Below are 57,671 nucleotides of genomic sequence, written 5' to 3'. Positions count from 1 at the left end.
GCAGCATCCGCCACATCTGCGAAGGGGACGCCGTGCCCGGGCTGCTGATACCGCGGCTGACCGGGTTGTGGCAGGCCGGACGCTTCCCCTTCGACCAGCTGATCCGCACCTACCCGCTGGCCGACATCAACGAGGCCGAACGCGACTGCGAGGCGGGCCGCGTGGTCAAACCCGTCCTGCTCCCGGCGGGAGGAAGCCGATGAACGGGGTCCCCGGCACCGCGGACTCCCCCCGTCCGACGAGCAGGCACCTCGCAGTCCCCACTCCCGCCAACGGAGGAAGCATGGCCGGTACGGCGCCGCAGCACACGGACGTGGAAGGCGTGGACGGAGGCGTGGGTCTGACCGCCCTCCTGGTCGCCGCGGCACGGGCGATCGAGACCCACCGCCACGACAGCCTGGCCCAGGACGCCTACGCGGAGCACTTCGTGCGCGCCGCCCCGGCGTGCGCGGACTGGCCGGTGCGCATCCGGCAGGTCCCGGACGGGGACGGCAACCCGCTGTGGGGACGGTTCGCCCGCTATTTCGGCCTGCGGACCAGGGTCCTCGACGACTTCCTCCTCCGGTCGGTCCGTACGCGCGCCCGTCAAGTGGTCCTGCTGGGCGCGGGCCTGGACACCCGCGCCTTCCGGCTGGACTGGCCGTCCGGCTGCGTGGTCTTCGAGATCGACCGGGCGGGCGTGCTGGCGTTCAAGCACCAGGTGCTCACGGGCCTGCCGGCCACCCCGAGGGCGAAGCGCGTCCCCGTCCCGGTGGACCTGCGCGCCGACTGGGTCACCGCGCTGACCGGCGCCGGCTTCGACCCGGCCGCGCCGAGCGTCTGGCTGGCCGAGGGACTGCTCTTCTACCTGCCGGGCCCCGTCGAGGCGTACCTCGTCGACACGGTGGACCGGCTGGCCGCCGAAGGCAGCGCACTGGCCTTCGAGGCCAAGCTGGAGAAGGACCTGCTGGAGTACCGCGACAGCGCGATCTACACGGCGACGCGAGAACAGATCGGCATCGACCTGCTCCGCCTCTTCGACAAGGGACCGCGCCCCGACTCCGCGGGCGACCTGACGGCCAAGGGCTGGTCCACCTCGGTGCACACCCCCTTCGACTTCACCCGCCGGTACGGACGCGGCCCCCTCCCCGAGCCGAACGACGCGCTGGAGGGGAACCGATGGGTGTTCGCGCACAAGCCCCGGCCATGACCTCCGCAACGCTCACGGCGACGTCCGCACACCCCCGGCGTCCAGCGGCGCCGGGAGTGTGCGCGCTCCTCCGGACGAGGGCGAGCGGTGCCGGTGTTTCGACGTCGTCGACGGTGCGGGCGGTGAGCCGGTCGCGGACAGACCCTGGCCGAGATGCCGGCCGCGGAAGGCGTCGGTGTGGTGACGGAGATTGCGTCCGCCGTGCTTTCCAACGGTCCCGGGCCCGTCCGCGTGTGCGCGGACGGGCCCGGGACCGTTGTGGTCCGCCGGGGGCGGAGGGCCGTTACTTGAGGTAGACGATGCCGTCGGTGGTGACGGCCGGACGGCCGCTGGTGCCGACGACGACGATCTTGATCGTGTGCTTGGCGCTGCCGCTCCAGGTCTTGGTCCAGATCGCGTCGCGGTACTTGGTGGTGGACGACTTCAGGTCCACGGTGGCGGCCCTGGTGCCGTCCACGTAGATGTGGGCCTGGCCGGAGGTGGCAGCGCGGGAGACGGTCCAGGCGACGGACCGGCCGGTGAAGGTCCAGCTCAGCGAGGCGTTCTTGGAGGAGCTGGTGTAGGACTTGCCGCCGAGGTAGCCGGCGGAGGACTTGGTCGTCCACGTCCCGGACTTGGTGGCGGAGCTCTCCTGGAGGATGACCGGGGTGCCGGCGACCGAGGCGGTGGCGGTGTTGCCGGCCCGGTCGTAGGCCTTCAGCGACCAGGTGGTGGCGGCGCCGGACTTGGCGGTGTGGTGGGCGCTGGTGACCGTGGGTCCGTAGGTCCTGGCGGTCGGGGCGGTGAGCCGGACCTCCTTCAGCGCGGCGCCGTCGGTGGCCTTCCACTTCAGCGTCAGCGGAACGGCGGTGGTGTCGACGGTGCCGGTGCGCAGGGCCAGGTTCGGCTTGGTGGTGAAGGTGGGGGCGGTGCTCTCGGCGACGACGGTCGCGGCCGCCGTGGTGGTGGTCCTGCCCGACTGGTGGACGACGCGGACGGCCACCTGGTGGGTGCCGGCGGTCAGGGTGGCCTTGGCGGAGGTGGCGGTGCCGGCGGCGGTGGCCATGGCCTTGCCGTCCACCAGGAGTTCGTACTTCGAGATGAGCGCGGCCGGGGTGGCGGCCGACCAGTTCACCGTGATGCCGGCCTTGGTGTAGGTGGTCGTGCCGGAGGTGGCGGCGCCGGTGACGGACTTCAGGGCGAGGCCGGAGACCGGTCCGCCCGCCCAGGTGCGGACGGTGGCGAGGTTGTCGTAGAAGGCGTCACCGGGGCACTGGGTGTTGTAGCCGTCGCGGTGGCCGTGGATCGCGGGCAGGGTCAGCCGGTCGCCCTTGGCCCAGGTCTTCCCGAAGTAGTTGCGGCCGCTGTCGCCCGCGGTGAGGGTGGCGGTGCCGGTGGGGTCGACGCCGTACTGGCCGAGCTTCCACGCGGCGATCCGGGCGACGGAGGTCATGGCGGCCGTGGAGGGCGCGGTGGAGGTGTAGGTGCCCAGCACGGATATGCCGGTGGTCTCGCTGTTGAAGCCGTAGGCGTGGGCGCCCATCACCGGCCGGTCGACTCCGCCCTTGCGGCCCTCGTAGACCGTGCCGCACTTGTCGACCAGGAAGTTGTACCCCAGGTCTTTCCAGCCCAGTTGCTTCACGTGGTAGGCGTAGATGCCGCGCACCACGGCCGGGCCCTGGTCGCAGGTGTAGTCGTTGGACTCGGCGGTGTGGTGCACCACGACCGCCTTGACCTTCTCGCCGGGCAGGTAGCCCGGCTCCTCCGGGCTGATCGACTCGTCCGCACCCCAGTCGGCGCGGGAGGTGATCGGCGGGCGCGGCGCGGTGGACGGCGGTGCGGACGGGACGCTCACCGAAGGGCTGGGGGAGGCGGTGGGCGAGGAGGTGTCCGGGGCGGACGGCGTGACGGGGGCCGACGGCTCGGTCACCGAGGGCTCCGGTGTCGGGGGCTCGGAGGGAGACGGCTCGGGCGGCGTCTCGGAGGCGGGGGTCTCCGGGGCGGTGGCGTCCGGCTGCGGCTCAGTGCCGGTCTCCGGTTCGGTGGCCGAGGGGGTGGGCTCCTCGCTCTCCTCGGCCCCTTCGGCCACGTACGCCGCCGGTTCCAGCGCGGTGACCTCGCCGCTGCCGGGGTCGACCATGTCCAGGCGCAGGCCCTTCGGCAGTCTGGCCGAATCCTTTCCGTCGACCCGCACTTCGACGCCGTCGGACGGACCCACCCACGCCGGTTCGGTGCCGCCGCGCGCGGCGCCGTTCTCCCCCTGGCCGCTGTCGCCGTCCAGCGTCAGCCACCGCGACCAGTTCTGCGTGCCGGCGGCCCGGGTGCGGACCTCGACCGTGCCGCCGACGCGGGCGGACGGGTCGGACCAGGTCACGCCGAGCATGCTGAACGACGCGGTGTCCCGCTTGCCCAGGGAGGCGGAGGTGCCGTCCCCGGAGACCCGCAGGGCGGTGGTCTCCGCCTTGCCGGCGACGGGTCCCGGCCCGCCGCCGACGTGGGAGCCGCCGCTGTCCTGCCCCGTCATGGCCTGCAGGACGAGTGCCCCGGACAGGCCGGCCGCGACGACGGCGGACGCCTTCCAGAAATGCCGTGGTGTGCGCATGTCAGTTCGTGAAGTCCTTCTGCGTGAGGGGAGGAACGGAGCGGGAAGCCCGCCGCCCGGACCGGCGGCACGCAGGAGACCCTCACGACCGGGTGAAGGTTGTACGACGCGTCGGCACACCGGAAAACGAAGATCGAAAACCGGTCACGCGCGGCACGGGCACCGACCCCTCCCAAGTGATCAAGATCACTGCAACCTTTCGGGGAAGCCGGTTCCACTTGCGGGTTTCTGTCGCGATTACCTCGGCTTTCTCCTCCCTATAGCTTCACGAAGGCATCACAGATGTGATGCGGATGAACTCAACAGACCGAGGAAGCATGACAGTTCACATACCCGCGCCCCACGAGCGCGGGCGGCCGTGGGCCGGGGGGAGCCTGCGGCACATCGCGGGAAGCCTCTCCCTGGTGCTGGCCCTGAGTCTGGTCAGCGGCGTCTCGACAGCGGCGGCGGCACCGGAGAACCCCCGCACGGCGGCGGACGGGCCGGCGGTCACACAAGCGGCGGACATCCCGTCCGCACGCGTGGCCGCCCGTCTGTCCGGCAAGCGCGTCGAGGCCCTGTCCGAGCGCACCGAGACCTCCACCACCTGGGTGAACAAGGACGGTTCACTCACCACCGAACTGACCGCCGGACCGATCCGCTTCGAGGACGGGGACACCGGCGAATGGCGCAAGGTCGACCTCGACCTGCGGCAGGACACGGACGGCTCGGTCGCGCCCGAGGCACACCCCCGCGACCTGCGGCTGGCGGGCCGGACCGGGAAACCGGCGGCCTCCCTGAAGGCCGCTCGCGAGGCCGAGGCCGTCGACCTGGTCACCCTCGGCGAGGGCGACCGGCAGATCACCCTCCAGTGGAAGGGCGGGCTGCCCGAGCCCGAACTCGACGGCACCCGGGCCGTCTACCCCGAGGCCGTTCCCGACGCGGACGTCGTCGTCGAGGCCACCCGGACCGGCTTCGAGCAGTTCGTCGAGATCAAGAAGCGCCCCGCCACGGACGGCTACACCTACACGCTGCCGCTGAAGGCCAAGGGGCTGAAGGCCAGACAGCTCGCCGACGGCAGTGTCCAGTTCACCGACAAGAAGGGCACGAAGCAGGCGGTGATGCCCGCGCCGGTGATGTGGGACTCCACTGTCGACAAACGGTCCGGTGAACACACCCACCAGGCCGAGGTCGACATGAAGGTGGTGCAGAAGGGCTCCTCCGTCGACCTGGTGATCACTCCGGACGCGGAGTTCCTCGCCGACCCGGAGACGAAGTACCCGGTGACGGTGGACCCCTCGACCTCCTCACTGGGCAACGTCTTCGACACCTACGTCCAGCAGGGCACCACCGTCGACTGGTCCACCGACGTCGAACTGGACTTCGGCAACCCGGGCACCACGAACGCCGACGGCACCCCTCGCACGGCGCAGTCCTTCATCTCCTGGAACACCACACCGGTCCAGGACGCCCTCGTGCTGGACGCCGAGCTGAGCCTGTGGAACTTCCACTCCGGCAACAACATCGACTGCAAGGCGTACCCGTGGGAGGTGTGGTCCTCCGGCGCCGCCTCCACCTCCAGCCGGTGGGCCAACCGTCCCACCATGACGGCGAAGAAGGCCACCTCCACCGAGACCCGCGGCAACACCTCGTGCACCGCCCAGCCCGACGGCTGGATCAACGCCGACGTGACCACGCTGGTGCAGGAGTGGGCTTCGGCCAAGGCCACCCGCGGCCACATGGGCATCCGCGCGAGCGACGAGGGCGTGGTGGCGCAGTGGAAGCGGGTCAACTCCGCCAACGCCGCCTCCAATCCGCCGAAGCTGGTGGTGAACTACAACTACCGGCCGCGCACCGGCACCAAGCAGGAGGCCGGCCCGCCGTACTTCTCCTACGGCGGTGAGTACGTGGTCAACACCACCACTCCCACGCTGCGCGACACCTTCGTCGACGCCAACGGCGACAAGGTCAACGGCACCTTCCAGATCTTCGACAACGCCACCAACACCCAGGTCGGCGACGTCATCGTGTCGAAGTACGTTCCCTCCGGGCAGGTCGCCCCGGTGACCGTCCCGGCCGGCGTGCTGGCCAACGGCAGGACGTACAAGTTCCGCACCTCGCCGTACGACGGCACGCACTACAACGACGGCTGGTCGGCCTGGAAGACCTTCCGCGTCGACACCACCGCGCCCCCGGCCCCGACGAAGATCACCTCCACGGACTATCCGACGGACCAGTGGGTCAGGGGATCCGGGCAGAAGGGCACCTTCACCGTCACCCCGAGCGGCACCGACCACAACTGGCTCGAGTGGTCCCTGGACGGCGTGACCTGGACCAAGGTCGCCACCGGCGGGTCGACGAGCGGTGTGCCCATCCCGGTGACCCCGGATTCCGACGGGACGCACAGTCTCGAAGTACGCGCGGTCGACAAGGCGGACAACAGGTCTCCCGAGATCGACTACACCTTCCACGTCGGCCCGGGCGGCTTCGTCCAGCCCGCCGAGGACGAGCGCACCGCGCGGCGGCTCACCCTGGTGGCCGAGGGCGACACGACCAAGTACGACAAGGTCTCCTTCTCCTGGCGCCGTTCCGAGGCGGACCCCTGGGTGCGCGTCCCGGCCGCCGACGTCACCTCCGACGGCACCCCGCTGACCGCCTGGCCGGTGCCGCTGAACAGCGGCCGGAACGCCCCGCTCGTCTGGAACGCAACCACCACGGTCGACCCCGACGGCTCCGTCGAGATCAAGGCCGACTTCACCGGGCCCGGCTCGGCCACCGGCAGCACCCAGCCGCTCGTCGTCATCGTGGACCGGGACGGCGACGGCGCCGCCACGACCACGGTCGGCCCCGGCTCGCTGAACCTGCTCACGGGCGAACTGGTCCTGTCGCAGACGGACGCCTCGTACTTCGGCCTGACGGTCGGCCGCACCGCCGCGTCACGCAACCCGCGGTCGGGCGCTCAGGAGGGTCAGGCACCGATCTTCGGTGAGGAGTGGGCCTCCGGCGTCCTCACCGAGATCACCGAGTCGGACTACAGCCACGTCCGCAAGATCTCGGACACGGCCGTGGTCGTCGTCACCGCGGACGACAGCGAGATCCACTTCACCGCCAACGCCGCGAAGACGGGCTGGATAGCCGAGCCCGGCGCGGAGCACCTGACCCTTACGGGCACAGTGACCGGCAGTTTCACCCTCTCCGCGGCGGACGGCACGATCACCCAGTTCACCAGGCCCGAGACGGCGGCGACCACGTGGCAGGTCTCCAGCACGCTGCTCGACGGTCTCGCCAACTCGACCACCACGGTCGCCTCCGAGACCGTCACCGTCGGTGACGAGACGCTGGCCCGGCCCAAGCGGCTCATCGCGCCGACGTCGGCCGCCACGGCGACGGCGTGCAACGCCGATCCCAGCACCAGGGGATGCCGGGTGCTGGAGTTCGTCTACGCCACCACCACGACGGCCACCTCCCAGACGGACGGCGACTTCGCCGGCCGCGTCCAGGAGATCCGGCTGTGGTCCACGGAGGCCGGTGCGACGGCCGCCACCCCGAAGTCCGTGCAGAAGTACCTCTACAACGCGACGGGGCAGCTGACCCAGGTCTGGAATCCGCAGATCTCGCCGTCCCTGAAGACCGTCTACGCGTACGACGCGGGCGGAAGGATCACCCGCGTCACCCCGCCGAACGAACTGCCCTGGAACCTCACCTACGGGACGGCGGGAACCGGCCCGTCGGCCGGGCCCGGCATGCTGCTCAAGGCGTCGCGCGCGACCCTGAAGCAGGGCACCGCGGACGTGGTGGAGGCCGACGCCGTCACCAGCGTCGTCTACGCCGTCCCGCTCACCGGTACCCGAGCGCCGCACAAGATGGGCGCCGCGGACGTGAAGGCGTGGGGGCAGAACGATCTGCCCACCGACGCCACGGCCGTGTTCCCGCCCGATGCGGTCCCCGCCTCGCACTCCGGCGACACCCTCGCCGCGGGCGACTACGGCCGGGCCACGGTCCACTACCTGAGCGCGTCCGCCCGGGAGGTGAACACGGCCCAGCCCGGTGGCCACATCAGCACGACCGAGTACGACCGGTTCGGCAACACCGTCCGTGAACTGTCCGCGGGCAACCGTGCCATCGCCCTCGGCCTGTCCCCCGAGGCCGCGACCGTCCACGCGGACCTCGGCATCGGATCACTCCCGACCGCCGAGCGTGCCGCACTGCTGTCGACGCGGTCCGTCTACAACAGCACCGGAACGCGCGAGCTCGAGGGCTTCGGCCCGTTGCACCGGATCACCCTCACCCAGGACCTGAAGAGCGGTACGAGCACGCTGGTGGCGGCGGGCACCTCCGTCATCGCCCGCGCGTGGACCGTCGTCGAGTACGACGCGGACCGTCCGACCGACGGCTCCGCGACCATCTCCGACCAGGTCACGAAGAGCACGACGGGCGCGCAGGTACGGGAGCACCCGTCGGTGCACGCCGAGACGCGCGTCTCCGAGACGGTCTACGACTGGGCCAAGGGCCTGCCGGTCAAGGAGATCCAGGACCCGGGCGGTCTGGCGATCACCACGACCACCCAGTACGACTCCCAGGGCCGCGAGGTCAAGAACATCGCCCCCGGCGGCACCGGCACCGACGCGGCGACCACGGTGACCTCCTACTGGTCCGCGACCGGAAGCGGCGCCTGCGCCGGCCGTCCGGAGTGGGCCGACATGGTGTGCTCCACGGGTCCGGGCGGTGCCGTCACCGGAGGCGGCGGCAACCCGGCGCAGCTCCCCACCACGACGACCGAGTACGACTGGTGGGGCAACGCCGCGAAGGTGACCGAAGCGGCGAACGGCACCACCCGTACCGTCACCACCACCGGTGACGCGGCTGGCCGGCCGACGACGGTCAGGACGACGGGCACCGGGGGCCAGGCGGTCCCCGACGTGACGACCGAGTACGACCCCGCCACCGGACGCCCCTACAAGACGGTCTCCCCGACCGGCGGCACCGTCACCAAGGCGTACGACAAGCTGGGCCGCCAGATCTCGTACACCGACGCGGACGGCGGCACCACCGGCGTCGCCTACGACGCGCTGGGCCGCCCGGTCAAGATCACCGACAACGTCCCCAGCACCCGCACGTTCACCTACGACCACAGTGCCGAACCGCGCGGCCTGGCGACCAAGGTCGTCGACTCGGTCGCGGGCGCCTTCACCGCCACCTACAGCGCCGACGGCTCGGTCGACACCGAGAAGCTGCCCGGCGGCTACACCCTCCGTACGGTCGAGGACCCCTCCGGGTCCCAGACCCAGCGGGTGTACACCCGGGACAGCGACGGCGTGCTCATCCACTCCGACACGGTCACGAAGTCCGTCCACAGCCAGGCCACGACCCGCACCGGCTGGTCCGACCAGACGTTCCGGTACGACGCGGTCGGACGGCTCTCCACGGTGGAGGACACCTCGGAGACCGTCTGCACCCGGCGGTCCTACGGCTTCGACGGGCGGACCAACCGGACGTCGCTGACGACGGCCTCCGCCGTCCCCGGCGCCGACTGCCCGGCCACGGGAGGGACTACGCAGACCAGCACCTACGACACCGCGGACCGCCTCGTCGACTCCGGCTACGTCTACGACGGGCTCGGCCGCAACACGGCGCGCCCCGACGGCACGGGCATCGAGTACTACGCCAACGACCTCGTGTACCGGGAGACCGCGAAGGGGAAGCGCCAGACATGGCAGCTCGACGCCGCCCAGCGCTTCAGGTCGTGGACCGTGGAGACGGGCAGCGGTTCCACCTGGACGCAGACCGCGTCCAGGACCAACCACTACGACGGCGACTCCGACAGCCCGCGCTGGATCGTCGAGGACACCGCCACCGGGGCGCTGACCCGGAACGTGGACTCGCTCGGCGGCGGGCTCGCGGCGACCACCGGCAAGACCGGTGACGTCGTCCTGCAGCTCACCTCCGTCCACGGTGACGTGGTGCTCCAGCTCCCGCTGGACGCCTCCAAGGCGCCCGTGGCCCTGGACACGGACGAGTACGGCCGACAGCGCGCAGGACAGACGCCCGCCCGCTACGGCTGGCTCGGGCGCGATCAGCGCTCCGGGGAGACCCTGTCCGGCCTCACCCTGATGGGCTCCCGTCTCTACGACCCGGCGACGGGCCGGTTCACCTCGGTGGACCCGGTCGCGGGCGGAAACGCCAACGCCTACGACTACTGCTCCGGCGACCCCGTCGGCTGCAAGGACGTCAGCGGCAACTTCAGCATCAACGACATCTGGCACGAGGGGAAGGCCTGCGCCAAGTACTGGTGGGCCTGCTGGGGCGTGGCCGACGACAGCTACTGGGCCCTGCGGGAGGCGAAGAAGGCCTACAAGAACTCCAACAAGCAGAATGCCTACCGGCACTGCATCTGGCAGGCCATGTTGGTGTGGGACTTCGGCTGGACCATCGCCAAGGCCTTCGGCAACGCCCACGAGGCGAAGCACAAGAACACGAAGGACAAGAAGAAGCGGCGTGACTCCCAGGTCGACTACGCCAACAACAAGGTGGGCCGCAGCATCGGCTCCCAGATCACCGCGTGGACGCGCTGGGGAGCACAGAAGGCCGCCTGCAAGCGCTGCAAGAAGGCGCTGAAGAACGGAAAGCTGGCCATGCGCTGACCGCCTGGTCCCTTGCGCCGCCGGAGGGTGCGGGACCGGTCACCCGGCCGCCCGCGCCCTCCGGCGCCATCGATGTACGGAGAACACTGCTGTGCGAAACCACGCTCTTTCCCCGGCCGGGCGGCGCATGCCGGTCTCCTGGACGGTGGCCCTCTCGCTCGACTTCGTCCTGACCTGCGTGAGCGCCGTGGTCCTGGCGGGCATCGGCCTGCTGATGCCCGCCTTCACCGAGGACCACGAGGACTCCACGACGCTGTGGACGGCCGGCTTCCTCACCGGAGCGTTGATCCTGCTCGGCTCCCTGGCCTCGGGTTTCCTCGTGCTGCGCGGCGGCGAGGACGGTGCGCGGCGGATCGGACTGCTGCTGTCACTGCTGCGCCTGGGCCTGATCGTCCTCACCGCGGTGGGGTACGTCGTGTACGGCGTGGTCGTCGTCGAATCGGCCTGAGTCCGTCGCCGTCGAACCCGGGCGGCCACCCGTGGCGCCCGCACGCATACGCGGACCGTCCGTCCGAGGCACTCGGTCCCAGCGGCTTCCCCGGCCGGCGCGGCATCGAGTTCTCGGCCCGGGGCCGAGCAAAGCGCGTAGCCGGTGAGGACCGTGTGCGAGAACCGCCGGGTGTGCCCGTGCGGTCAGGCGCGACCCCGAATACACGTCCCTGGGTACGCGAAAAAATATTCGCGTAAGTATTGACGTATTTTCTGAGTGGAGGAGACGCTGGAGGTGCCCTTTCTCCCGCTCCTTGGAAGGTGCGACGGTCATGAACTCGTTCCGCCCGCATGCCGCACCCGCCGAATCCTCTGCTGCTGCCGCACCCGGCCGCTCCCGCTTTCGTTCCCGGTTCCCGGTGGCCGCGGTGCTGGCCGACCGCCTCGACGACGCCTCCGTGGCCGATGCCGCGGTCCGGCTTGCCGCCGCGCGGGGTGGCGGGCTGCTCCTGATCGCGGTGATGCCGCCGCTGCCGCCGCGGGCGGTCCCGCCCCGCCCGGACGGTGCTGCGGTCCGCGCCGTGGTGGGGCGGGCGCTGCCGCGGTCGGCCCGCGCCGGCATCGCCTGCCGGCCGGCCGTTTATCACCGTCCCGCCGGGCGCGTGGGACGGCTGGGGGCGGCGAAGGGTCTGCTGGATGTGGCTGCCGCCCACGGCTGCTCGGTGCTGGTCGTCTCGCGCAGCGGGCCTGCGGAGCTGGATGCGTGCACGGTGATGAACGCGGCCGCGATCCGCGGCGGCCCGCTCGTCCAGGCGGCCGCTCCGGTGCCGTGGGTGCCTCTGGTCGCGCCCCGCCCTCCCGCCTGACGGGGGTACCGGGGCGAGGGGCCGGCGCCGGCGGGTGCCTCTGCGTCTCGCGCCGGGACCAGCGGTCCGGCCGCGACCACGGCCGCTCGCGCGCTTCCGGTGAGCGCGTCTTCGCCAGGCCGAAGTCCTGGCGGGCCCCCCGCCGGGCGCGCTGCTCGGCCCGAGGCGCCGGCCGCACCGTCCAAGCCCTCCGCGCTCGGCCGGACGGGCTTCAGCCGGCCAGGGAGCCGCTGAAGATCTGCCAGGCCAGGAGTGACTTCGCCACGAGGCTGAGAACGAGGTAGGCCTTCTCACCGTATGCGTAGTCGGACCACCGGCCGACTCCGCGGTACTGGAGCCACTGGTTGAGACCGAAACTGAAGAAGAGGGCGGCCTGGACGAGAACGATCCCGTACACGAAGCCGGGGACGGTCTCGGCGGCGGCGATGTTGTACGCGATCGAGAACCACGGCGTCACGCCGACCAGCGTTCCGAACCAGAACGGGAGCATCGTGGTCGCCGCCCGCCCCGGCGGGTTCATCACCTCCTCGATCCAGCCGAAGAGGATCATCCCGATGTTGGCGCCGGCGACGGCGAGGACGGCGTTGACGCCGGTGATGCCTGCGTAGAAGCCGATGAGGAGCACCATCAGGGTCGCGCTCAGCGCGTACTCCAGCCACCGGAAACGGTTGACGCCGCGTCCCAGGTCGCGTTCGTAGGTACCGCGGCAGACCGTCGCCGTCAGCAGGTGGTCCAGTGCCGCGAGGGCGAGGAAGACGGCGACGGCCCAGCCGATCGGCACGTCGAACAGGGCTTCGGGAGCGGGCGCCTCCGTTCCCGGTGGCCCCTCGGGAACGGAGGCGGTGACGGTGATCGAGAAACTTCCGGCGAGGAGGACGATCGCCACGGCCTGGACCAGGTGCAGCAGCGCGAGCCCCAGGTTCCACGAGCGGAGCCCGGCGAGGCGTTCGGCGGTGACACCGGTGGCCACCGGTGTGCCGTCCTCTCTGTTCACGGTTCCTCCCGGGGGCAGGCGTCGCAGTACGTCTGCATGGTCGTACCGGTCCGGGCGGGAGTCACGGCAGTCACGCCGCCGCCCCACCGGAAGTCCCCCGGGTGGCGCCCCGGGAAAGGCCGCCGCCGGGCCCGGACCGTCCGGGAACCGGTCAGGCCGGCGTGCCGTTCCCGGTGGGACGCACGGGGCACAAGTGGCGGACCTCCACTCGGCATCCCATACTGGATCAGGTGTCACGAGGAGCAGGCCGCTCCATGAAGACCGCCTGTACCGTCTCCCGGCGGCGGAGATCGAAGTGCCCGCCCCCGTTCAAGGACCGCCCGGCCGACCCGCCGTCGACCCACAGCACACGTGACACCCACCCCGGCAGCACGAGGGCGACCGGTGAGAGGTCGGTCGCGCGTCCGGCCGGAGGACTCGTCGCGTGGTACGTCCGAGAAGCCGCTCCTCCGGAAGCCGGGCCCCATGTGACCGGGGTTCCCCCCACGAAGGGAGTTCCGATGATGAACCCGCTCAGCAGGAAGATCGCCACCGCCACCGCCGGTGCCTGCGTACTGTCCCTCGCCGTGACCGCTCCCGCCTCCGCCTCCGCCTCCGCGGAGGGTACGGCGCAGGAGGACGCCGAGGTGTCCGTCTTCCACGGCGTTCCGGGCCTCACCGTCGACGTGTACGCCAACGGGAACGAACTGGTCCCCGACTTCAAGCCCGGCACCGTGACCGAGCCGCAGTCCCTGGCCCCGGGCACCTACGACATCGAGGTCTTCGCCGACGGCGAGGGCCCCGACGGCGACCCCGCCATCCAGAAGAGCGTCGACGTCCCGGCCGGGGCGAACGCCACGATCGCGGCCCACCTCGACGCGCAGGGCGACCCCACGCTCACCGCGTTCGTCAACGACACCTCCGAGATCCCGGCCGGTCAGTCCCGGCTGACCGTCCGCCACGTGGCCGCGGCACCCGCCGTGGACGTCCGCGCGGGCGGCGACCCGGTCATCGAGGGCCTGACCAACCCGAACGAGAAGTCGCTCGAGGTGCCCGCCGGCACGGTGAGCGCCGATGTCGTCCTGGCCGGGACCGACACCGTGGCCATCGGCCCCGCCGACCTCGACCTCGCCGAGGGCACCAGCACCATCGTCTACGCCTGGGGCAGCGCCGCGGACAAGAACCTCGCGCTGAAGACACAGACGATCAGCGGCATGGACTCCGCGCCGAACGGCGTGAACGCCGGTGGAAGCGGTGCGATGGCGGCCGGCAACGGGGCCGCCACCGGCTGGCTCGCCTGGGGCACCGCGGGCGCCGTCGCCGTCGCCGGCCTGCTGGCCACCCGGCGCCGGCACAGCCGGAGCGGCTGACGGACGGGCGTGCGCTCCTCCACCGGGGACGGAGGGCCTCCGCGGCGGCCGTCGGGGCCGCCGCGGTCGCCGCCTCCCTGGCGGCGCTGCTGCTCTGGTCGCCGTGGCCGACCGGGGCCCCGGTGCCGTCGGACTTCGGCGACCGGCCGCGGGCCCAGGAGCCCGCGGCCGTCCCCTCGTCCGGGGTCCACGACAGCGGACCGGGCAAGGAGGACGCGTCCGGCCCCGTACCCGGGCCGACGGCGCTGCACGTCCCGCGGGTCTCCCTGGACGCCCGGGTCCAGGACGTCGGCGTCGAGGACGACGGCACGGTGGAGATCCCCGACGACGCGGGGCAGGCCGGCTGGTACCGCTACGGTCCCGCGCCGGGCGCCTTTGCCGGCTCCGCCGTCCTCATCGGCCATGTGGACGACCGCACCGGCGACCTGGGCGCCTTCGCCAAGCTGTACGGGGTCCGGAAGGGCGACGAGGTCACCGTCGCCCGCGAGGACGCGTCCCCCGTCCGGTACGAGGTGACGGCCCGCGAGGTGGTCGACAAGGACAGGCTCCCCGGCGAGGTGTTCCGGCGCCACGGACGGCCGGTCCTGACCCTGGTCACCTGCGCGCCCCCGTACGACCGCGAACGCGGCGGCTACCAGCGGAACCTGCTGGTGTACGCCGTTCCCGCCCAGGAGCGCGGCCGGTAGCGCTCCCTCACGCCGGACGAGGGCGACCTCGCCCGACGGCGGGCGCCCTCCCCGGCGATGGACGCACGAGCCGGATCGCCGCCGGGCCCCACCACGAGCCCCCCGCCTCCACGCGGCCGAAGCCTTGGCGGACCGGTTCGCCGGGGTGACCCGGTGGCGGGGCAGGGAAGGGGCGACGCTCCCACAGGGCACCGTCCTGACGCTTCGGCCGACGGGCGGGTGGTTACGAGGCGGCGTGCTCGGCGTCGTCGGCGGGGACGTCCTCGCGGTGCAGGAAGGTGGCGAGCAGGTCGCCGACGGGGTGGTCGGCCTCGGCGGGGTGGCGCAGGGCGACGGTGGGATCGATGGTGTAGCGGTTGCGGCGCCCAACGCGGGTGCGCGTGAGGTACCCGGCGGTTTCGAGATCGCCGACGATGAGCTGTACGGCGCGTTCGGTGATGCCGATCGCGTCGGCGACGTCCCGCAGGCGGCTCTCGGGATCGCGGGCGAGGGTGATCAGGACGCGGGCGTGGTTGGTCAGGAACGTCCACTGGTCGCCGCGCGCGGCGGAAGACTGACTCATGGTCCTCATCATACGAAACCGACTTCGTATGACCAAGGCTGTTTCACGAAAGAAGATTGACGAAAAAGTTTTCGCGTAACTCTTGACGGGCATCGGGTGGTCGGGGACGCTGGACACATCCCCGCCGCGCGGCACCATTTCCCGCCGGTGGTGACCACCGGCCGGGAGGGACGCGTACAGCCCGGCCGAGGAGGTGAGCACCCATGTGAAACCGAGTCGGCGGCCCGGGCCCGGCTTCCCTCCGTAACCCGCCGGGGCCCGGGGACCGCCCCGCCTCCCGCCTCTTCCGGCCCTCTTCCAGGAAGTCGCCCAGCCATGAATGATCTGTCGTTCACCGTTCCGCTGTGGGTGTGGGCCGCGGTCACCCTCGTGATCGCCGTCATGCTCGCCGTCGACCTGATCGCCCACCGTGACAGCCATGTGATCGGCTTCAAGGAGGCCGCGCTCTGGAGCGGGGTCTGGATCGCCTTCGGCCTCGCGTTCGGCCTGGTACTGCTCGTCTGGCAGGGCGGAGAGGCCTCCTCCACCTACTACGCCGGCTACTTGATCGAAAAAGCCCTGTCCATCGACAACGTCTTCGTCTTCGCGCTGGTCTTCTCCTTCTTCGCCGTCCCCGACGCCTACCAGCACAAGGTCCTCTTCTGGGGCGTCCTCGGCGCCCTCGCCGCCCGGCTGGCGTTCATCTTCGTCGGCGCCGAACTGCTGCAACTGTTCTTCTGGACCGCCTACCTGTTCGGCGCGTTCCTGATCTGGACCGGCTACAGGATGGCCGTCTCCAAGGACGAGGAAGTCCACCCCGACCGCAACCCCGTGGTCCGCCTGGTCCAAAGGATCGTCCCCACCGACGCCCGCTTCCACGGCGACAGGTTCTTCACCAGGATCAACGGCCGGCGGGTGGCCACACTGCTGTTCGTGACCCTGGTCGCGGTGGAGGCCACCGACCTGATCTTCGCCGTCGACTCCGTCGCCGCGATCCTCGCCATCACCACCCACACCTTCATCGTGTGGACCGCCAACGCCTTCGCCGTCCTCGGCCTGCGCAGCCTGTACTTCTGCCTGGCCGGACTGCTGCGCCGCTTCGCCTACCTCCACTACGGCCTCGCGGTCCTGCTCGCCTTCGCCGGCGTCAAGCTCATCCTGTCCGAGACCCCCGTCGGCAAGCTGCCCATCCCCCTCACCCTCGGCGTCATCACCGCGACGATCACCGTCTCCATCCTCTGGTCCCTCCTCGCCACCCGGAACCAGAAGACCGGCACCGGCGGCGGCACCACGGCCGGCCGGGACGGCGTCGAGCCCGGCCCCGGAACCGGCTCCCGCGCCGCCTCCTCCGCCTCCTCGCACCGTGGGGAAGGACCCTCGTCATGATCACCCCGAGCCCCGGCCGCTCCCCGCACCGCCGGTCCGCCCGCGCCGTTCACCCCGCGGCTTCCGGGACTCGAGGTCACCGACCATCGGACGACGCGCGGGAGAGCGTGACCGCGGACGTCGACCGACCGCGGTCCGACCGGGCTGCCGGTGGCGGGAGTTCCGGCCGGTTGTCCGCGGCATGCGTGGGGTCAGAGGCCGGCCAGGGTGAGGAGCCGGTGCATGTGCCCGGGCGGCAGGCCGGGGTGGGCGGCCGCGGCGGCCGCGACCCGTTCCGACGGGTCGGCCAGCAGACGCGTCAACTCGCGGACCGGGAGCCGGGGATGGGCCGCGACCGCCTGGCGCACCGTGGGGTCGGGATCGGCGGCCAGGCGGCGGACGAGTTCCGCCGGCAGGTCGGGGTCGCGCGGGGCCAGTTGTCGCATCCTGGGGTCGGGGTCGGTGGCCAGGCGGCGGAGGACGTCCGCCGGGAGGGGGAGGTCGTCGGCCGGACGCCAGCGGGTCTTCTTCGCCGGGCGGTGGGTGCGGTCGATGCGTTCGGCGGTGGCCGCGTCGATCCGGTCCCGGGCGTGCAGCGCCATCGCCGTACGGACGCCGCTGTCCTCGTCGTCGAGCAGCCGGGCCACGACCGGTGCGGGGAGGTCGTCGGACCGCGCGGCCGAGGCGCGGAAGCAGGCGTAGGGGGAGTCCACGTGCGGCAGGGGGTCGGCGGTCACCCACGGCAGGCGCAGGGTCCGCAGCTGCGACCGCGCCATCTCGCTCATGATCCGGTGCTCGAGCGCGTCGTCGTCCAGGTCGGCCTGCGGATCGGTGAGCCGGTCCCACGGGGGCACGTCGGCCAGGAGCCGTGCGTGGATCGCGGCGCGGATCGGCTCGGGGGTGTCCCGGCGGGCGAAGACACGGAGCCCGACCTGCGGGCAGGGATCCTCGGCGAGGACGTCACGCAGCGGCGGTGGGAGGTCGGGGTGCCCGGCGAGCTCCTCCCGCACCGTCTGGTCCGGGTCGTCGGCCAGCCGGCGGGCCGTGCCGGTGCCGAGGGTGCAGTGGCGCACCGCCCCGGCGCGCGTGACGGGGTCGGCCAGCAGCGCCGGGAGCAGGTCGGCGGGCGGGACGGGGTGGGGAAGGTTCCGGTAGTAGGTGGCGCAGGCCGCCGCGCGCACCGTGTCCTCGGGGTCGGTCAGCAGCGGTCGGCGTACCGCTTCGGGGGCCCGCGTCCACCACTGGGCGAGCGTCGCCCGGACCCCGGGTTCCGGGTCGGTGGCCAGCCGGGCGCGCAGGTCCGCCGGCACGTGCTTGTTCCGCGCCAGGTACTCGCGCACCTTCGGGTCGGCATCGCGGAGCAGCCGCTCGAACAGCTCGCGCGGTGCGCCGCCGTCCGCGCCGACCACCACGGCCGCGCGGATCGCCGGATCCGGGTGTCCGGCGAGCGTCATCCGGAAGGCGTCCGGCAGCCGGCGGTTGAGCGCGAGCGCGTGCGTGAGCCAGTGCTCGTCCAGGGCGACGATCTCGGCGATCATGCCGTCGGTCAGATCCGGGCGCCCTGCGACGTTGCCGCGGCCCCTGCGGTGGGCGAAGAGACGGCGGACGAAGTCGGGCGGCAGCGCGGGGTTCTCCGCGAGTCCCTCCACCACCTTGTCGAGGTGGACCGGCGGCGGTGCGGTGTCCGACACGGTGCATGACCCTTCTGGTCCGGCTCGGCGAGTCGACCGCCGAGTCTGCCATGGACATCCCCGGTTCGAGGGGCCGGGCGTCCGGCAGGGGCCGTATCACTCCGGCTCCGCTCACCGCAGCCGCCTCGTCGACGGCGTCGACGAGGCGGCGCTGTCCTGGGCGGAGTTGCCGGCGGAGGGAAGGGGCACACCGCCGTTCGAGCCGATCGCCGCATGGGGAGGACCGCGGCCGGGACCGCACCCCTGGTGGTCGTGGAGCCCGCGGTGGGAGGCGGCGGCCGGCTGTCCGCAGCCCGTGGCCGGGCGAGATCCTCGAGAACCTCGTGCCGCACCTGCGCGCAGGCCTCTTCCCGGCCGCCGGCATCCGGTCTCCGGCCTCTCCGGTGACCGTCCCGCACCTCTCGGACGGTGCCGGACAGCGGGTGCCTCTCGCACTCGGCGTCCACCGCGTGACCCTGTTCGAACGGCACGCCGGCCCGAGGAACGAGTCCCCTGAGCGCCAACCGCCCGGAGGCCGCCGCGGTGCGCGGCGGATAGACTGCGATCGGGGCGCGGGACACGGAGCGTAACGTCGTGGACGACCGGCCACGCGGACCGCGGACCGACCCGGCGTACCCGCGCGTGGTCGACCAGGCGGCTGGTGAGCACATGAGTGCAGACGAGTCGAGGGGGCGGAGCCCCGGCGTTCCGGACTCCTCGCATGCCCTGGACTCCCCCGAGGCACCGGACGTCCCCGTGGGCGGCAGGCCGTTGGCCTGCGGCCGGACCGGTGCGGCGCTCCGGCGGGCGCGGGACGAGATCCGGATCGGCTCCTGGGAGTGGGACATCCCCGACGGCCGTCTGTTCTGCGACGATGCGGCGCTGCGGGTGTTCGGTCTGTCGCGGGCCCGCTTCGACGGGCGGTTCGAGACCTGGCGGTCCCTGATCCACCCGCAGGACCTGCCCTGGGTGCTGGCGGAGATCGAGAAGGCCGCCCGGTCCGGACAGGTGCACAGCGTGGAGTACCGGTTGCGCCGCCCGGACGGCTCCGTGGGCTGGGCGCACGCCCGGGGCAGGACGGTGCTCGACGAGGCCGGTCAGCCGGTGTACATGGTCGGCACCGTGTGGGACAGCACCCGTTCCCGGATCGGCCGGGACACCGTCGGCCGTGGCCTGCGGTACATGAGCGACGGGTTCTTCGCCGTGGACCGCGACTGGCGGATCGTCTTCGTCAACCTCGAGGCGGAGCGGCTGCTGGGCTCGTCCCGGCAGGTACTGTGCCGGGTGCTGTGGGACGTCCTGCCGGAACCGGTACGGCAGGCCCTGCGGACCCACTTCCGCAGGGCCGTCGCCGCCGGCGCGCCGACCGGCTTCGACCTGGGCTGGCCGGGCACCGGGCGCTGGTTCCACCTGCGGCTGGTGCCGATGCCCGAAGCGCTGGCCGTCTACCTCACCGACATCACCGACAAGAGGCTGCGCGAGCGGGAGCGGGCGGCGGCCGAGCGGGCGGCGGCCGAGCGGGCCGCCCTGATGGGGGAGCTGACCGGGGCTCTCGCCGAGGCCGCCACCCTGCGCGAGGTGGTGGACGCCGTCGCGGTCCGGGTGCTGCCCCCGTTCGGTGCGGCCGGGCTGTTCGTGCACACCGTGGCGGGCGGCCGGGTGCGCCTGGTCGGGAACGTCGGCTACCCGCCGGACCTGGCCGGGCGGATGCCGGCCGGGCGGGTCCCCCCGGGTTCCCCCCTCGCGGAGGTGCTGCGCGGCCGCAGGCCGCGGTTCCTGTCGTCGGCGGACGAGTTCGCCGCGTACTACCCCTGGCTGGCCGGCCTGCCGGCCACCGGTCACCGGGCCTGGGCGCTGCTGCCGGTGGCCGTGTCGGGGCAGGAGACGGGGTGCTGCGTCATCGCCTTCGCCGAGCCCCGCCGGTTCTCCGGCGAGGAACGCACCCTGCTCACCGCGGTCAGCGGGCTGGTCGCCCAGGCCCTCGGGCGGGGCCGGATGTTCGACGCCGAGCGGAACCGCAGCCGGGCGCTGCAGCGGGCGCTGCTGCCGTCGGAGCTGCCCGGCCTGTCCACCGTCACCGCCGCCGTCCGGTACCTGCCGGCCGGCAGGGACATGGAGGTGGGCGGCGACTGGTACGACATCATCCCGCTGCCGTCGGAACGGATCGCGCTGGTGATCGGCGACGTGATGGGCCACGGACTCACCGAGGCCGCCACCATGGGCCGGCTGCGGACCGCGGTGCACACCCTCACCGACCTGGAGATGCCGCCCGACGAACTGCTCACCCGCCTCAACGACATCGTCGGCGGCCTCGGCGACGACTTCTACGCCACCTGCCTGTACGCCGTCTACGACGCCACCACCCGGGTCTGCTCACTGGCCCGGGCCGGCCATCCGCCGCCGGCCGTGGTGGCGCCGGACGGCTCGGTGCGCTTCCTCGACGTCCGGGCCGACCCGCCGCTGGGCGCCGCCACCTACCCGTACGAGCTGAGCGAGACCGAACTGCCGGACGGCAGCCTGCTGGTCCTTTACACCGACGGTCTGGTCGAGTCGGCCGGCCAGGACGTCGACACCGGCATGGCCCGGCTGGCCGGCGCACTGGCGGCCGCGCTGCCGCGGCACGGTCCGCCCGGCGCCGAGCAGTTGCAGCGCCTGTGCGACACGGTCACCGGGACACTGCTGCCGCCGGAGCGGCGGACCCCTGACGACGCGGCCCTGCTGATCGCCCTGCCCCGCGGCCTGGACGCCGGCTCGGTCGCCTCCTGGCCGCTGCCGGACGACCCCACGGCGGCCGGTCTGGCGCGCCGGCTGGTCCGGCGCGAACTCGACGCCTGGCGGCTGGAGGAGCTGGAGACGACCACCGAGCTGCTGGTCAGCGAACTCGTCGGCAATGTCGTCCGGCACGCCGCCGGCCCGGTGCGCCTGCGCCTGCTGCGCACCACCGCCACTCTGATCTGCGAGGTCTCCGACGGCAGCGCCACCTCACCCCGTATCCGCCGGGCCCGCCCGACCGACGAGGGCGGCCGCGGCCTCCAGCTGATCGCCGCCCTGTCCCACCGCTGGGGCACCCGTTTCACCCCGGCCGGCAAACTCATCTGGACCGAACAGTCGCTTCCCGCCGCCGACTTGGGACGACCGTATCCGAGCACGGCAGCGTGAGCGTGCGCCCCCGGCAGGGTCCCGGCCACCGCCGAGGGGTCTTGCGCGCAAGCTCCCACCTGCGGTGATGACGTCACGAGCCCCACGGATCCGAAAACATCCGGGTTTATGGAAATGATTATCATCATGCTACGGTCATCGCACATCCGATCTTGACCGTGCACCACCCCGGAGTGTCCCCGTGCGCCTCCCCGTCCGTCTCCTCCCCCTCACCGCGGCCACCACGGCTTCCTTCCTGCTGACCGGCTGCTTCTCCGCGACGTCGGACGCCGACGGCTCCTCCGGGGGCGAGAGCCGCCGCATACGCGTCGCCATGATGCAGCCGCCGCGCTCAGGGCTCTCTCCGCTCTCCGACGACGCCTTCAAGCTGTCCCGCTGGTCGACCGCCGAGACCCTGGTGAAGCTGGACGCGGACGGCGACGCCGAGCCCGCCCTCGCCACCGGGTGGAAGCAGTCCGGACGCGATTGGACCTTCACCGTCCGGGACGGTGTCACCTTCCACGACGGCACCGATCTCACCGCCGAGGCCGTGGTCGACTCCCTCACCCGCGCCGCCACCGCGTCCCCCAAGCCGCGCATCCTCGACGGCGTCGACATGACCGTGAAGGCCGACGGGGACGAGGTCACCGTCACCACCGCCGAGGAGGACCCGCTCGTCCCGCAGCGCCTCAGCTCTCCGCAGCTCGCGATCCTCGCGGCCAGGGCGTACAAGGGGAAGACCGTGAACCCGGTCGGCGCGGGCACCGGCCCCTTCGAGCTGACCGAGGTGAACGGCACGTCCTCGGCCACCCTCGACCGCTACGACGACTACTGGGGCGGCAAGGCCAAGGCCCCCGGCATCGACGTCCGCTTCGTGCCCGACGGCACCGCCAGGGCCGCCGCCCTGCGCAGCGGCGAGGCCGACATCGTCGAGGCGGTCCCCGTCTCGCAGGCCGCGGTGCTCGACCAGGACCTGATCACCGAGGTCCCCATGCCGCGCACGAACACCCTGTACCTGAACACGGGGAAGGGCGTCTTCGCGGACGCCTCCCTGCGCGCGGCGGCACGGGCGGCGATCGACGCGAAGTCCCTGGTGGACGGCGTGTACGAGGGACGCGCCGACGTGGCCGGGGGCCTGCTGGGCCCCGCGCTCCCGTGGGCGGCCGGACTGCGCGGGCCGGTCGCCGGGCGTGCGAAGGCCGGCGACCCGGCCGGGAAGACCGTCACCATCGGCACGTTCACCGACCGCGCCGAACTCCCCGAGGTCGCCGCCGCCCTGCAACAGCAACTGCAGGAGGCCGGCTTCGAGGTGAAGCTGGAGATCCGCGAGTACGCGAACATCGAGTCCGACGCGCTGGCCGGCCGGTTCGACGCGTTCGTCCTGTCCCGGGCGACCGTCCTCGACTCCGGCGACCCGGCCGCGTACCTCTACAGCGACTTCGCCTCCGAGGGGTCCTTCAACATCTCCCAGCTGGCCGACCCGGCGGTCGACAAGGCGCTTCGGAAGGCGTCCTCGGCGCCGACCGGTGACGCGCGGCGCAAGGCGGTCGTCGAGGCCGAGGCCGCCGTGCTCGCCACGGACGCCGCGGTGCCCATGCTGCACGAGCGCGTCATCCAGGGCGACGCCGCCGGGGTCACGGGCGCGGCCCACGACCCGCGCGAGCGGGAGCTCGTCACCATCGACACCCGGGTCAAGTGAGGTCCCGCACGCGCGGGCGGGCCGGTGCCGCCCTGCTGACCCGCCTCGTCTGCCTCACCGCCGTACTGGCCGCCGTCGGCCTGCTGCCCTGGCTCTCCGGCCGCGACCCCGCGCTGACCGTGCTGCGGGCGCGGTCGGCCGAGCAGGAGCCCACCCGGGAGGCCCTGGACGCGGTACGTCGCGACCTCGGCCTGGACGCGGGTCCCTTGTCCCTGCTGGGTGACTGGCTCGCCGGTCCAATCCGCGGCGACCTCGGCACTTCGTGGGTCTCGGGCACCGACGTCCTGCCGTCCGTGCTCTCCGGTCTCCAGGTGTCGCTGGGCCTCATGGCCGCCGCCCTCGCGGTGGCGGTACTGCTCGCCTGCACGCTGGTCGCGCCGGTCCTGGTGCGCGGCCGGGGATCGGCGGGCGCGTTCGGCGCCATGCTCGCCGCGGTGCCCGAGTTCCTGCTCGCCACGGTCGCGCTGCTGGTGTGCGGGGTGTGGCTCGGCGTGCTGCCGACCTCCGGCTGGCAGGGCCCGGAGTACATGGTCCTGCCCGCCGTCGCCCTGGGCGTCCCGGCGGGCGGACTCCTCGGCCGCCTGGTCGCGGACGCGCTGCCGACCGTGCTGGAGGAGCGCTGGGTGGAGCTGTGGCGGGAGGCCGGGGTGAGCCGGGCGCGGGTCGCCGCGGCCGCCCTGCGGCGCGTCCTGCCGCCGCTGGTCCCGCAGTTCGGCATGGTGGCCGTCGGCCTGACCGGCGGGGCGGTCGCCGTGGAGACGGTGTTCGCGGTGCCCGGCATCGGCCGTACGGCGCTCGGGGCGGCGAAGTCCCAGGACCTGCCGCTGCTCCAGGGCGCTGTGCTCGCGCTGCTGCTGCTGGGACTGGCCGCGGGCGCGTCGGCCGCGCTCGTACGGCGCCGGCTGCTCGGCCCGGCGCTGCGCGACGCGGGCCTGACGCCGCCCGCACCGCGCCCGGTGCGGGCGCACCCGGCGGTCCCCGCGGCACTGGGCGCCGTCCTGCTGGCCGCCATCGGCTGGGGGCTGCTGCGCGATCCGTACACCGTGGACACGACGGCCCGGCTGCTGCCCCCGTCGTGGACGCATCCGCTCGGCACCGACGGGCTCGGCCGGGACGTGCTGGCCCGGCTCGGGCACGGCGCGGCGACGACCGTCGGGACGGCCGTCGCCGTGTGCCTCGTGAGCCTGCTGCTCGCGCTGGCCCTCGGATTCCTGCCGCGGGTGGCCGCCGGGGCCTCCGACATCGCCAACGCGCTGCCACCGGTGATCGTCGGCATCCTGGTCGCGGCGGCCGTGGGCCCCGGTACGGGCGGCGCCGCCCTCGCGGTCGCGCTGGTCTCCTGGCCCCCGTTGTCCGCGCACGCGGCGGCACTGGTGCAGGAGGTGCGCGCGTCGGCGTTCCTGACCGCCCAGCGCGCCATCGGCGCCACCCCGTGGTGGATCCTGACCCGCCACGTCCTGCCCTCGGTGTCCGGCCCCGTCGCCCGGCACGCGGTCCTCCGCCTCCCCGGCATCGCCCTCGCCCTCGCCTCCCTGGGCTTCCTGGGGCTCGGCGCCCGGCCGCCCGCCCCCGAGTGGGGCCTGCTCCTCGAGGAGTCCCGCGCGTACGTGGAGCGGGCCCCGTGGGCGGCGCTCGCCCCGGCGGTCGCTCTGGCACTGCTGGCCGGCCTCGCCGTGGCGGGCGCGGCGTACACCCGGGGGCGCACCGTCCCGCGCACCCGCCGCACGGCGACCGGCCGCGCCGCCGCACGGCCCGGCTCACCCTCCCGTCCCTCCCGGAAGGAGGCCTCCCTTGACGGCAACGCCGCCTGACACCGGTGCCCTTCTCTCGGTGCGCGACCTCGGCGTCTCCCTGCACGGGGTCCCGGTCGTCAGCGGGCTGACCTTCGACGTCCGGGCCCTGGAGGTGCTCGCCGTGGTCGGTGAGTCCGGCGCGGGCAAATCCCTCACGGCACGCGCGCTGCTGGGCGCGGCCCCCGGGGGCGCCCGCGTGACGGGGAGTGTGCGGCTGCGCCGCGCACCGGGCTCGTACGACGAACTCGTGGGCGCCCCGGCCCCGGTCCGCACCGCCCTGCGCGGCCGCCGTACGGCCCTCGTCCCGCAGGACGCGCTCTCCGCGCTCTCCCCCGTACACCCCGTGGGCGACCAACTCGCCGCCGCCGTACGGTCGGTGGCACGCGTCTCGCGTGCGGAGGCCCGCGCGCGGGCGGTCGCCGCACTCGACCGGGTGGGCATCGCGGACGCCGCGCGCAGGGCGCGGGCATATCCGCACGAGTACTCCGGCGGGATGCGCCAGCGCGCCGTCATCGCCATGGCCACGATCAACGAGCCGGACCTGCTGATCGCCGACGAGCCGACGACCGCGCTGGACCCGGACCTCCGGGAGCAGGTGCTGCGGGTCCTCGGCGAGCAGCGCGAGGCGGTGGGCGCCGCCCTCGTCCTGGTCACGCACGACCTGGGGACGGTCCGCGACCACGCCGACCGCGTACTCGTGATGTACGCCGGACGCCAGGTCGAACAGGGCCCGGCCCGACGCGTGCTGGACCGGCCCGCGGCACCGTACACGGCGGGGCTGCTGGCGTCGCTGCCGCCGGACGGACCCGGCGGGCGCAGCGGCCGCCGGCGCCTGCCCACCATCCCCGGCGCCCCGCCCGCCTTCGACCGTCTCCCGCCCGGCTGCGCCTTCGCGCCCCGCTGTCCGCTGGCCGACGACCGCTGCCGGCACGAGGAGCCGCGGCCCCGGACGGCCGGCGACGGGCATGCGGTCTCCTGTCACCGCTGGGAGGACGTGCCCCGTCCGGCGACCGAGTTGTTCCTGGAGCGGCCCGTATGAGCACCCCTGTGATCCCCGCGCCGCGCCGCACCGCGGACGACCCCCTGCTGGACGTCCGCGACCTGGTCGTGCGCTACGGCCCGGTCACCGCCGTGGACCACGTCTCCTTCACCCTGGAGGCGGGCGAGACCCTCGCCCTGAACGGCCCGTCGGGCTGCGGCAAGTCCTCCACGGTCGCCGCCGTGCTCCAGCTGCGCCGTCCGGACGCCGGCGAGGTCCGCTTCGAGGGCCGGGAGCTGACCGCGCTCACCGAAGGCGAACTGCGGCCGCTCCGCCCCCGGATGCAGCCGGTCTTCCAGGACCCGTACGGCTCGCTCAGCCCTCGCCACCGCATCCGGGACGCGGTGGCGGAACCCCTGCGCGTCCAGGGCCGCTGGGACGCGGACGGCCCGGCCCGGGTCGCCGGGCTCCTGGAGCGGGTCGGCCTGGACCCCGCCCACGGCGACCGCTTCCCGCACGAGCTGTCCGGCGGGCAGTGCCAGCGCGCGGGGATCGCACGGGCGCTGGTGTCCGGGCCCCGGCTCCTCGTGCTCGACGAGCCGGTCTCCGCCCTCGACCCGTCCGTCCGGGCCGGCGTCCTCAACCTGCTCGCCGGCCTCCAGGAGGAGCTGGGGCTCGCGTACCTGTTCATCTGCCACGACCGGGCGGTCGTCCGCCACTTCGCGGACCGGACGATCGACATGCGCGACGGCCGCCTCGTAGGGGGGTAGCCGTCCGCCTCCCCTGCCGGGCCGTCGCTCCCCGGCCGCGCCGCCGGGACACGGACCGGCCGACTCCGGGCAGGCGCACCGCCAAAGACGGCACCGCCGTGACGACGTCCCGCTCCGCGCGGGAGCCTCGCCACCACCCGTCCGGCCCGCGGACACACAGGCGCGGCAGCGGACCGTGCACGAGGCCGGACGGGTCGCCCCGGTGGAGAGGTGCGGGCAGGCGGGACCCGGCCGCCCCGGCCCGGCGGCGGCCTCAGCGCGCCTTGAGCGCCACGCGGTTCAGGGCTGTGCCCACCCGGGGGTCGGGCGGGCTGCCGGACGCGTCGACGCCGAGTTCCTCGACGAGTCTCCTGAGGTAGACGTCGACGGTGGACTCCACCAGCTCGGCGTGGGCCGTGACGGCGCGGCGCCCCCGGCGCCAGGCCACGAACCCGGTCGCCGCGGCGGCCACGGCGGCCGGCCACCACAGGCAGCCCAGCAGGAGGTAGCAGCCCGCCCACACCGAGCCGCCCACCGCCGCGTCGACGCGGGTCCGTGAGGTGCGCAGCTCCGTCCTGACGTCCTCGGGCAGGACCAGCCACAGCCGGGACCAGCAGGCGGTGAGGTCGATGCCGTACTGGTGGCGCAGCCGGGTCTCCGCGGCGGCCATGCGGTCCCCGGTGAAGGTGGGCCTGCGCGGCGGGGCGAACGCGATGGCGTCGCGGCGGGCGGCGAGTTCCGTGAGCTCCTGCCGGACCCGTTCGTCGCGCAGGCCGGGCGCGGCCGGCTCGCGCAGCCGGCCGATGTCCCGCTCGATCCGCTGCCAGCGTGCGAGCCGTCGGGCGGTCAGCCGGCCGGCCCATGCCCGCGCGGGGCCCGGCCAGTCCCCCGTCCAGATCCGCTCGGCGCCCTCGGCGCAGGCCCGGACGAGGGTGCCCGCGGCCACGGCGGCGAGGACGATCCCGGCGACGACGGCGACCTGGCCGAGGGCGGGCCACCGGCCCGCTTCCTCCGCCCACTGCCCGAAGCGCTCGAGGAGGAGGGACCGGTCGAGCGCGGAGCCGTGGCCGAGGACGGCGCCGGCGGCCACCGCCGCGACGAGGAGCAGGCCGGGAACCGCGAGGGCGGACAGCCACTTCTCGGCCAGCTTCTGGCTGAGGCTGTCGAGGACCGGGGCCATCGGGTCACGCCTCCAGGACGCGCAGCGGCCGGTCCCGCAGCCAGCAGCGCCCACCGGCCGGAACCTCACCGCCCGCCGTCCGGTCCGCCCGGAAGCCGCACCATCCGTCGGGGCAGTGGTACGACTCACCCGCGGGGAGCGACCGCGTGCCGAAGACCATGGAGCCGGGTTCGTCCCCGCGGACCGGGCCCGGCTCGTCGAAGACGAACGCCGGGATGTCCAGTCCCGCGATCGCCTGCCGCACGGGCGTCTCCGCCAGGACGGCGCGGACGGCGTCGTGCAGCCGGGGGAGCGTGCCCTTCCTCGCCATGTGCTCCGTCAGCGCGGGCAGGGCCGAGCAGAACTGGGCGCGCATCCTGTGGTCGTCGGTCATGGGCCTCTCCTCTCCGTGCGGGTCCCCGCGCAGGTGACGGTGGACCGGGCGGCTACGGTCCGCTGTGGACGACCGACGCCCAGAACAGCGGTTCCCGGTAGCGGTCGTGTTCGCGGAGTGCCGCGATCGCCCGGTGCAGGGCGTGGGCGGCGTCCGGGGCGCCGGGTGCGCCGAGCCGCCGGTACACCTCGTGGGCGAGCAGCGGGGCCATGCGGTCCTCCACGGTCCACAGGCTCCCGATCACCTGCCGGTAGCCGCACAGCTGGAAGGCGGAGGCGAGGGAGACGACCTCGTCGGCCAGTTCCCTGCCCGGGGCGGAGCTGTGGCAGGCGGACAGGTAGGCGAACTCGGCGTGCGGCAGCCGCTCGGCGGCCAGCTCCCGCAGGGCGAGGTCGCCGTCGTGCAGAAGGAGCCTGCTGTGCGAGGGGTCGGCCGGGTCCCGTACGCCGTGGCAGGCCAGGTGGGCGTGGGTGTGTGTGCGCAGGGCGGCCAGCACGGCCCCGGGGGTGGCGTCCGCGTCCCGCAGCTCGGTCCGGGGGCCGGGCAGCAGGCGGGTGGCGGTCAGCTCGTCGCCGAGGGCGGCCAGCTGCGGCCGGGTGTCGCCCGCCTCCACGGCGACCGCGACGAGTGACGTCCGGCCGGCGTCGGGGGCGGGTGCGTCGCGGGCGTGCAGCAGGGAGCCGAGCGTGGGGACGTAGGAGGACACCACCCGGTCGTGGGTGTACACGGAGCCGGGCCCGCCCTCGCCCTCCAGGAGTGCCGCGTGCAGCGGCAGCAGGGACAGGACGCCGGTCGGGCACCACCACAGCCTGGGCGGGACCTCGTCCGGGCCCGGGGGCCGGTCGTGGCCCAGCCGGGCGAGGACCGGGCCGACGATCCTCTCGCCCAGCCAGCGCAGCGTTTCCTTCATCCGCTGGTCGTGGGCGAATCTCTCACCGCTCGGGAGGCCCGGCGTGACCAGCTTCCGCACGGAGGTGTGGAAGGCGTCGGCCCGCCGCTCGATCTCCTCGTGGGTGACCTCCGGCAGCGGTACGGCCTCGACGACCGTGCGGTGCGGGCGGCGGCGCAGCACCAGGGCGTCGCAGCCCAGCGGGGAGACGTTGACGACGACGACGGGCCCGTGGGCCGCCGCGGTCTTCAGCCGTGCCCAGTCCGGCGGCCGGTGGAAGTGGCCGAAGCCGGGCAGGGCGCGGATCTCCGTGACGAGCCGGTCGAACTCGGCGGCCGCCGCCCTGCGCTCCTCGGGACCGTGTCGCGGGGCGACCAGTTCCGCGCAGACCCGCTCGTAGCGGCCGGCGAGTTCCGGGGAGGCGGCGCGCAGATCGCCGTGCCGGGCGCGCAGCTGCAGGCCCTGCGCCAGCAGGACGCCGCGTCCCTGCTCCAGCCGGATCAGTGCCTCGCGGGGCCGGCCGGCGGCGATCTCCACCGCCGCCGCGGCGGTGGCCAGCGAGGACACTTCGCGCAGCCGCACTTCCTGGGAGGCCCTGCCCAGCGCCCGTCCGGTCAGTTTCGGGAGCAGGTCGGCGAGTGCCACACCGAAGGCGGTACGGGCCTGGTCCCGGTCCCCGAGCGTCATGCAGGTCACGCCCCACAGCGCGGCGCACGCCACCCTGGTGCGCACGTCCTGGGTGGGCGCGAGGGCGGTGGTGCGGTACTGGGTGACGGCATCGACCAGGTCGTGCACGGCGCGCCTGTCCAGGCCTCGGGTGCGCAGCAGCTTCCCCAGTTCCCAGCGGGCCAGCTGCTGGTGGGGCCCGGTGTCCGAGGGCTCACCGGCCACCTGTCTGAGGAGGGCCTCGGCCGTGTCGAGGTCCGTCTCCCGCGCCGTGCGCAGGCCGCGTTTCCCCAGGGCGACGGCCAGCTTGATCAGCATCACGGGGTGGTCGTGTTGGCCCGGCGGTGTGGCCGCGACGGCGTACTCCAGGTGGCGCACCGCCTCGTCGAGTTCGGTGACGTCTCCCCAGGCGTCGAACCGCGCGGTCAGGACGGCGGCCAGATTGGTGAGCCGCTGGGCGTGGGCGGCCGACGCGGCGGCGCGGGCGACGGACGGGTGGCGGACGGCCTCGGTGGCCGCCTCCAGGTGGGCCAAGTCGCCCGAGGCGGCGTACCGGTCGAGGTGGGACAGCCCCAGGAACGAGTGGACCGTCGCCCGCTCGTCGTCGCCGAGGGGGCCCGCGAGCGCCTCGGTGAGCTGCGTGACCGAGTCGTCGAGGTCGGCGAGTTCGCCCTCCGCCTCGAAGCGCATCCGCAGGGCCTGGCCCAGCTCGGCACGACGGCGGGTGCGCGCCGGCTCGCCGGTGGCGGGCGCGTCGACGGCCGCCCGCAGCCGGTCGACGATTCCGTCGAGCCGGTCCGGGTCGCCGTCGCGCAGGTACGGGAACCACTCGTCCGCCACGCTGCCCTCGGGGTACCCGGGAAGCGGGGCTGTGGCCTGCTTCCGCGTCAGGACCGCCAGCATCCGCCGACGCGCCGGATCACCGGGCGGCAGCTCGGCGACCGCCTCACGCATCAGGCGCAGTCCCGCGCTCCTGGTCCGCTCCGGATCGCCTTCGTCACCGCCCACGTCCGCCAGCTCCGTCAGGGCCGAACCGGCGTTGAAGGCGATGTGCGGCGCGGACGCGCTTCCGCGTGCCGCCTCGCGTGCCCACAGCAGCAGTACCGTCGCGCCGAGGACTCCTTCCCGGTCCCGGACCGGGACGCTCCCGAGGCGCAGCGCGTTCCCCACGGCGTGCACGGTCTCGTACGGCGGGACGACCGCGGGCGGCTCCTGCGCGAAGTGGCCGCGCAGCGGTTGCGGAACGATCTCGGGACGCACCGCGTGCACGATCCCGAACAGGAAGGCGCACGCGTGGCCGTTCCACTCCTTCTCCGCGTCGGGCACGTGCCGGCACCGCGCGTAGTAGTAGCAGGCGAGGAGGTAGACCACCTCCAGCACATCGCCGCCGCCGTCCGTACCCGTGTCCCCCGCGCCGCCCGCCCGTGGGAGGGCCAGGTGCTCGCAGCGGCCGTGGAGGAGGCCGGCCAGCGCGGCGTGGGTGCCGCGCCCGAGCACGGCTTCCGGGGGCGCGAACAGGTAGGGCGCCCACTCGTCCGGCGCGGCCATCGCCTTCCGGACGGCCGCACGAAGCTCCGGGTGCAACTCGCCCACAGATCCCCCCGGATCCCCCGATCGGACTCCCCACAGTGGCGTCACGGTACGCCAGGAGGCCGGGCGGGTGCAGGGACATACGAGGATCTGGGGTGCCGGACGCGGGGCCGCGTCGGTCACCGTCGTCGGCGCCCCGGGCACGGCACCCCCACGGCGATGCCGACGGGACCGGCGTCCCCATCCGCCGCGGGTCCGGATTGGGGCGGGGCCGCGGGGGCACGTGCACCTCAGGACGGTGGAGGGGTGATCGGTGATGGCCGGACGATCGACGGCGGCAGCGGAGCAGGGGTCCCGGGCAGGGGACCGCGAGGACGCCCGGACGCCGCCGCTGCGGCCCGGCGGCTACGATCCGGCCGACTACGCGGCAGTCGTGGTGCGCAGTGCCCGGGAGGCCGGGGTCTCGCCCCTGCTCGTGATGACCGTGCTCCACAACGAGGCGTACAAGCCGCACCATCCCCTGCTGGAGCGGTTGTGGCAGTGGTGGAAACCCGGGGCGTCCTTCGGCCTGGCCAACATGCACCGGGCGACGTTCGAGCGGGTCCGGCGGACGCACGGCCTGCCGGGGCGGTGGCAGGACCTGCGCGACGACCCCGCCTTCGCCATCCGCACGGCCGCCCTGCACCTGGGGGACCTCGACCGGATCCTGCCGAGGCGGCACGTACGCCGTTGCACCCGCGACGAGCTCCTCGCCCTCGGCTACAACACGGGCGAACGCAACATGCGCGCCTTCGCCCGGGGCGTCCCGCCGGGCCCCATGGCGCGGTCGTACCTGCGCCGCTTCCGCGCCCACCGGGAACGAGCCGCCGAGGCGCTGGCCGACGGCGGCGGGCCACGCGACACGGTGACCGGCTAGCACCGCAGCGGCGCCGGCCGGGCCGGCCGTCAGGGCGGTCGGGGGCGGCGGTGGCACGTGGAGCCCGCCCCGCAGGACCGCCGCGCCCGGTGGGCAGGCCGGGGCGGGTCCCCTCAGGTCACCGGTCCCGCGGCCGGCGGCGCGGGGTCGTAGGCGGCGTCCCGGGTGAGGTCTCGCAGCCGGAGGGCGGCGGTGAGCAGGTCCCGGTGGCTGGTGTAAAGGGCGTTGACGCCGAAGCGCAGCAGGTCGGGTGCGCGCATGTCGGCGATGACGCCGTGCTCGGCGAGGGCGGCGACCAGTCCGCGGGCGTGGGGGTGGCGGAGGGTGACCTGGCTGCCGCGGCGGCCGGGGTCGGCCGGGGTGACGGAGGTGAAGCCCAGGGGGGCCAGGAGTTCGTCCGCGCAGCGCAGGAAGAAGCCCGTCAGGGAGAGGCTCTTGGCGCGGACCCGGGTCAGGTCGACGCCGTCGAAGGCGGTGAGGGCCGCTTCGAGGGTGAGCAGGGACAGGATCGGCGGGGTGCCGATGCGGGCGCGGGCGATGCCGGGGGCGGGCCTGTACTCCCGGGCCAGGCCGAACGGGTCGGCGTGACCGGTCCAGCCCGGCAACGGCGTTTCCAGGCCAGCGTGGTGACGGTGCGCCACGTACAGGAAGGCGGGGGCGCCGGGGCCGCCGGAGAGGAACTTGTAGCCGCAGCCGACGGCCAGGTCGACGCCGAGGGCGTCGACCTCGAGGGGCAGGGCGCCGGCCGCGTGGCACAGGTCCCACAGCACGAGGGCGCCTGCCTCGTGGGCGGCCCGGGTCGGCGCCCGCATGTCGTACAGCTCGCCGGTGCGGAAGTCGACGGGCGCGTAGCCGACGACGGCGACCCGGTGGCCCTCGGCGGCGAGGAAGCGCGGGAGGTCCGCCGGTGGCACGTGCCGTACCTCCAGGTTCCGGCGGCGGGCGACCGCCTCGGCCAGGTAGCGGTCGGTGGGGAAGTGCCCTGGGTCGGTGACCAGCAGCGGGCGGTCCGGGCGGAGCGCGGCGGCGGCGTCGAGCGCGGTGAACACCTGCACGCTGGTGGAGTCGCCCGCGACCGTCTGCCCCGGCGCGGCCCCGATGAGCGCGCCGATGGCGTCCCCCACCCGCAGGGGCGCCTCCCACCACCCGGCCGTGTTCCAGGAGCCGATGAGGCCGGTGCCCCACTGGTGCCGTACGGCGTCGTCGAGGGCCGCCGGCACGGCGGCGGGCAGCGGACCCAGGGAGTTGCCGTCGAGGTACACGACGTCCGGCGGGAGCAGGAAGCGGGCGCGGAGGGGGGCCAGGGGGTCGTCGGCGTCGAGCCGTGCGGCCCGCTCGTGCAGCTCGGCCGGTGCGGAGAGTGCGGTGGTCATCGGTGTGCGGCCTCCTCGTCCGCGCGGCCGGGTTCCGCCGGGGGGAAGGCGGCCGCCATGTCCCGGAGGGTGTCGGCGACCGCGCGGGCGCCGGGTGCTCCCGGTTCGATGAGGGTGTAGTGGCCGGTGCCGGGCAGGACGACCGTCCTGAGGTCCCGGTGCACGGCCGCGTAGTCGCTGAACTGGGCGAGCGGGACCTCCTCGTCGGCGGCCCCGTGCAGCAGCACGGTGGGCACGCCGGTGGTGCCCGCGTCGCGCAGCAGGGTGAGGGGGTCGACCTCGGGCAGGCGCCGGCCGAAGTGTTCCTCACCGCCGAGGAGTTGCAGGGCGGCGTCGTTGCTGAGGCGGTCGCGGCGGGTGGCGGTGAGGTCGGTGATCGGCGCCAGGGCGAGCACGCTCGTCGGCAGGGTGCGCGTGTGCCAGCGCGAGCCGGGCGGCAGCAGTCCCCGGGCGGCGCACCACAGGGCCAGGTGCCCGCCGGAACAGTGGCCCGCGAGGACGTGGGGCCGCCCCTGCGGCAGGGTGTCCACGATGCGGGCGACGTCGTCGAAGGTCTCGGGGTAGCCGCCCGCGCCGCCGGACCGGCGGAAACCGGGGAGCAGGACGTCGAAGCCCTGCTGGGAGAGCCAGGCGGCGAACGGGGTCAGGTGCATCCGGTCGTAGCGCCAGTAGCCGCCGTGCAGCAGGATCACCAGCGGGGCGTCGGGGTCGCCGCACGGCCAGGCGTCGTAGGACTGGTGGGGGTGGTCCCCGTAGCGGCCGTGCACCGGTGCCAGGACCGGCTTCAGGCCCAGGACCCGCTGCTCCTCCTCGGCGGCGAAGGCCGAGATCGTCCTAGACGTCACCGCGCACCTCCCACAGTTCGGGGAAGACCGGCCGGGCCGCCCGCTGCTCCAGCCAGGCCAGTCCGGCGGAACCGGCGCTGCCCGGTTTGGCGCCCATGGCGCGGCGGACCACCAGGACGTGGTCGGACCGCCAGCGGGTGACGAGTTCGGCGATGTCGGTGAGCAGTTCGCCGAGCGCGAGGTGGGGGTGGTGCCGCGGTCCGGCGTAGACGTGCCGCCAGGCCTCCACCACGCCTGGGTCGCTGGTGTAGGGGCGGGTCACGTCCCGTTCGCGGACGTGGTCCGGGACGGGCAGGCCCTGGCGGTGGAGATGGGCCAGCACCTCGTCGTACAGGGACGGTTCGCGGTAGGTCTCGGCGAGCGCCTCGTGGACGGCCGGGTCGCCGCGGTGGGCGCGCAGCAGCCCGGCGGACTTGTCGCCGAGGAGGAACTCCATGTGCCGGTACATCGCCGACTGGAAGCCCGACGCCTGCCCGAACGCGGCCCGGAAGCCGTTGAACCGGGCCGGGGTCAGCGCGGCGATGGGCGCCCAGGCGCCGCCCAGGGCGGTCAGCGCGCGGCGGCTGCGCTCCAGCGCGTCCATGGCCGCCGGCAGGTCGTCCTTGGCGAAGGCCACCTTGGCCGTGCGCCACTCGTGCACGATCAGGGTGAACCACAGTTCCATCACCTGGGTGGTGACGAGGAACCCCATCTCGTCCGGTGCCTCGGTGAGCGGGTGCTGCAGCGAGTTGAGGACGGACGCGTGCACGTACGTGTCGTAGGGGCTGGCGCCCGCGAACGGCCGGGTCGGGATGTCGTCCGTGGCCGGCCCGTCGAGCGTGGTCGTGCGGTCGTTCATCACATCTCCTAGGGGTGCGGACGGGTCACACACCGAGGTGGGCGCCACCGGAGGCGTCGATCCACTGGCCGGTCACCCAGCGGGCGTCGTCGCTCGCGACGAAGGAGACGACGTCCGCGATGTCCACCGGGTCGCCGAGCCGGCCGAACGTGGACGCCTCGGAGTAGCGGCGGCGGATCTCCGGGACGGCCAGGGTGGGGTTGATCTCCGTCTCGGTGTAGCCGGGTGCGACGGCGTTGACGGTGATGCCCCGGGGGCCCAGCTCCTGGGCCAGGGAGAGGGTGAGGTAGTCGAGAGCGGCTTTGGTCATGGTGTAGGAGACGATCGCCGGGAAGGCGACGCGGGTCGCGACCGAGGAGATGTTGACGATCCTGCCGCCGTCCCGCAGGCGGTCCAGTCCGCGCTGGATGATGAAGAACGGCGCCTTGGCGTTGATGGCGAAGACCCGGTCGTAGTCGGCCTCGGTGACCTGGGCGATCGGGCGGGGGACGGTGATGCCCGCGTTGTTGACGAGGATGTCCAGGCCGGCCGGGGCGTCCTGCTCCGCCAGGGCCTCGTCGAAGGCGGACCAGAGGGTGTCGGCGTCGCCGGGGACGCCGAGTTCGGCGTGGACGGGGAAGGCGCGCCCGCCGTCGGCCTCGATCTCCTTGACGGTCCGCTCGGCCGCCGTCAGGTCGTGGCCGTAGTGGACCGCCACGAGGGCGCCCTCGCGGGCGAGGCGGTGGCTGATGGCTCTGCCGATGCCCCGGCTGCCTCCGGTGACCAGGGCGGTCTTCCCCGTGTGGCGGGCGGTGGCGGTCATCGTGGGTCTCCTTCGCTGAGGGGTGGCGTGCGTGGCGTGCGGGTCGGGCGTCGAAGCCGTGAGCGGCCTCGGGGGCGCGGGTCGGGCGTCGAAGCCGTGAGCGGCCTCGGGGGGGCGCGGGTCAGGCGTCGAAGTCGAGGGTGATCTCGGGGGTGCGCGGCCGGGCGCGGCAGACGAGGGTGTAGCCGGCGGCGCGGTCCCGCTCGTCCAGGGCGTGCTGCCGATCCGCCGTCACCCGCCCGGACAGGACCTTCGCGCGGCAGCTGCCGCACACGCCCTCACGGCAGGCGTACGGCACGTCGGGGTGGGCGCGCAGCAGCGCGTCGAGCAGGGCCGGGTCGTGCGGCAGGACGGTGGCGGCGCGGCGGCGCCCGTCGAGCAGCGCGGTGACCCGGGTCTCCCCCGCCGCCGCCGGCCCGGCCGGCTCGAGGGGCTCGGGCGGTCGCGTGCCGGCGGCGGTGAACAGCTCCCAGCGCACGAGCGACGGATCGGCTCCCCGGTCGGCCAGGACGTGCCGTGCGGTGGCGACGAGGCCGGGTGGTCCGCACAGGGCGAACGTGGTGTCCGGACCCGGACGGGCGTCCACGGCCTCCAGCAACCGGTGTGTCCCGGACGCGTCCAGACGCCGCGCGAGCGGGACGCTCCCGCTTCCCCGGTCCTCCCTGGTCAGCACGTACAGGACGGTGAACCGGTCGACGAACTCGTCCTTGAGGGCGGCCAGTTCGTCGGCGAGCACGGCGTCGGCGGAGGTGCGGACCGAGTGGACGAGGCTGACCCGGCAGCCCGGGTCCCGGCGCAGCGCGTGGGCGGCCATCGGGGCCAGCGGGGTGATGCCGGTGCCGCCCGCGAGGAGGACGTGGTGGGCGCCCGGCCGCTCCGGCAGGGCGAAGGTGCCGGTGGGCGGCGAGAGTTCCAGGCGGTCGCCGGGTGCGAGCCGGGTGGCGGCGTGGTCGCCGAAGCCGCCGGGGCCGGACCGTCCGATCACCAGGCGCAGCGCCCCGGGGGTGTGCGGTGGCGGGCAGATCGAGTAGCTGCGGCGCAGTTCGGCGCCGGCTCGGCGGTGCCGGACGACGACGTGCTGGCCGGGGCGGTGGGCGAAGACCTCGCGCAGCGCGGCGGGCAGGTCCAGGGTGACGGCCACCGTGTCGGCGGTCAGGTGACGGACCTCGGTGACGTCGAGCGGGTACCAGCCGGTGCGGCGGGGCGGACCGGCCGGCACCTCGTCGAGGAGGGCGGGCGGGATGGTGTTCACGGTGTGCCTCACAGCGCGGTCAGGTGGGGGAAGGGCTCGCGGCACGCCGTGCACCACAGCACCGACTGGCAGCGGGACGGTCCGAAGGTGCTGTGCGGCCGGGTGGCCCGTGAGCCGCAGCGCGGGCAGGGCACCGCGCCCAGGGCGACGGGGACCGGGCTGTCGGGCGCCGGGGTCACGGGCGGGGCGATGCCGTGCGCGGCGAGTGCGCGCCGTCCTTCGGGGGTGATGCGGTCCGTCGTCCAGGGCGGCGACAGGATCTGCCGGACGCGGCCGTCGGGGTGGCCGCAGGCCGTCAGGACGTCCCGGATCGCGGTGGTGATCTCGGGCAGCGCGGGGCAGCCCAGGTAGGTGGGCGTGATCTCCACCTCCAGTACGCCGTCGGGGCCCGGGGCGACGGAGCCCACCACGCCGAGGTCGCCCAGGCCGATCACCGGCAGTTCCGGGTCCGGGAGCGCGGCCACCCGCTCGCGCACCTCGTGGGCGGGGCGGCGGGCCGTGGACGGTGCGGGCCCGCTCACCAGGTGCCTCCGGGAAACTGCCGCCGCACCGACTGCAGTTCGGCGATCAGCGGGCCGAACTCCTCGGTGTGCAGGCCCGAGCGGCCTCCCGTGGCCGACCAGGTGGGGGTGGGCACGGTGAGCTCCGCCCCGGTGACGACGGCGGTGACGCGCCCGAGCCACGTCTCGCGCAGGGGTGCCGGTGAGGGCACGGCGCCGGACGCGGTCAGGCGGCGCAGTACCTCGTCCTCCTCGAAGAGTTCGCCGGTGTACGGCCACACCCGTTCCAGGGCGTCCTGCATACGGCGGGCGCTCTCCGCGGTGCCGCGGCCCAGCGTCACCGTCCAGCGGTCCGCGTGCAGCCGGTGAAAGGCGACCTCCTTGGCCGCGCGGGCCCCGAACGCGGCGAGTTCGGGGTCGGCGCAGTGCGCGAGCGCCTCGTAGTACAGGACGGCGTAGTGGGTGTGGGCGAGTTGCCGGGCGACCGTCGTCGCGAAGTCCCCGTTGGGCAGCTCGGCCAGCAGGGTGTTGGTGAACTCGCGCTCCGAGCGGGTGTAGGCGAGGTCGTCCTCGGTGCGGCCGGTTCCGTCGAGACGCCCCGCGCGGGTGAGCAGGGCACGGGCGTGGCCGATCAGGTCGAGGGCGATGTTGGACAGCGCCAGGTCCTCGTCGACGGTCGGCGCACGGGTGATCCACTGGCACAGCCGCTGCCCGAGGACCAGGGCGTCGTCGCCCAGGCGCAACAGGTGCCGGGCCAGGTCGGGATCGGCGGCGGACGGCGGTTCGCTCGGCAGGGTGCCGGAGTGCACCGCCGTGACGTCACTCGTGGTGCTCACCTTCGGGGCCTTTCTCGGTCAGCGGCGCGTAGTGCTCGGGGTAGCGGTACGGCTTGTGGCGGGCGCCCGCGAAGTACGGGTCGCGTTCGTCCGGGGAGGCCGTGTGCACGGCGTCGGAGCGGACCACCCACAGCGACAGCGGTTCGCCCCGGCGCGTGTACAGGTCGCGGGCCGCGGCCAGCGCCGCGTCCGGGCCGGCCGCGCGCACCGATCCCACGTGCTGGTGGGCCAGGCCCCGGCGGGCCCGCAGGAACACCTCCCAGGACGCCGGTGCGCCCTCCCTCGCCCCGCTCACGCGGCCACTCCCCCCGGCTCGTCCGTCCGTGCGGCGTACGCGGCGGCGGCCTCCCTGACCCAGGCGCCGTCCTCGTGCGCGGCGCGGCGGTGCGCGATGCGCTGCCGCGCCCAGTGGGTGTCGTCGCCCAGGGCGTCGCGGTAGGTGTCCCAGTCGACGGGTGTGAAGTCGTAGTGGCCGCGTTCCTCGTTCCAGCGGATCGCCGGGTCGGGCAGCGTCAGGCCGAGGCGCTCGGCCTGCGGGACGCAGCTGTCGACGAAACGCTGGCGCAGCTCGTCGTTGGTGTGGCGCTTGATGCCCCAGGCCATCGCGCGGCGGGAGACCGCGGCTCCCAGCGCGGCGGTCCGGGCGTCGGCGCCGCCCGCCCCGGTGTCGGGCGGCCCGAACATCAGCGCCACGGCCGGCAGCCACCAGCGGTTCACCGCGTCCTGCGCCATCTCCTTCTGCTCCGGCGTCCCCTCGCACAGGGCGCGCATCAGGTCGTAGCCCTGCCGCACGTGGAAGGCCTCCTCCTGGCAGACGCGGCGCATCGCCCGGGCGTAGGGCCCGTAGGAGGTGCGGCACAGGGGCGCCTGGTTGATGACGGCGGCGCCGTCCGTCAGCCAGGCGATGGCCCCGGTGTCCGCCCAGGTCAGCGCGGGGTGGTTGAAGGTGGCGGAGGCGCGCTGCCGGCCGTGGTGCAGGGCGTCCAGCAGGTCGGCGCGGTCCACGCCGAGCGTCTCGGCAGCGGAGTACAGGTACAGGCCGTGGCCGGCCTCGTCCTGGACCTTGGCGAGCAGGACCGACTTGCGGTGCAGGGACGGGGCGCGGGTGAGCCAGGCGCCCTCCGGCTGCATGCCGATGATCTCGGAGTGGGCGTGCTGGGCGATCTGGCGGACCAGCATGCGGCGGTAGCCGTCGGGCATCCAGTCGCGCGGTTCGATCGTCTCTCCGCCGGCGATGAGCGCGTCGAAGTGGGCGAGCAGTCCGTCCTCGTGCGCGGCGTCCGCGGTGGTGGTGGTCGACGCGGTCACCGGGCACCGCCCGGGCGTCCGGGGACCGCCGTGGGGGTGCCGTGCTGCGGGCACCGTCCCGGGGCCCGGACCCGTACCGGCTGCCTGGGCACGCGCATCACTCCTTCGGCTGGGGACCGCCCGCGCGGGGCCGGGCGGAGCGGGTGGCTTCGTTGCGGTAAGAGGCCGGGCGCGCGGCACCGCTATCCCCGCCGCGCGGGGTTCGGGCGCGTGACAAAGCTCACGGGCCGGCCCGGGGAGTGGGACCGGGCCGCGCCCGCCTCTTCAGGGGTGACAGTCGTACACCGCGCGGCGGCCGGCACGCCGAGGCGAAAGGGGAAACCATGAGCACCATCAGGGAGTTGCTGGTCGAACTCACCGGCACGGCCGAGTACGCCGAGCAGATCGGCGACGACGTCGACCTGGCGGCCAGCGGCATCGACTCCGGGGACCTGGTGCGCCTCGTCCTCCTGGTCGAGCAGCGACTCGGCGTGGAGATCACCGCCGAGGACATGGAGGAGCTGCGCACCATCGGCGACTACGAGCGCTTCGTCGCCGGGCGTACGGCCGTCGGCGCGAGCGGCGGTGCGTGATGTGGCTGACGCAGCTGCTGGAACGCAACCGCCAGTGCCGGCCCGGCCGGACCGCGCTGGTGGACGAGGAACGCAGCGTCACCTGGGCCGAACTGCACGACCGCACGCTGGAACTGGCACGCGGACTGGCCGAGTTGGGCATCGAGCGGGGTGACCGGGTCGCCGTGCTCGCCAAGGACCGCATCGAGGTCCTGGAGAGCTACTTCGCGCTGGCGCGGCTCGGCGCGCTGTTCGTGCCGCTGAACCACAGCCTGGCCGAGCCCGAGATCGTCGGGATCGTCGAGCGCGTCGGGGCGGTGGCCGTCCTCGGTGAGTCCGAGCTGCTGGACCGGCACCCCGAGCTGCCGGCATCGGTACGGATCCGGCTGGCCCTCGACAAGCCCGCCTTCGCGGCGCTGGGCACCCTGGCCGCCGAGCGGGAGCTGCCGGACGTCGCCGACACGGACCCGATCGCCGTGCTGCACACCTCGGCGACCACCGGGCAGGCCAAGGGGGTGACCGTCGACAGCGCCTCGTTCCGGGCCATCGCCCTCGGCTGGCTGGTGATGGCCCGCCCCACCGACGACATCGTCATGGTCAACTGCTGCCCGCTGTACCACGGCAGCATGGTCGTGTCCCTCACCTACCTGGCGGCCGGCGCGACGGTCGTGCTGATGCCCGGTTTCACCCCGCAGCGGGCGCTGTCCGCGGTGGAACGGCACCGCGCCACGCACATGTGGCTGGTGCCGCAGATGCTGCGCTTCATGCTCCAGGCCAAGGCGTCCCGCCGCACCGACCTGTCCTCCCTGCGGGAGGTCCTGTACGGGGCCGCCCCCATGCCGCTCGACGTCTACGCCGACGCGGTCGAACGGCTCGGCTGCGGCTTCCGGCAGGTGTACGGCATGACCGAGGTGGGCGGCCCGTTCGTCACCCTCGGTCCCGACGAGCACCCCGCCCCCGGCGACGTCACCGCCCGCATCCCGTGCGGGCGGGTCGTGCCGGGCATGTCCGCCCGGGCGGTGGACGAGGGCGGCCGGGAGCTGCCGCCCGGCGGGATCGGCGAGATCGTGGTGCGCGGGCCGGGCGTCATGCAGGGCTACTGGAACGATCCGGAGGCCACCCGCGAGATCACCCTCGACGGCTGGATCAAGACGGGTGACCTCGGCTTCATGGACGACGAGGGCCGCATCAGCCTGGTGGACCGCACCAAGGACGTGATCATCCGCGCGGGGCAGAACGTCTACCCCTCGGAGATCGAGCGCGCCCTGATGACCCACCCGGCGGTCCGGGACGCGGCGGTCGTCGGGATGCCCGACGAGGACTACGGCGAGGTGCCGCTGGCGTACGTGGTCCTGGAACCGGGTGCGGAAGCGGGCACGGCGGCGCTGCTCGCGCATGTCGCGGGGCTGCTCGCGCCGTACAAGCGCCCGCGGCGGGTGGAGTACCTCGAGCAGGTGCCGCGCAACCCCGCCGGGAAGATCGTCAAGAAGCTGCTGCGGGTGTGAGCGCGTGCGGCGGCAGGCGGTGGACGGTGAGGTGTCCGCGCTGCGTCCGCTGCTGGCCGCCGCCGGGCTCGGTCTGGGCGTCGCGGCCGTCTCGGAGCCGTGTCCGCGGCCGGCCGGGCCCGCCGAGGCGGCCGCCGCGGCGTCGATGCCGGCACAGCGCCGGCTGGAGTTCCTGGCCGGCCGGCGGGCCGCCCGCCGGGCCCTGCGCGCGGTGGGGCTGGAGTGCGGCGAGATCCCCCGTTCGGGGCGGCTGCCGGTGTTCCCGCCGGGCCGGGCGGCGTCGATCTCGCACAGTGCCGGCGTCGCCGTCGCCGTGGCCCGCGCCCCGGGCCGTGACCTGCCGCTCGGCTGCGATCTGGAGCTGCGGCCCCTCCCCCGCGACGCGGCCCGTCTGGTGCTGTGCGCGGACGAGGAGGTGCTGCTCGACGGTGAGGGGACCGCTCCCGGGGCGGGCGCGGCCTGGTCGGTGACGGAGCTGTTCTCCGTCAAGGAGGCGGCGTGGAAGGCGCTCACCGTGGGGAAGGGGAGTCTGCGGGAGCTGCGGGCGTCGCCCTGCGGGGAGGGTCTGCGTGTCTGCCCGCGCACCGATCCCGCCCACGCCGTGCGGGTGCGGGTCGTGCGCGTCGGCGCGGGGGTGTTCAGCTACGTCGTCGGCCGGGCCGGTGCCCGCGGCTGACCGGACGCCGCCCGCCCCCGGTGCGCCGGGGGCGGGCGGACGTGCCGGGTCAGCGTTCCGGCGCGCCGTCGTCCCGGTAGGAGCGCCGCACCGCGTCGGCCGCCTTGTCGGTCTTGGCGTCGTACTTGTCGCCCGTCCGCTCGTCGACCATGCGCTCGGCGCCCGAGACGCCCTTGTCGGCCTGGTCGGGGTGGCCCTTGGCCATCTGCTTGGCCTTGTTCATCATGTCGCCCAGCTTGCCCATGGGGGGTACCTCCGGGGGTGCGCGTGCGTCGTACTCCGCCGCAGGTACCCCTCTGGCCGGGGGCGAATCACCCCCGGTCGCCGACGCGTGCGGCCATGTTCCCCGCGGGGTGCCGGTTGTCGTGGATGAGCTGGTGGGCGAGGCCGATCTCGTCGAAGTCGAAGGTCCGGGACAGGCACGGGTCGATGATGCCCTGGTCGATCAGCCGGGTGACCTCGCGTGCCTCGCGGGCGGTGGCGACGTGCGAGCCCTGCAGGCGCTTCTGCCGCATCCACAGGAAGCGCAGGTCGACGTCGCCGTTGTAGCCGGTGGTGCCGCCGCACAGGACGACCATGCCGCCGTTGTCGCACAGGTACAAGGACGTGGGGATGGTGTCGGCGCCGGAGTGCTCCAGGACGATGCGCGGGCTGCGGCGCTCGCCGAGCACGTCCCAGAAGGCCCGCCCGAAGGCACGGGCCCCCGACAGCCAGCGGCCCATGGCCTCGTCGTCGGAGGTGTCCGGCAGCCGCCCCCAGTGGTCGAACCGGCGCCGGTCGATCCAGCCCTCGGCGCCCAGCTTGAGGCAGAACTCGCCGCGTTCCTCGCTGGAGACGACCGCGACGGGGATGCCGCCGACGTGCCGGACGAGCTGGATGGCGATGCATCCCAGTCCGCCGGCGCCGCCCCAGATCAGCACCGGGTCGCCCGGACGCACCGTGTGCGGCGGCCAGCCGAAGAGCTGGCGGTAGGCCGTGGCGGCGGTCGCCATGTAGCAGGCGGCCTCCGTCCAGGACAGCCGGGCGGGCTTGGGGTGGCACATGTAGTCGTCGACGACCGCGAACTGGGCGAAGGAGCCGTAGTTCTCCTCGTAGCCCCACACCCGCTGGCTGGTGGACCAGGTGGGGTCGCCGCCGAGGCGGATGTCCTCGGCCTTCTCGTCCCAGCGGTTGGCGAGGACGACGACCTCGTCGCCGAGCCGCACCCCGCGTACGTCCTCGCCGACCGCCCAGACGATCCCGGACAGGTCGGAGCCGCCGATGTGGAAGTCCTCGGTGGCGCCCGCCCTCTGCCGGGCGGCGATCACGTCGAGCGGTTCGCCCAGTGCCGCCCAGACGTTGTTGTAGTTGATCCCGGCGGCCATCACCTTCACCAGGACCTGCCCCCGCCCGACGGGCGGGACGTCGACCACCTCGGTCCGGAAGGCGTCGACGGGCTGTCCGTAGCGCTCGCGGCGGATGAGCGAGGCGTACATCTTCTTCGGGACGGTGCCCCTCTCGGGCGCGTCGCCGAGTTCGTAGAGGTCCTGGGTCGTTCTCACGCTGGTTCTCCTCGACGCGGGTTCTCGGGCAGGGGGGTGGAGGTCCGGCCGCCGGAGCCGTGCAGGGCCTTGGCGACCGCCTCGCCGATGCGGGCGATCGGCTCGGGCTCGGTCATCTCGTAGTGCCCGCAGGGCACTTGGTGGTCGTGCAGCGTGCCGGCGACGTGGGGCCGCCAGCTGTCGGCCTTGCCGGGCAGCACCGCCAGGTCGGCCGGGGAGCCGGTGGACCGCTCCTCGGCGGCGCTGAAGAACAGCACGTCGCCGTGGTAGACGCCGGGGGCGAACTGGGGCGCGATGCGCAGGTTGTTGCGCATGACGGCGGCGACGGCGGCGGCCTCGGCGCGGGTGACGGGGACGCTCGACGCGTCGGCCGTGACGCGGGCGTCGATCCGGTCCAGGACCGTCTCCACGGGAGCCTCCGGGTCGACGGGGAGACCGGCCACCCTCGACAGCAGGGCCGCGACCTGGCGTTCGGCCGCCCCGGGGTCGTGGGGGGTGCCGTGCGGCTGGGGTGCGTCGAGCATGGCGAGGAGTTCGACCTGTTCGCCGTCGCGCTGGAGCGCACAGGCCAGGGCGTGGGCGACGAAGCCGCCGTAGGACCAGCCGAGCAGGCGGTACGGGCCGTGCGGCTGCACCTGGCGTATCAGGTCGAGGTAGTGGGCGACCATGGCGGCGGCATCCGGCGCGGGCGGGGTGGTGCCGTCGAGGCCGGCCGCCTGGATGCCGTAGACGGGCTGGTCGCCGCCGAGGTGGGGCAGCAGGCCGGTGTACCGCCAGGAGACGCCGGCGCCGGGGTGGACGCAGAACAAGGGCGTGGCGGTGCCCTCGGCGCGCAGCGGCAGCAGCGGGCCCAGTGCGGTCGGGGCCTTCCCCGGCGTGGTCCCGACCGGTTCCTCCGCGGCGGCGAGGACCCCGGCCACCGTGGGCGCGGCCAGCAGGGTCGCCGCCGGGACGTCGAGGACTCCGGCCCGGCGCAGCCGGCCCGCCAGCAGTACGGCGCGCATCGAGTCGCCGCCGAGGTCGAAGAAGTTGTCGTGCAGGCCGATGCCGCCGATGCCGAGGGCCTCCTCCCAGAGCCGGGTGACCTCCCGTTCGCGGTCGGTGCGGGGCGGTACGTGTTCCGTGGTGAGCCGGGGCCGGGGGGCGAGGCCGGGAGCGGTCGCCCGCGCGGCCGGGGCGTCGTCGTCCGGGGTGGCGCGGGCGCCGGGTGCGTCGATCCAGTGGCGCCGGCGTTCGAAGGCGTACGGGGGCAGCGGCGCCCGCCGGGGCGTGCCCGGCACCGGGGGCAGGGCGCTGTCGACGCCCGCGCTCCACAGCCGTCCCAGCGCCTCGGCGAGGACGAACCCGTCGGACGCCTCGGCCTTGGCGTGCCGCATGGTGGTCACCGTCACCGGTGCCTCGTCGGTGAGCCGGCCGGTGGCGAGCTTGGTCAGGGTGTCGCCCGGCCCGATCTCCACGAGCACGGGGTGCAGCCGGTCCCACAGGGCGGTGATGCCGTCGGCGAAGCGCACGGTCCGCCGGGTGTGGTCGAGCCAGTGCCGCACGGAGGTGGCCTGGGCGTCGGTGATCCAGGTGCCGGTGACGTTGGTGACGTACGGGATGCGCGGCGGACGCAGGGTGACCTGGCGCAGGTGGGTCCCGTAGGCCGGCAGGACCGGGTCCAGGACGTGGGAGTGGGCCGCGACGGGGATGCGCAGGCGGCGGAACGGCACGCCGCGGCGGGTCAGTTCGGCTTCGAGGCGGGCCACGGCGTCGAGGTGCCCGGCGACGGTGCAGGCGCCGGGGCCGTTGACGGCGGCCAGGGAGAGGTCGTCGTCGAGCAGCGGCCGGATCTCCTCGGCGGGGGCGGCGACGCCGACGGTGGCTCCGCCGGCGGAGGCGATGAGCCGGATGCGTTCGGTGACCAGGGGCAGCATGTCCGTGAGGTCGATGACGCCGGCCAGGCAGGCGGCCGTGTACTCGCCGAGCGAGTGGCCGATCAGCGCGTCGGGGCGCACGCCCGATTCCATGAGCGTGCGGGCCAGGGCGTACTCGGTGACGACGAGCCCGAGGAACGCGGAGGTGTCGTCGGGCCGCTCCTCCTCGAACAGCGCGGTGCGCAGGTCGGTGCCGAGGACGGGCCGCAGGATGCGGGCGCACTCGTCGACGGTGTCGCGGTAGACGGGCCGGTCGCGGTACAGCTCCGCTCCCATGCCCGGGTACTGGGTGCCGCCGCCGGGCAGCAGGAACGCCACGCGGACCGGGTCGTCGGGGGGCGGCGGGGTGGCGGGGGCGGCGGAGCGCAGTGCGTCGAGGGCCTCGTCGCGGGAGGCCGCCGTGACGGTGAGCCGGTGGCGCAGCGCGGGCCGGTCGGTGCGCAGGGAGTGGGCCACGTCGTCCAGGCGCAGGTCCGGCCGGCGTTCGAGGTGCCGGGCGAGTGCCTCGGCCTGGCCGCGCAGGGCTCCGGCGGTGCGTGCGGACAGCGGCAGCACCAGGCGGTGTCCGTCCTCGGGCGGGCGGGGCGCGGCGGGAGGGGTGGGCGGGGCCTCCTCCAGGACGACGTGGGCGTTGGTGCCGCCGATGCCGAAGGCGCTGACGGCGGCGCGGCGGGGGTGCTCGCCCGCGGGCCAGTCCTCCAGGGCGGTGGGCACGCGGAAGGGGCTCCGGTCGAAGTCGATGAGCGGGTTGGGGCGGTCGAAGTGCAGGCTCGGCGGGATCTGCCGGTGCTCCAGGGCCAGGACCGCCTTGATGAGCCCGGCGATGCCGGCGGCGGCTCCGAGGTGGCCGATGTTGGTCTTGACCGAGCCGAGCGCGCAGAACCCGGTCCGTTGCGTACTGTGCCGGAACGCCTCCGTGAGGGCGGACACCTCGATCGGGTCGCCGAGCTTCGTGGCGGTGCCGTGCGCCTCGATCAGGCCGATGGTGCCGGCGTCGACCTCGGCCTGGGCCTGTGCGGCGAGGATGACCTCGGTCTGTCCGGCGGCGCTGGGGGCGCTGAAGCCGACCTTGCGGCGGCCGTCGTTGTTGACGGCGCTGCCGCGGATGACGGCGCGGATGCGGTCGCCGTCGGCGAGGGCGTCCTCCAGCCGCTTGAGCACGACTGCTCCGACGCCGTCGCCGGAGGAGGTGCCCGCGGCGTCGGCGGCGAAGGCGCGGCAGTGGCCGTCGGGCGAGAACGGCCCGTCGGGCACGTGGCGGTAGCCGAGGACGGCGGAGGGGTTGAGGGAGACGGCGGCGGCGAGCGCGGTGTCGCAGCGGTGGTCCAGCAGGTCCTGGCAGGCGGTGTGCACGGCGACCAGCGCGGTGGAGCAGGCCGTCTGGAGGGACACGCCGGGGCCGGTGAGGCCGAGTTCGTAGGAGACGCGGGTGGCGAGCGTGCCGAGGGAGTTGGCGGTGGCCGCGTGGACCAGTTCCACCGAGCCGGGCTGCCCGGCGAAGCGCGGGTACACGTGGGCCGGGTAGTAGCGGCTGTCACCGGCGCCCGCGTACACGCCGAACGCGCCGGCCGTACGGTCGCCGCCGAGGCAGCCGGCGTCCTCCAGGGCGTGGTAGGCCGTCTCCAGCAGCAGGCGCTGCTGCGGGTCGACGACGGCGGCCTCGGCGGGGCTGTAGCCGAAGAAGCCGGAGTCGAAGCGGTCGATGCCCTCGACGACCGACGCCATGCGGATCAGGCCCGGGTCGTCCAGGTCGCGCGGGTCGCCGCCCGCGTCGAGGAACTCCTCGTCGGTGACGGGCCGGACGGACTCCCGGCCGGCCGCCAGGTTGTCCCAGAAGGCGTCGAGGTCGTCGGCGCCGGGGAAGCGGCCCGCCATGCCGATGACGGCTACGGCGGGGAACTCCTCGTCGTGGGGTGCGGTGGTGTCGTGCACGGCCTGTGCCTCGTCCTCTCCCGGCTCGGTGGTGTGCGGCGTGCTGTCGGTCCGGTCACGCATGGCCGCGGTCCTTGCCCTGGCGGACGGAGCGGCGGGCGCGGGCCGCGCGTTGCCGGCGGGCCTGCTCCCTGGCGCGGTCCAGGCCGTCGCCGGTGGCCGGCCGGGGTGACGGTCCGGCGTCCGTCACCGGGCCGGCGCCGATGGCCGACAGGTGGCGGGCCAGGTCCCGGACGGTGGGGTGCGCGAACAGGTCGACGACCGACAGCTCGGTGCCGAACACGCGGTCGACGGCGGTCCGGGCGGTGACCAGGAGCAGCGAATTGCCGCCCAGATCGAAGAAGTTGTCGTCCCGGCCCACTCGGTCGCGGCCCAGTACGTCGCGCCACACGTCGGCGATCCGGCTCTCCAGCCGCCGCAGGCCCTCCTCTTCCGCCTCCGTCCCGTCCGGGCGGGCGGCGGTGCCCGCCGAGCGCAGCGTCCACGCGTCGGAGAGGCCCACCGCGCGGGCGCTGTCGCCGGCGGCGCGGTACAGGGCGCCCAGGTCGGTGCCGTCCTCCAGGCCGATGCGCGCGGCCAGGCGCCGGGTCTGGCGCACGGGGGCCACGACGTGGCTGCGGACCCAGGGGGCGGTGCGGTCGGCGCCGATCAGCAGGTGCGGCTCGTCGAGGGTGCGGGCCAGATCGAACGAGCGCAGCGCGGCGCCGGCGTCGAGCAGCCGGTAGCCGCGGGCCTCGGTGAGCGCGGTGAGTCCGTAGCCGCGGCTCATGCCGCGCTCGCGCCACATGCTCCAGGCCAGGGACTGCGCGGGCAGGCCGAGGCTCCGGCGGTACACGGCGAGGGCGTCCAGGTAGGCGTTGGCGGCGGCGTAGGCGGCGTTCATGGCGCCGCCGAAGAAGCCGTTCACCGAGGAGAAGGTGACGAAGGAGGCGACCGGGTGGTCGGCGGTGAGCCGGTGCAGGGTCCACGCGCCGCGCGCCTTCGCCGCCAGCGCCCGGCGCCAGGTGGTGGCGTCCAGTTCGCCCACGGGACGTTCCACCAGCGTCCCGGCCAGGTGCAGCACCGACACCAGGGGCATGCCCCAGGCGTCGGCGGCGGCCTCCACGGCGGCCCGTACGCCGCGTTCGTCGGTGACGTCGGCGCGGGCGTAGCGGACCTCGCCCAGCTCGCGCAGCCGGGGCAGGGCGCCGGCCTCGGTCTCCGGTGTGCGTCCGACGACGAGCAGCCGGGTTCCGGGGGTGCGCAGCAGATGGGCGGCGAGCTCGGCGCCGACGCCGCCCAGGCCCCCGGTGAGCAGGGTGAAGCCGTCGTGCGCGGGCGGCTCGGCGCGGTCCGGGGTGCCGGGCAGGGGGGCGAGACGGCGTACGTACCGGTGCCCGTCGCGGTAGGCCACCTCCGCGCCGTCCCCGGTGGCCGTCACCTCGGCCGTCAGGAGCTCCAGCGGGTCCGTGGCGCCGTCGGCGGGGAGGTCGAGGTGCGTGCCGCGCAGCCAGCCGTACTCCTCGGCCAGCGACTTCACGAGCGCGCCCGCCGTCGCGTGGGCCGGGCGGGGGCGGTCCCCGGGGCGTACGGCCTGGGCGCCCGCCGACACGTACAGCAGGTGCACGGGGCGGGGGCCGCCGGGCCGGGCGGTGAGGGCCCGGGCGAACGCGAGCAGCCGCTCCGCGGCCGTCGTGTCGTCCGGTGCCGCCTGCGCGCCCGCCGTGCCGCACGGTGCGTCCAGGTGGACGATGGCGTCGACGGGCCGCCGGTCGTGCTCCAGCCGGCCCAGCAGCGCGGCGTAGTCGGATTCCTCGGCGGGCCGTACGCGGTAGTGCGCGGCGTCGGACCGGGCGTACGACGTTCCCTCCGCGACCACCGTGCACAGGCCCCCGGCGGAGCGCAGCGCGTCGGCGAGCCGTCGCGCGAGGGCGCCGGTCCGCGGGTCGCCGCCCGCCAGGACGAGGGTGTGCCGGCCGGACGTCGTCGTGCGGGCGCCGGGGGGTTCCGCCCGTTGCCACACCGGTCGCAGGAACCAGTCGGGGACGGTGGCCGCGGTGCCCAGCAGCAGCTGGGTCCGGCGCACCTCGTCGTCGAAGTCGCCCGCCTCGAAGCCCTTGCGCAGCCTGGTGCGCTGGATCTTGCCGATCTCGGTCTTGGGGACGGCCTCCCGCGGCACGGGGACGAGGAAGGCCGGGCTGACGCCGATCTCCCGGGTGACCTTGCCGGCGATCTCCCGCAGGGCGCCGGCCGGGTCGGCGGCGGCCTCCTCGGTGAGGTGCAGGAACAGGGCGAGTTCGTCGGTGGGTGACGACGGGTCGGTGCGCACCGCGACCGCGGCGGTGAAGCTCCGTTCCGCGTACGGAAGCTCCTCGACGCACGCCTCGATCTCGTGACTGTAGTGGTTGACGCCGTTGACGATGATGACGTCCTTGGCGCGGCCGGTGATGTACAGCTCGCCGTCGCGCAGGAACGCCAGGTCGCCGGTGTCGAACCAGCCGTCGCCGGTGAACGCCTCCGCGTTGGCGGCCGGGTTGTCGTGGTAGCCGCCGGTCACCGAGGTGCCGCGGACCTGGAAGCGGCCCGCCTCGCCCTCGGTGAGGACCGTGCCCCGCTCGTCGACGATCCGCATGGCGAACCCCGGGTAGGGCAGGCCGCAGCTCACGAACGTCCCCTCGTCCGGGACCGGCCCGGCGGGCAGGACGGCGTCGGTGACCACGGAGCAGGTCTCGGACATGCCCCAGCCGGGGTGCATCACGTCCTGCGGCAGGCCGAACGGCTTCAGCGCGTGCAGGAACCGGCGGGCGGCCGAGGCGACGACGACCTCGCCGGCGTTCATCACCAGCCGCATCGGCGACAGGTCCCAGGTACGGCCGGTGAAGCGGTCGGACTGCTCGGCGAGGAGCCCGAAGGCGAAGTTGGGCGCCCAGGTGACCGTCACCCGGTGCCGGTCGGCGAGGTCCATCCAGCGCAGCGGGTCCTCGAGGATCCAGGCGGTGGGGGCGTGGATCTGGCGGCAGCCCAGGTACACGTCCCGCAGGTGGAACATCACCACGCCGGTGACGTGGTCGAGCGGGATCCAGTTCAGGGAGACGTCGTCCGCGCCGAGGCCGTTCATCTGCTCGGTGGCGGCGGAGCGGGTCAGCACGTTGCGGTGGGTGAGCCGTACCGCCTTGGGCAGGCCGGTGCTGCCGGACGTCATCAGCATCAGCAGGAGGTCGTCAGGGCCGGCGGGGTGCCAGTCGCGGTCCTCGGGCGCCTCGCGCAGCGCGTCGGCCGTGGTGATGCGCGGCCCGGGCCAGTTCTGCCGGGCGGCGAGGGCGCGCAGCCCGGCCTCCCGTCCGGCGGAGCACACGATCCAGGGCCGGCCGAGCATCCGCCAGATGCCCTCCAGTTTGGTCAGGGCCGCCGAGGGGGTGTCGTAGGAGGCGGGAACGGTCAGGGGTACGGCGACGAAGCCGCCGAGGACGCAGCCCCACAGCACGGCGAGGAAGTCCTCGGTGACGTCGCACTGGAGGACGACCCGGTCGCCCGGGCGCAGGCCGGCCCGGCGCAGGCCCGCCAGGACGCGGGAGGCCTCGGGGACCAGGGACGCGTAGCCGCGCCGGTGCTCGCTGCCGTCGGGGTGGACGTGGACGATGTCCCCCCGGTCCCGTGCGGCGGCGCGGCGCAGGGCCTCGGCCCAGCTCTGCACGGACGGCTCGGCGAGCTCGGGGCCCTCGCTCAGGGCCGGGACGGCGGAGGCCGCCTCCGCGCGGGCGGCGGGGGCGCCCTGGGGGGTGCGGTCGGGCAGGCCGGTGTGACGGCGCTCCAGTTCCTCCGGGGTGTTCTCCACGGTCACCTCGATCGTGGAGACGCCGGGCACCTGGGCCAGCCGCTCCCGCCACGTGCCGGCCGCGGTGCGGTCGACGGCGGGCAGGGCGCGCAGCGCCGCGTCGTCGACGGTGCCGTCCTCGGCGCGGGGCAGTGCGTTGACCGCCGTGACCCGGATGCCGCCGTGGCCGGCGCGGCCCAGGTGTTCCTCGGCGCGTTCGGCGGCGTCCGGCCGTCCGGGCACCACGTACAGGCGCGCCGGGGTGTCGCCGCCGCCGGGCAGGGCGTGGGCGTCGCGGATGCCGGGCACGGACAGGGCCGCGTCCCGCAGGTCCGCGGGGTCGGCCGCGGCCGGGGCGGGGGTGCGTCCGGGGGGCGCGGGCAGCTCCGCGAGGCGGACCGCGGGGTCGGCGCCCACGGTGCGCAGGACGTCGTGCAGCGCGCGGGCGAACTCCTCGGCGGTGGCGGCGTCGTAGAGGTCGGTGGCGTATTCGACGTGCAGCGTCAGCCCGTCGGGGGCGCCCTCGGGGGTGTGGTTCTCCAGGACGTCCACGAAGAGGTCGAACTTGGCGGTGCCCGTGGCGGTGGGCCGCAGCGCGGTGCGGGTGCCGTCGAGTTCGAGGACGGCGGGCGCGTTGTTCTGCAGGGCCAGCATCACCTGGAACAGGGGGTGCCGGCCGGGTGTGCGGGGCGGGTTGAGGTCCTCCACCAGCCGGTCGAAGGGCAGGTCCTGGTGGTCCAGCGCGGCCAGGTCGGTGGTGCGCAGCCGGGCGAGGAGGTCCCGGAAGGCGGGGTCGCCGGAGGTGTCGGCGCGCAGCACCAGGGTGTTGGTGATCAGGCCGATCAGCGGGTCGAGGCCGGATTCGGTGCGGCCCGCGACGGGGGTGCCGAGGACGATGTCCTCGCCGGCGCCGCAGCGGGTGAGCAGGGCGCTGACGGCGGTGTGCAGCACCATGAACAGGCTGGCGCCCTCGCGGTCGGCGAGGCGCAGCAGGGCTTGGTGCAGGTCGGTGTCGATGGCGCGTTCGACGTGCGCGCCGCCGCCGCGGGGGGTGGTGGGGCGCGGCCGGTCGCCGGGCAGGGTGCACTCCTCGGGCAGGCCGTCCAGCGCCGTGCGCCAGTGGGCGGTGAGCCTTTCCAGCCGGCCCGGGCCGTCGGGTCCGGGGGCCAGCAGGGCGCGCTGCCACAGGGCGTAGTCGGCGTACTGCACCGGCAGCGGGGTCCAGTCGGGTGCCCGGCCGGCGCGACGGGCCGCGTAGGCGGTGCCCAGGTCGTCGGCGAAGGGGCGCAGCGACCAGCCGTCGGCGGCGCTGTGGTGCAGGACGAACAGCAGGGTGGAACCCAGCAGCCAGACGGCGAGGGGGCTTTCGGCGGTGAGGTCGAAGCGGTGCCGCAGCGCGGCGGCGACGTGGGCGGCGGTCTCCGTGTCCGGGCAGTCGACGTGCCGCAGGACGGGGCGCAGCCCTCCCGGTGGGAGGATCCGCTGGTACGGGACGCCGTCGTGCTCGGCGATCACCGTCCGCAGGATCTCGTGCCGGTCGGCGAGGTCGCCGAGGGCCGCCCGCAGCGCGTCGGTGTCGGGGTCGGCGCCGAGCGGGACGAGGAGCGGGATGTTGTAGGTGGCCGCAGACTCGTCGAGCCGGTTCAGGAACCACATGCGCTCCTGGGCGTACGACAGCGGGATCCGCTGCGGGCGTACGGCGTCGCCGAGGGCCGGGCGGGGCAGGGAGCCGTCCGCCGGTACGGCGAGCCGCTCGGCGAGGGCGGCCGGGGTCGGTTCCTCGAACAGGGCGGTGATGGGGATCTCGGCACCGGTCTCGTGCCGCAGGCGGGCCAGCAGACGGGTGGCGAGGAGGGAGTCGCCGCCGAGGTCGAAGAAGTTCACGTCGGTGCCCACGGTGTCCCGGGGCAGCTTCAGCACGTCCTCGAACAGGCCGCACACCAGGGCCTGCCGCGGTGTCCCGGGGCGGGTGCCGGACGCGGCGGTGGTGAAGTCGGGGTCGGGCAGGGCCTGGACGTCGAGCTTGCCGTTCGCGGTCAGCGGCAGGGCGTCCAGGGGCACGCAGGCGGCCGGGACCATGTGCTCGGGCAGGTGCGCGGCGGCGTGGGCGCGCAGCCCGGCCGGGCTCACCGGTGCGTCGCCGGAGGCGACGGTGTAGGCGATGAGGTGCAGGGCGCCGTTGCCGGCGCGGCGGGGCACGACGGCGGCGCGGGCGACACCCGGGTGGGCGGCGAGGACGGCCTCGATCTCGCCGGGCTCGACGCGGAAGCCGCGCAGCTGGATCTGGGCGTCGGCGCGGCCGAGGTAGTCGAGTGTGCCGTCGGGGCGGCGCCGGGCCAGGTCCCCCGAGCGGTACATGCGGGTGCCGGGCGGGCCGTGGGGGTCGTCGAGGAAGCGTTCGGCGGTCTGCTCGGGCCGGTTGAGGTAGCCGCCGGCGACGCCGGCGCCGGAGACGTACATCTCGCCGGTCGCGCCGGGCGGCACCGGACGCCCCTCGGCGTCCAGCAGGTGGACCCGGAGGTCGGCGAGCGGGGTGCCGATGACGCTGCCGCGGCGCGGGTCGTCCAGGTCGGCCCGGGTGAGGCGGTGGTGGGTGACGTGCACGGTGGTCTCGGTGATGCCGTACATGTTCACCAGCGCCGGACGGTCCAGACCGTGCCGCTCGGCCCAGGGGCGCAGCCGCGCCGGGCGCAGGGCCTCGCCGCCGAAGACCACGTAGCGCAACGCCCCGGTGCCACCGCCCCGTTCCAGGTCGGCGTCGACGAGCTGCTCGAACGCGGACGGCGTCTGGTTGAGGACGGTCACGCCCTCGCGGTGCAGCAGCTCCAGGAACTCGCGCGGCGAGCGGCTGACGGCGTACGGCACGACGACGACCCGGCCGCCGTGCAGCAGGGCGCCCCAGATCTCCCAGACGGAGAAGTCGAAGGCGTAGGAGTGGAACAGCGTCCACACGTCGTCGGCCCGGAAGTCGAAGTGCTCGGCCGCCGCGGCGAAGAGGCGTACGACGCCCGCGTGCGGGACGGGCACGCCCTTGGGGCGGCCGGTGGAGCCGGAGGTGTGGATGATGTACGCGGTGTCGGAGGGGCTCACCGGGCCGTGCCGTTCGGCGTCGCTCAGGTCGGTGGCGGAGCGGCGGGCGAGTTCCTCGGCCACGTGCGGGTCGTCCAGCAGGACGGCGGGGACGGCGTCCTGGGCGAGGTGGGCGTGGGCGCGCTCGGTGACGAGGACGACGGGGGCCGCGTCCTCGACGACCAGCCGCAGCCGTTCGGCCGGCTGGCCGGGGTCCAGGGGCAGGTAGGCGGCGCCGGTCTTGAGGACGGCCAGCAGGGCGGGCAGCAGCCGTACGCCGCGCTCCAGGGCGAGCGCCACCACCCGGCCGGGGCCCGCGCCGTGCGTGGTCAGCAGCCGGGCGAGCCGGTTGGCCTCGGCGTTGAGGGCGGCGTACGTGAGCCGTTCGTCCCCGCAGCTGACGGCGGTCCGCCCGGGTCCGGCCGCCGCCCGCTCCTCGAACAGCTCCGTGAGGGTCCGCTCGACCGGACAGGTGCGGACGGGCGTGTCACGGGGGTGCTCCCCCGGGAGGAGGACGTCCAGCTCGCCCAGCGGTGTCGCCGGATCCGCCTCGGCCAGACGGCGCAGCACCGTGCGGAACCGGTCGCGGTGCAGGGCGAGTTCGTCCTCCTCGTACAGGGCGGGGTTGGCGTCGAGGGCGAGCCACAGGCCGCCGGGGCGGGCGCTGGGGCGCACCGAGATCTGGAGGTCGTCGACGGCTCCGCCGGACAGGTGGTGCCAGGTGGTGGGGTGCCCGCCGAAGACCGGGGACTCGTCGAACGGGACGATGTTGAGCACCGGCCCGTACAGCCGGCGTCCGGTGCCCAGCAGGCCCAGGTCGCGGCGGAGGAACTCGCCCCGGTAGCGCTGGTGGCGGCGCAGGGCCTCCAGTTCGTCGGCGACGGCCCGGGCGAGTTCCGCGACGGGGGTGCCGGGGGCGGCGGCCACGCGCAGCGGGAGGACGTCGGAGGCGGTGCCGGGGGTGCGCAGGGCGGCGCCGCCGAGGCGGCTCATCGTGGCCAGGCCCAGCACCAGGTCCCCGGCGCCGGTCATGCGGTGCAGGTAGGCGGCGGTGGCGGCGGTCAGCAGGTCGGTGCGCCGGACGCCGAGGCGGGCCGCGGCGGCGTCGAGGGCATCGGTCTCGGCGGGCGTCAGTTCGGCGGTGCGGCGCAGGAAGGGCGCGGTGGGGGCGGCCGTGCGGGAGGTGAGCCGGGCGGGTTCCGGCAGGCCGGCCAGGCGCCGCGCCCAGTGGCCGCGGTCGCGGGCGTACCGCTCGGAGGCGCGGTAGGCCGCCTCCTCCTCCTGGAGCCGGTTCACCGGCAGGAAGCCGCAGGGCTCCGGTTCCCGCCCCTCGGCCAGGGCGTTGTACGTCTCGGCCAGGCGGCGCCCGAGGAGCTTGTAGCTGTAGCCGTCGAGCAGGAGGTGGTGGGCCCGCAGCAGCCAGAGGTGGCGGTCGGGGGCGAGGGTCAGCAGGGTGTGGGCGAACAGCGGGCCCTTGTCCAGGTCCGCGGGGGTCGCGAGGTCGGCGCGGACGTGGGCCCACGCGGCGGCCTCGGGGTCCGGGGCGCCGCTGACGTCGACCCGGTGCAGGGGCCAGCCGTCCGCGTCCGGCGCGGGGTGGCAGCGGGGGCCGTCGTCGGTGTCGGCGAAGCGCAGGGCGAAGGTGTCGGCCTCTTCGACGGTGCGCCGCAGCGCGGTCTCGAACAGGGCGGTGTCGAGGGGCCCGTGGACCTCCACGGCCTCCGCGGTGTTGTACGCGGCGCTGTCCGGTGCGAGCCGTCCGGCGTACCAGAGGCCCTCCTGGGCTCCGGACAGCGGTCGACGTGCGTCCTCCTGGAGTGACATAGCACAACCCTCACGTGGCAAGCCGTAATGTCCCGGACGGCGAAGGCCCGGCCGGATCGGACGGGTGCGGCCACCGCTCCGTGCCGCCCTCGCGTGTGGGGACGCGCCGGGCCGGCCCGCAGGGCGGGAAAGGAGGCCGCACGCCGAGGGCAGGGGGATCACGTCACCCGCCCCGGTTTCACGGCACAGCACGGTGGCGCACCGGAACCGGCGAGGTCAAGGGAAACCGGGTCGTCGGGACGCCGGTTCAGGGATTTCCCTGAAGAATGCGGAGCCGGGGAGTGCGCGCGCCGGTTCAACTTTTAGGGAAATCACGCGACTTCCCCTCGCACCGGGCTCCCGGCTGGATTCGGGCGCGTTTTGCCGTGCACTCTCGAAAGGCCCCTGACATCCCCCGCGGACAGCCGCGGCGGCAGACCGATCCCGGGCCGTGGACCCGGAACGAACGACGGAAAGAAGGCTGACGGCATGCACCGTGCGCTGTGTCCGGTCGAGACGCTCTACGTGGGCCAGAGAAGCAGAGCCGTTCTCTCCTGCGCCCTGCGCGGACCCGTGGACGTCGCGGCGCTGTCCGCCGCCTTCGACGCCATGACGGAGGCGCACCCGCCGCTGCGGTCCCGCATCGAGCGGGACGGCGCGGGTCACGTACTGCGCGTGCTGGGTGAGGACGAGCGGCCCCGGCTGGTCGCCCGGACCGGCGACGGGACAAAGGCCCACGCGGCGGAGCTGAACAGGCCCCTCCCGGTCGGGGGCCCGCTGAGCCGTGCCGTCCTGGTCAGCGCGCCGGACGGCGAGAGCCACCTGTTCGTGCTGGTGGTGGACCACACCGTCATCGACGGCCACAGCAGCATCGCGCTGCACAACGCGCTGTGGGACCGCTACCGGGCGCTGGTCGGCGGGGAGCCGGC

38 protein-coding genes (2 of these 38 only partly in view) are annotated in these 57,671 nt (G+C 74.5%); 18 read left to right on the top strand and 20 right to left on the bottom strand.

Annotation, left to right across the window (positions count from 1 at the left end):
• A protein-coding gene (locus ACFY3N_RS16570) for an NAD(P)-dependent alcohol dehydrogenase (RefSeq protein WP_390817387.1) crosses the window boundary here: on the top strand, positions 1 to 203 show its end. 910 nt of this gene lie to the left of the window's left edge; 203 of the gene's 1,113 nt are visible here — the last part of the coding sequence; the start codon falls outside the window, past its left edge; its stop codon occupies positions 201 to 203.
• An 80-nt stretch (positions 204 to 283) separates the two neighbouring features.
• Positions 284 to 1,189 carry a class I SAM-dependent methyltransferase gene (locus tag ACFY3N_RS16565; RefSeq protein WP_390817386.1) on the top strand — a complete coding sequence of 302 codons (906 nt, stop codon included), beginning with the start codon at positions 284 to 286 and terminating at the stop codon, positions 1,187 to 1,189.
• A 283-nt stretch (positions 1,190 to 1,472) separates the two neighbouring features.
• Here the strand turns inward: ACFY3N_RS16565 and ACFY3N_RS16560 are convergent, their stop codons facing one another.
• Positions 1,473 to 3,770, bottom strand: a complete 2,298-nt coding sequence (locus tag ACFY3N_RS16560; protein ID WP_390817385.1) for an N-acetylmuramoyl-L-alanine amidase — start codon at positions 3,768 to 3,770, stop codon at positions 1,473 to 1,475.
• A gap of 317 nt (positions 3,771 to 4,087) precedes the next feature.
• On the opposite strand from ACFY3N_RS16560, the gene ACFY3N_RS16555 reads away from it, so the two are divergent.
• From ACFY3N_RS16555 to ACFY3N_RS16545, 3 genes are all read left to right on the top strand, one after another.
• The gene (locus ACFY3N_RS16555; protein ID WP_390817384.1) at positions 4,088 to 10,390 is read left to right on the top strand and encodes a DNRLRE domain-containing protein; all 6,303 of its coding nucleotides are present in this window, start codon (positions 4,088 to 4,090) and stop codon (positions 10,388 to 10,390) included.
• 91 nt (positions 10,391 to 10,481) lie between these two features.
• A complete protein-coding gene (locus ACFY3N_RS16550; protein WP_390817383.1) occupies positions 10,482 to 10,838 on the top strand; it encodes a hypothetical protein in 357 nt (118 codons plus the stop codon).
• Positions 10,839 to 11,238: 400 nt separating this feature from the next.
• Positions 11,239 to 11,685 (top strand): universal stress protein, encoded by a 447-nt coding sequence (locus ACFY3N_RS16545; protein WP_390817382.1) that lies wholly within the window; start codon positions 11,239 to 11,241, stop codon positions 11,683 to 11,685.
• A gap of 211 nt (positions 11,686 to 11,896) precedes the next feature.
• On the opposite strand, the gene heR is transcribed toward ACFY3N_RS16545, so the two are convergent.
• Positions 11,897 to 12,679 (bottom strand): heliorhodopsin HeR, encoded by a 783-nt coding sequence (heR, locus tag ACFY3N_RS16540; RefSeq protein ID WP_390817381.1) that lies wholly within the window; start codon positions 12,677 to 12,679, stop codon positions 11,897 to 11,899.
• 500 nt (positions 12,680 to 13,179) lie between these two features.
• Between heR and ACFY3N_RS16535 the strand changes: the two genes are divergently transcribed.
• Positions 13,180 to 14,028 carry a DUF4397 domain-containing protein gene (locus ACFY3N_RS16535; RefSeq protein WP_390817380.1) on the top strand — a complete coding sequence of 283 codons (849 nt, stop codon included), beginning with the start codon at positions 13,180 to 13,182 and terminating at the stop codon, positions 14,026 to 14,028.
• 122 nt (positions 14,029 to 14,150) lie between these two features.
• Positions 14,151 to 14,714, top strand: a complete 564-nt coding sequence (locus ACFY3N_RS16530; RefSeq protein ID WP_390817379.1) for a class F sortase — start codon at positions 14,151 to 14,153, stop codon at positions 14,712 to 14,714.
• A 223-nt stretch (positions 14,715 to 14,937) separates the two neighbouring features.
• On the opposite strand, the gene ACFY3N_RS16525 is transcribed toward ACFY3N_RS16530, so the two are convergent.
• Positions 14,938 to 15,276, bottom strand: coding sequence for a helix-turn-helix transcriptional regulator (locus tag ACFY3N_RS16525; protein WP_390817378.1), 339 nt, complete (start codon positions 15,274 to 15,276; stop codon positions 14,938 to 14,940).
• Between the two features lie 315 nt (positions 15,277 to 15,591).
• On the opposite strand from ACFY3N_RS16525, the gene ACFY3N_RS16520 reads away from it, so the two are divergent.
• Entirely contained in the window at positions 15,592 to 16,641 is a 1,050-nt protein-coding gene (locus ACFY3N_RS16520; protein WP_390817377.1) for a TerC family protein, read from the top strand.
• 191 nt (positions 16,642 to 16,832) lie between these two features.
• On the opposite strand, the gene ACFY3N_RS16515 is transcribed toward ACFY3N_RS16520, so the two are convergent.
• Positions 16,833 to 18,311: a hypothetical protein gene (locus ACFY3N_RS16515; RefSeq protein WP_390817376.1), complete on the bottom strand. Its 1,479-nt coding sequence runs from the start codon at positions 18,309 to 18,311 to the stop codon at positions 16,833 to 16,835.
• A gap of 648 nt (positions 18,312 to 18,959) precedes the next feature.
• On the opposite strand from ACFY3N_RS16515, the gene ACFY3N_RS16510 reads away from it, so the two are divergent.
• From ACFY3N_RS16510 to ACFY3N_RS16490, 5 genes are all read left to right on the top strand, one after another.
• Positions 18,960 to 21,449, top strand: coding sequence for a SpoIIE family protein phosphatase (locus tag ACFY3N_RS16510; protein ID WP_390817375.1), 2,490 nt, complete (start codon positions 18,960 to 18,962; stop codon positions 21,447 to 21,449).
• Between the two features lie 181 nt (positions 21,450 to 21,630).
• A complete protein-coding gene (locus ACFY3N_RS16505) occupies positions 21,631 to 23,127 on the top strand; it encodes an ABC transporter substrate-binding protein (protein ID WP_390817374.1) in 1,497 nt (498 codons plus the stop codon).
• Positions 23,124 to 24,938, top strand: a complete 1,815-nt coding sequence (locus tag ACFY3N_RS16500) for an ABC transporter permease subunit (protein WP_390817373.1) — start codon at positions 23,124 to 23,126, stop codon at positions 24,936 to 24,938. The genes ACFY3N_RS16505 and ACFY3N_RS16500 overlap by 4 nt, the downstream gene beginning before the upstream one ends.
• Positions 24,919 to 25,959: an ABC transporter ATP-binding protein gene (locus ACFY3N_RS16495; RefSeq protein WP_390817372.1), complete on the top strand. Its 1,041-nt coding sequence runs from the start codon at positions 24,919 to 24,921 to the stop codon at positions 25,957 to 25,959. The genes ACFY3N_RS16500 and ACFY3N_RS16495 overlap by 20 nt, the downstream gene beginning before the upstream one ends.
• Positions 25,956 to 26,669 carry an ATP-binding cassette domain-containing protein gene (locus ACFY3N_RS16490; RefSeq protein WP_390817371.1) on the top strand — a complete coding sequence of 238 codons (714 nt, stop codon included), beginning with the start codon at positions 25,956 to 25,958 and terminating at the stop codon, positions 26,667 to 26,669. Before ACFY3N_RS16495 ends, ACFY3N_RS16490 begins: the two co-directional genes overlap by 4 nt.
• Before the next feature lie 253 nt (positions 26,670 to 26,922).
• Here ACFY3N_RS16490 and ACFY3N_RS16485 read toward each other — a convergent pair whose 3' ends face one another.
• From ACFY3N_RS16485 to ACFY3N_RS16475, 3 genes are read right to left on the bottom strand one after another with little or no spacing between them, the layout of a single operon-like run.
• Entirely contained in the window at positions 26,923 to 27,828 is a 906-nt protein-coding gene (locus ACFY3N_RS16485; protein WP_390817370.1) for a hypothetical protein, read from the bottom strand.
• Positions 27,829 to 27,832: 4 nt separating this feature from the next.
• On the bottom strand, positions 27,833 to 28,201 hold the full coding sequence (locus ACFY3N_RS16480) for a hypothetical protein (RefSeq protein WP_390817369.1): 369 nt from the start codon (positions 28,199 to 28,201) through the stop codon (positions 27,833 to 27,835).
• 52 nt (positions 28,202 to 28,253) lie between these two features.
• The gene (locus tag ACFY3N_RS16475) at positions 28,254 to 31,349 is read right to left on the bottom strand and encodes a CHAT domain-containing protein (protein WP_390817368.1); all 3,096 of its coding nucleotides are present in this window, start codon (positions 31,347 to 31,349) and stop codon (positions 28,254 to 28,256) included.
• 253 nt (positions 31,350 to 31,602) lie between these two features.
• Here ACFY3N_RS16475 and ACFY3N_RS16470 point away from each other — a divergent pair, with 253 nt between their 5' ends.
• Positions 31,603 to 32,202, top strand: coding sequence for a lytic transglycosylase domain-containing protein (locus ACFY3N_RS16470; RefSeq protein ID WP_390817367.1), 600 nt, complete (start codon positions 31,603 to 31,605; stop codon positions 32,200 to 32,202).
• Between the two features lie 113 nt (positions 32,203 to 32,315).
• Here the strand turns inward: ACFY3N_RS16470 and ACFY3N_RS16465 are convergent, their stop codons facing one another.
• From ACFY3N_RS16465 to paaA, 9 genes are all read right to left on the bottom strand, one after another.
• A complete protein-coding gene (locus ACFY3N_RS16465; RefSeq protein WP_390817366.1) occupies positions 32,316 to 33,575 on the bottom strand; it encodes a kynureninase in 1,260 nt (419 codons plus the stop codon).
• A complete protein-coding gene (locus tag ACFY3N_RS16460) occupies positions 33,572 to 34,420 on the bottom strand; it encodes an alpha/beta hydrolase (protein WP_390817365.1) in 849 nt (282 codons plus the stop codon). The genes ACFY3N_RS16465 and ACFY3N_RS16460 overlap by 4 nt, the downstream gene beginning before the upstream one ends.
• A complete protein-coding gene (locus ACFY3N_RS16455; protein WP_390817364.1) occupies positions 34,410 to 35,258 on the bottom strand; it encodes a tryptophan 2,3-dioxygenase in 849 nt (282 codons plus the stop codon). Before ACFY3N_RS16455 ends, ACFY3N_RS16460 begins: the two co-directional genes overlap by 11 nt.
• A gap of 25 nt (positions 35,259 to 35,283) precedes the next feature.
• On the bottom strand, positions 35,284 to 36,060 hold the full coding sequence (locus tag ACFY3N_RS16450) for an SDR family oxidoreductase (RefSeq protein ID WP_390817363.1): 777 nt from the start codon (positions 36,058 to 36,060) through the stop codon (positions 35,284 to 35,286).
• A 121-nt stretch (positions 36,061 to 36,181) separates the two neighbouring features.
• Entirely contained in the window at positions 36,182 to 37,312 is a 1,131-nt protein-coding gene (locus ACFY3N_RS16445) for a 2Fe-2S iron-sulfur cluster-binding protein (protein ID WP_390817362.1), read from the bottom strand.
• Between the two features lie 8 nt (positions 37,313 to 37,320).
• Positions 37,321 to 37,833 carry a 1,2-phenylacetyl-CoA epoxidase subunit PaaD gene (paaD, locus tag ACFY3N_RS16440; protein WP_390817361.1) on the bottom strand — a complete coding sequence of 171 codons (513 nt, stop codon included), beginning with the start codon at positions 37,831 to 37,833 and terminating at the stop codon, positions 37,321 to 37,323.
• On the bottom strand, positions 37,830 to 38,621 hold the full coding sequence (gene paaC / locus ACFY3N_RS16435; protein ID WP_390817520.1) for a 1,2-phenylacetyl-CoA epoxidase subunit PaaC: 792 nt from the start codon (positions 38,619 to 38,621) through the stop codon (positions 37,830 to 37,832). Before paaC ends, paaD begins: the two co-directional genes overlap by 4 nt.
• A gap of 10 nt (positions 38,622 to 38,631) precedes the next feature.
• Positions 38,632 to 38,943, bottom strand: a complete 312-nt coding sequence (paaB, locus tag ACFY3N_RS16430) for a 1,2-phenylacetyl-CoA epoxidase subunit PaaB (RefSeq protein ID WP_390817360.1) — start codon at positions 38,941 to 38,943, stop codon at positions 38,632 to 38,634.
• On the bottom strand, positions 38,940 to 39,956 hold the full coding sequence (paaA, locus tag ACFY3N_RS16425; protein ID WP_390817359.1) for a 1,2-phenylacetyl-CoA epoxidase subunit PaaA: 1,017 nt from the start codon (positions 39,954 to 39,956) through the stop codon (positions 38,940 to 38,942). The genes paaB and paaA overlap by 4 nt, the downstream gene beginning before the upstream one ends.
• A 323-nt stretch (positions 39,957 to 40,279) precedes the next feature.
• Here paaA and ACFY3N_RS16420 point away from each other — a divergent pair, with 323 nt between their 5' ends.
• From ACFY3N_RS16420 to ACFY3N_RS16410, 3 genes are read left to right on the top strand one after another with little or no spacing between them, the layout of a single operon-like run.
• Entirely contained in the window at positions 40,280 to 40,528 is a 249-nt protein-coding gene (locus ACFY3N_RS16420) for an acyl carrier protein (RefSeq protein WP_390817358.1), read from the top strand.
• On the top strand, positions 40,528 to 42,012 hold the full coding sequence (locus tag ACFY3N_RS16415; RefSeq protein WP_390817357.1) for a class I adenylate-forming enzyme family protein: 1,485 nt from the start codon (positions 40,528 to 40,530) through the stop codon (positions 42,010 to 42,012). The genes ACFY3N_RS16420 and ACFY3N_RS16415 overlap by 1 nt, the downstream gene beginning before the upstream one ends.
• A gap of 4 nt (positions 42,013 to 42,016) precedes the next feature.
• Positions 42,017 to 42,688, top strand: a complete 672-nt coding sequence (locus ACFY3N_RS16410; protein ID WP_390817356.1) for an enterobactin synthetase — start codon at positions 42,017 to 42,019, stop codon at positions 42,686 to 42,688.
• 49 nt (positions 42,689 to 42,737) lie between these two features.
• On the opposite strand, the gene ACFY3N_RS16405 is transcribed toward ACFY3N_RS16410, so the two are convergent.
• The 4 genes from ACFY3N_RS16405 to ACFY3N_RS16390 form a co-directional block, all read right to left on the bottom strand.
• Complete coding sequence (locus tag ACFY3N_RS16405; protein WP_390817355.1) at positions 42,738 to 42,932, bottom strand: antitoxin; 195 nt, start codon at positions 42,930 to 42,932, stop codon at positions 42,738 to 42,740.
• Between the two features lie 67 nt (positions 42,933 to 42,999).
• On the bottom strand, positions 43,000 to 44,229 hold the full coding sequence (gene ccrA / locus ACFY3N_RS16400) for a crotonyl-CoA carboxylase/reductase (RefSeq protein WP_390817354.1): 1,230 nt from the start codon (positions 44,227 to 44,229) through the stop codon (positions 43,000 to 43,002).
• Positions 44,226 to 48,140 carry a type I polyketide synthase gene (locus ACFY3N_RS16395; protein ID WP_390817353.1) on the bottom strand — a complete coding sequence of 1,305 codons (3,915 nt, stop codon included), beginning with the start codon at positions 48,138 to 48,140 and terminating at the stop codon, positions 44,226 to 44,228. Before ACFY3N_RS16395 ends, ccrA begins: the two co-directional genes overlap by 4 nt.
• Positions 48,133 to 56,763, bottom strand: coding sequence for an amino acid adenylation domain-containing protein (locus tag ACFY3N_RS16390; RefSeq protein ID WP_390817352.1), 8,631 nt, complete (start codon positions 56,761 to 56,763; stop codon positions 48,133 to 48,135). Before ACFY3N_RS16390 ends, ACFY3N_RS16395 begins: the two co-directional genes overlap by 8 nt.
• A 468-nt stretch (positions 56,764 to 57,231) precedes the next feature.
• Between ACFY3N_RS16390 and ACFY3N_RS16385 the strand changes: the two genes are divergently transcribed.
• Positions 57,232 to 57,671, top strand: the start of a protein-coding gene (locus ACFY3N_RS16385) for a condensation domain-containing protein (RefSeq protein ID WP_390817351.1). Its footprint extends 880 nt past the window's final position; only the first 440 of its 1,320 coding nucleotides appear in the window; the start codon lies at positions 57,232 to 57,234; the stop codon falls past the right edge of the window.

The organism is Streptomyces sp. NPDC000348, assembly GCF_042898795.1.
Classification (GTDB): Bacteria; Actinomycetota; Actinomycetes; order Streptomycetales; family Streptomycetaceae; genus Streptomyces.
Note: the sequence above shows the minus strand (reverse complement) of the source record. Positions and strands in the feature narration are given on the sequence as shown.

What these genes read in the sequence shown, in the direction of transcription:
- ACFY3N_RS16565 (WP_390817386.1), top strand. Translation starts at nt 284, where the DNA reads ATGGCCGGTACGGCGCCGCAGCACACGGACGTGGAAGGCGTGGACGGA.
- ACFY3N_RS16560 (WP_390817385.1), bottom strand. Translation starts at nt 3,770, where the DNA reads ATGCGCACACCACGGCATTTCTGGAAGGCGTCCGCCGTCGTCGCGGCC.
- ACFY3N_RS16555 (WP_390817384.1), top strand. Translation starts at nt 4,088, where the DNA reads ATGACAGTTCACATACCCGCGCCCCACGAGCGCGGGCGGCCGTGGGCC.
- ACFY3N_RS16535 (WP_390817380.1), top strand. Translation starts at nt 13,180, where the DNA reads ATGATGAACCCGCTCAGCAGGAAGATCGCCACCGCCACCGCCGGTGCC.
- ACFY3N_RS16525 (WP_390817378.1), bottom strand. Translation starts at nt 15,276, where the DNA reads ATGAGTCAGTCTTCCGCCGCGCGCGGCGACCAGTGGACGTTCCTGACC.
- ACFY3N_RS16520 (WP_390817377.1), top strand. Translation starts at nt 15,592, where the DNA reads ATGAATGATCTGTCGTTCACCGTTCCGCTGTGGGTGTGGGCCGCGGTC.
- ACFY3N_RS16510 (WP_390817375.1), top strand. Translation starts at nt 18,960, where the DNA reads ATGAGTGCAGACGAGTCGAGGGGGCGGAGCCCCGGCGTTCCGGACTCC.
- ACFY3N_RS16490 (WP_390817371.1), top strand. Translation starts at nt 25,956, where the DNA reads ATGAGCACCCCTGTGATCCCCGCGCCGCGCCGCACCGCGGACGACCCC.
- ACFY3N_RS16485 (WP_390817370.1), bottom strand. Translation starts at nt 27,828, where the DNA reads ATGGCCCCGGTCCTCGACAGCCTCAGCCAGAAGCTGGCCGAGAAGTGG.
- ACFY3N_RS16480 (WP_390817369.1), bottom strand. Translation starts at nt 28,201, where the DNA reads ATGACCGACGACCACAGGATGCGCGCCCAGTTCTGCTCGGCCCTGCCC.
- ACFY3N_RS16470 (WP_390817367.1), top strand. Translation starts at nt 31,603, where the DNA reads ATGGCCGGACGATCGACGGCGGCAGCGGAGCAGGGGTCCCGGGCAGGG.
- ACFY3N_RS16465 (WP_390817366.1), bottom strand. Translation starts at nt 33,575, where the DNA reads ATGACCACCGCACTCTCCGCACCGGCCGAGCTGCACGAGCGGGCCGCA.
- ACFY3N_RS16455 (WP_390817364.1), bottom strand. Translation starts at nt 35,258, where the DNA reads ATGAACGACCGCACGACCACGCTCGACGGGCCGGCCACGGACGACATC.
- ACFY3N_RS16450 (WP_390817363.1), bottom strand. Translation starts at nt 36,060, where the DNA reads ATGACCGCCACCGCCCGCCACACGGGGAAGACCGCCCTGGTCACCGGA.
- ACFY3N_RS16420 (WP_390817358.1), top strand. Translation starts at nt 40,280, where the DNA reads ATGAGCACCATCAGGGAGTTGCTGGTCGAACTCACCGGCACGGCCGAG.
- ACFY3N_RS16415 (WP_390817357.1), top strand. Translation starts at nt 40,528, where the DNA reads ATGTGGCTGACGCAGCTGCTGGAACGCAACCGCCAGTGCCGGCCCGGC.
- ACFY3N_RS16405 (WP_390817355.1), bottom strand. Translation starts at nt 42,932, where the DNA reads ATGGGCAAGCTGGGCGACATGATGAACAAGGCCAAGCAGATGGCCAAG.
- ACFY3N_RS16395 (WP_390817353.1), bottom strand. Translation starts at nt 48,140, where the DNA reads ATGCGTGACCGGACCGACAGCACGCCGCACACCACCGAGCCGGGAGAG.
- ACFY3N_RS16390 (WP_390817352.1), bottom strand. Translation starts at nt 56,763, where the DNA reads ATGTCACTCCAGGAGGACGCACGTCGACCGCTGTCCGGAGCCCAGGAG.